The organism is Streptomyces lincolnensis, assembly GCF_021173675.1.
Taxonomy (GTDB): Bacteria; Actinomycetota; Actinomycetes; order Streptomycetales; family Streptomycetaceae; genus Streptomyces; species Streptomyces lincolnensis_B.
On sequence record NZ_JAIHON010000002.1, the window covers coordinates 455,838 to 513,508 of the forward strand.

The 57,671-nt window shown below is 70.8% G+C and carries 51 protein-coding genes, 1 tRNA gene and 1 pseudogene (1 of these 53 only partly in view); 27 read left to right on the forward strand and 26 right to left on the reverse strand.

The genetic code is table 11. The features are described 5' to 3' along the window. The 4 genes in view from K4B79_RS05585 to K4B79_RS05600 are tightly spaced (each overlapping or abutting the next) and all read right to left on the reverse strand, a layout consistent with a single transcriptional unit that may run on beyond the window. A protein-coding gene (locus K4B79_RS05585) for an NAD(P)H-dependent flavin oxidoreductase (protein WP_232025121.1) crosses the window boundary here: on the reverse strand, positions 1-759 show its 5' portion. Its footprint begins 300 nt before the window's first position; the window shows 759 of its 1,059 coding nt (coding positions 1-759); its start codon is at positions 757-759; the stop codon falls past the left edge of the window. After that, complete coding sequence (locus K4B79_RS05590) at positions 759-1,475, reverse strand: CoA-transferase subunit beta (RefSeq protein WP_232025122.1); 717 nt, start codon at positions 1,473-1,475, stop codon at positions 759-761. Before K4B79_RS05590 ends, K4B79_RS05585 begins: the two co-directional genes overlap by 1 nt. Continuing rightward, complete coding sequence (locus K4B79_RS05595; protein ID WP_232025123.1) at positions 1,456-2,277, reverse strand: CoA transferase subunit A; 822 nt, start codon at positions 2,275-2,277, stop codon at positions 1,456-1,458. The genes K4B79_RS05590 and K4B79_RS05595 overlap by 20 nt, the downstream gene beginning before the upstream one ends. Beyond that, positions 2,274-3,044, reverse strand: coding sequence for an enoyl-CoA hydratase family protein (locus K4B79_RS05600; protein ID WP_232025124.1), 771 nt, complete (start codon positions 3,042-3,044; stop codon positions 2,274-2,276). The genes K4B79_RS05595 and K4B79_RS05600 overlap by 4 nt, the downstream gene beginning before the upstream one ends. 54 nt (positions 3,045-3,098) lie before the next feature. Here K4B79_RS05600 and K4B79_RS05605 point away from each other — a divergent pair, with 54 nt between their 5' ends. Together K4B79_RS05605 and K4B79_RS05610 are read left to right on the forward strand one after the other, a co-directional pair. Further along, complete coding sequence (locus tag K4B79_RS05605) at positions 3,099-3,854, forward strand: SDR family oxidoreductase (protein ID WP_232025125.1); 756 nt, start codon at positions 3,099-3,101, stop codon at positions 3,852-3,854. A 1-nt stretch (position 3,855) separates the two neighbouring features. Further along, positions 3,856-4,767, forward strand: a complete 912-nt coding sequence (locus K4B79_RS05610; protein ID WP_232025126.1) for an SDR family oxidoreductase — start codon at positions 3,856-3,858, stop codon at positions 4,765-4,767. 102 nt (positions 4,768-4,869) lie between these two features. Here K4B79_RS05610 and K4B79_RS05615 read toward each other — a convergent pair whose 3' ends face one another. Both K4B79_RS05615 and K4B79_RS05620 read right to left on the reverse strand, forming a co-directional pair. Continuing rightward, entirely contained in the window at positions 4,870-5,757 is an 888-nt protein-coding gene (locus K4B79_RS05615) for a hypothetical protein (RefSeq protein WP_232025127.1), read from the reverse strand. 37 nt (positions 5,758-5,794) lie between these two features. Next, positions 5,795-7,576: a glycoside hydrolase family 35 protein gene (locus tag K4B79_RS05620; RefSeq protein ID WP_232025128.1), complete on the reverse strand. Its 1,782-nt coding sequence runs from the start codon at positions 7,574-7,576 to the stop codon at positions 5,795-5,797. A 127-nt stretch (positions 7,577-7,703) separates the two neighbouring features. Here K4B79_RS05620 and K4B79_RS05625 point away from each other — a divergent pair, with 127 nt between their 5' ends. The 6 genes from K4B79_RS05625 (at position 7,704) to K4B79_RS05650 (ending at position 15,274) form a co-directional block, all read left to right on the forward strand. After that, a complete protein-coding gene (locus tag K4B79_RS05625; RefSeq protein ID WP_232025129.1) occupies positions 7,704-8,633 on the forward strand; it encodes a helix-turn-helix domain-containing protein in 930 nt (309 codons plus the stop codon). A 9-nt stretch (positions 8,634-8,642) separates the two neighbouring features. Further along, positions 8,643-8,993, forward strand: coding sequence for a chorismate mutase (locus K4B79_RS05630; protein ID WP_232025130.1), 351 nt, complete (start codon positions 8,643-8,645; stop codon positions 8,991-8,993). Positions 8,994-9,133: 140 nt separating this feature from the next. Continuing rightward, complete coding sequence (locus K4B79_RS05635; protein WP_232025131.1) at positions 9,134-9,694, forward strand: response regulator; 561 nt, start codon at positions 9,134-9,136, stop codon at positions 9,692-9,694. 56 nt (positions 9,695-9,750) lie between these two features. Then, positions 9,751-12,279: an aminopeptidase N gene (gene pepN, locus K4B79_RS05640; RefSeq protein WP_232025132.1), complete on the forward strand. Its 2,529-nt coding sequence runs from the start codon at positions 9,751-9,753 to the stop codon at positions 12,277-12,279. A gap of 188 nt (positions 12,280-12,467) precedes the next feature. Continuing rightward, positions 12,468-13,853 carry a pyridoxal phosphate-dependent decarboxylase family protein gene (locus K4B79_RS05645; RefSeq protein ID WP_232025133.1) on the forward strand — a complete coding sequence of 462 codons (1,386 nt, stop codon included), beginning with the start codon at positions 12,468-12,470 and terminating at the stop codon, positions 13,851-13,853. Continuing rightward, positions 13,850-15,274, forward strand: a complete 1,425-nt coding sequence (locus K4B79_RS05650) for a lysine N(6)-hydroxylase/L-ornithine N(5)-oxygenase family protein (protein ID WP_232025134.1) — start codon at positions 13,850-13,852, stop codon at positions 15,272-15,274. Before K4B79_RS05645 ends, K4B79_RS05650 begins: the two co-directional genes overlap by 4 nt. A gap of 76 nt (positions 15,275-15,350) precedes the next feature. Here K4B79_RS05650 and K4B79_RS05655 read toward each other — a convergent pair whose 3' ends face one another. Next, entirely contained in the window at positions 15,351-17,156 is a 1,806-nt protein-coding gene (locus tag K4B79_RS05655; protein WP_232025434.1) for a bifunctional metallophosphatase/5'-nucleotidase, read from the reverse strand. Positions 17,157-17,294: 138 nt separating this feature from the next. Between K4B79_RS05655 and K4B79_RS05660 the strand changes: the two genes are divergently transcribed. Further along, complete coding sequence (locus K4B79_RS05660; RefSeq protein ID WP_232025135.1) at positions 17,295-18,020, forward strand: SIMPL domain-containing protein; 726 nt, start codon at positions 17,295-17,297, stop codon at positions 18,018-18,020. A gap of 119 nt (positions 18,021-18,139) precedes the next feature. Further along, a complete protein-coding gene (gene pyk / locus K4B79_RS05665) occupies positions 18,140-19,570 on the forward strand; it encodes a pyruvate kinase (RefSeq protein WP_232025136.1) in 1,431 nt (476 codons plus the stop codon). Positions 19,571-19,576: 6 nt separating this feature from the next. Here the strand turns inward: pyk and K4B79_RS05670 are convergent. Both K4B79_RS05670 and K4B79_RS05675 read right to left on the reverse strand, forming a co-directional pair. Further along, positions 19,577-20,250 (reverse strand): annotated as a pseudogene (locus K4B79_RS05670) (transcriptional regulator). Positions 20,251-20,357: 107 nt separating this feature from the next. Beyond that, positions 20,358-20,431 (reverse strand) — tRNA-Leu (locus K4B79_RS05675). A gap of 101 nt (positions 20,432-20,532) precedes the next feature. Between K4B79_RS05675 and K4B79_RS05680 the strand changes: the two genes are divergently transcribed. Then, complete coding sequence (locus K4B79_RS05680) at positions 20,533-21,186, forward strand: ANTAR domain-containing response regulator (RefSeq protein ID WP_232025137.1); 654 nt, start codon at positions 20,533-20,535, stop codon at positions 21,184-21,186. 76 nt (positions 21,187-21,262) lie between these two features. Here K4B79_RS05680 and K4B79_RS05685 read toward each other — a convergent pair whose 3' ends face one another. The 8 genes from K4B79_RS05685 to K4B79_RS05725 form a co-directional block, all read right to left on the reverse strand. After that, on the reverse strand, positions 21,263-21,979 hold the full coding sequence (locus tag K4B79_RS05685; RefSeq protein ID WP_232025138.1) for an ABC transporter ATP-binding protein: 717 nt from the start codon (positions 21,977-21,979) through the stop codon (positions 21,263-21,265). Then, complete coding sequence (locus K4B79_RS47670) at positions 21,976-22,842, reverse strand: ABC transporter ATP-binding protein (RefSeq protein WP_269463197.1); 867 nt, start codon at positions 22,840-22,842, stop codon at positions 21,976-21,978. Before K4B79_RS47670 ends, K4B79_RS05685 begins: the two co-directional genes overlap by 4 nt. A 5-nt stretch (positions 22,843-22,847) precedes the next feature. Beyond that, a complete protein-coding gene (locus tag K4B79_RS05700; protein ID WP_232025139.1) occupies positions 22,848-24,656 on the reverse strand; it encodes a branched-chain amino acid ABC transporter permease in 1,809 nt (602 codons plus the stop codon). A gap of 4 nt (positions 24,657-24,660) precedes the next feature. Then, a complete protein-coding gene (locus tag K4B79_RS05705) occupies positions 24,661-25,590 on the reverse strand; it encodes a branched-chain amino acid ABC transporter permease (protein WP_232025140.1) in 930 nt (309 codons plus the stop codon). A gap of 154 nt (positions 25,591-25,744) precedes the next feature. Then, positions 25,745-26,977 (reverse strand): branched-chain amino acid ABC transporter substrate-binding protein, encoded by a 1,233-nt coding sequence (locus K4B79_RS05710; RefSeq protein ID WP_232025435.1) that lies wholly within the window; start codon positions 26,975-26,977, stop codon positions 25,745-25,747. 227 nt (positions 26,978-27,204) lie between these two features. Next, positions 27,205-27,882, reverse strand: a complete 678-nt coding sequence (locus K4B79_RS05715; protein ID WP_232025141.1) for a hypothetical protein — start codon at positions 27,880-27,882, stop codon at positions 27,205-27,207. 156 nt (positions 27,883-28,038) lie between these two features. Continuing rightward, complete coding sequence (locus K4B79_RS05720; RefSeq protein WP_232025142.1) at positions 28,039-28,527, reverse strand: PaaI family thioesterase; 489 nt, start codon at positions 28,525-28,527, stop codon at positions 28,039-28,041. Positions 28,528-28,593: 66 nt separating this feature from the next. Further along, complete coding sequence (locus tag K4B79_RS05725) at positions 28,594-30,873, reverse strand: FdhF/YdeP family oxidoreductase (RefSeq protein ID WP_232025143.1); 2,280 nt, start codon at positions 30,871-30,873, stop codon at positions 28,594-28,596. A 195-nt stretch (positions 30,874-31,068) separates the two neighbouring features. On the opposite strand from K4B79_RS05725, the gene polA reads away from it, so the two are divergent. Beyond that, positions 31,069-33,795: a DNA polymerase I gene (gene polA, locus K4B79_RS05730; RefSeq protein WP_232025144.1), complete on the forward strand. Its 2,727-nt coding sequence runs from the start codon at positions 31,069-31,071 to the stop codon at positions 33,793-33,795. 736 nt (positions 33,796-34,531) lie between these two features. On the opposite strand, the gene K4B79_RS05735 is transcribed toward polA, so the two are convergent. Beyond that, the gene (locus K4B79_RS05735; RefSeq protein WP_232025145.1) at positions 34,532-35,413 is read right to left on the reverse strand and encodes a DUF4184 family protein; all 882 of its coding nucleotides are present in this window, start codon (positions 35,411-35,413) and stop codon (positions 34,532-34,534) included. Positions 35,414-35,697: 284 nt separating this feature from the next. Between K4B79_RS05735 and K4B79_RS05740 the strand changes: the two genes are divergently transcribed. The 3 genes from K4B79_RS05740 (at position 35,698) to K4B79_RS05750 (ending at position 38,733) form a co-directional block, all read left to right on the forward strand. After that, a complete protein-coding gene (locus K4B79_RS05740) occupies positions 35,698-37,437 on the forward strand; it encodes a lytic transglycosylase domain-containing protein (RefSeq protein WP_232025146.1) in 1,740 nt (579 codons plus the stop codon). Between the two features lie 147 nt (positions 37,438-37,584). Next, positions 37,585-37,719 carry an SPW_0924 family protein gene (locus K4B79_RS05745; protein ID WP_232025147.1) on the forward strand — a complete coding sequence of 45 codons (135 nt, stop codon included), beginning with the start codon at positions 37,585-37,587 and terminating at the stop codon, positions 37,717-37,719. A 21-nt stretch (positions 37,720-37,740) separates the two neighbouring features. Beyond that, positions 37,741-38,733, forward strand: a complete 993-nt coding sequence (locus tag K4B79_RS05750; RefSeq protein WP_232025148.1) for a DUF3068 domain-containing protein — start codon at positions 37,741-37,743, stop codon at positions 38,731-38,733. Here the strand turns inward: K4B79_RS05750 and K4B79_RS05755 are convergent. After that, positions 38,723-41,362, reverse strand: coding sequence for an ATP-dependent RNA helicase (locus tag K4B79_RS05755; RefSeq protein WP_232025149.1), 2,640 nt, complete (start codon positions 41,360-41,362; stop codon positions 38,723-38,725). The genes K4B79_RS05750 and K4B79_RS05755 overlap by 11 nt on opposite strands. 4 nt (positions 41,363-41,366) lie before the next feature. Then, complete coding sequence (locus K4B79_RS05760) at positions 41,367-42,218, reverse strand: class I SAM-dependent methyltransferase (protein ID WP_232025436.1); 852 nt, start codon at positions 42,216-42,218, stop codon at positions 41,367-41,369. A gap of 384 nt (positions 42,219-42,602) precedes the next feature. Here K4B79_RS05760 and rpsA point away from each other — a divergent pair, with 384 nt between their 5' ends. The 4 genes from rpsA (at position 42,603) to K4B79_RS05780 (ending at position 46,424) form a co-directional block, all read left to right on the forward strand. Then, positions 42,603-44,105 carry a 30S ribosomal protein S1 gene (gene rpsA, locus K4B79_RS05765; RefSeq protein ID WP_232025150.1) on the forward strand — a complete coding sequence of 501 codons (1,503 nt, stop codon included), beginning with the start codon at positions 42,603-42,605 and terminating at the stop codon, positions 44,103-44,105. Between the two features lie 268 nt (positions 44,106-44,373). Continuing rightward, entirely contained in the window at positions 44,374-45,312 is a 939-nt protein-coding gene (locus K4B79_RS05770; protein ID WP_232025151.1) for a PAC2 family protein, read from the forward strand. Positions 45,313-45,363: 51 nt separating this feature from the next. Beyond that, complete coding sequence (gene coaE / locus K4B79_RS05775; RefSeq protein ID WP_232025152.1) at positions 45,364-45,993, forward strand: dephospho-CoA kinase; 630 nt, start codon at positions 45,364-45,366, stop codon at positions 45,991-45,993. Positions 45,994-46,043: 50 nt separating this feature from the next. Continuing rightward, the gene (locus K4B79_RS05780; protein ID WP_232025153.1) at positions 46,044-46,424 is read left to right on the forward strand and encodes a tetratricopeptide repeat protein; all 381 of its coding nucleotides are present in this window, start codon (positions 46,044-46,046) and stop codon (positions 46,422-46,424) included. A gap of 7 nt (positions 46,425-46,431) precedes the next feature. Here the strand turns inward: K4B79_RS05780 and K4B79_RS05785 are convergent, their stop codons facing one another. Then, positions 46,432-46,731 carry a DUF6343 family protein gene (locus K4B79_RS05785; protein WP_232025154.1) on the reverse strand — a complete coding sequence of 100 codons (300 nt, stop codon included), beginning with the start codon at positions 46,729-46,731 and terminating at the stop codon, positions 46,432-46,434. A gap of 81 nt (positions 46,732-46,812) precedes the next feature. On the opposite strand from K4B79_RS05785, the gene K4B79_RS05790 reads away from it, so the two are divergent. From K4B79_RS05790 to K4B79_RS05800, 3 genes are all read left to right on the forward strand, one after another. Then, the gene (locus K4B79_RS05790; RefSeq protein ID WP_232025155.1) at positions 46,813-47,712 is read left to right on the forward strand and encodes an acyltransferase domain-containing protein; all 900 of its coding nucleotides are present in this window, start codon (positions 46,813-46,815) and stop codon (positions 47,710-47,712) included. Between the two features lie 182 nt (positions 47,713-47,894). Then, positions 47,895-48,572 (forward strand): class I SAM-dependent methyltransferase, encoded by a 678-nt coding sequence (locus K4B79_RS05795; protein ID WP_232025156.1) that lies wholly within the window; start codon positions 47,895-47,897, stop codon positions 48,570-48,572. Between the two features lie 90 nt (positions 48,573-48,662). Continuing rightward, positions 48,663-49,118, forward strand: a complete 456-nt coding sequence (locus tag K4B79_RS05800; RefSeq protein ID WP_232025157.1) for a DoxX family protein — start codon at positions 48,663-48,665, stop codon at positions 49,116-49,118. Between the two features lie 36 nt (positions 49,119-49,154). On the opposite strand, the gene K4B79_RS05805 is transcribed toward K4B79_RS05800, so the two are convergent. Then, a complete protein-coding gene (locus K4B79_RS05805; protein WP_232025158.1) occupies positions 49,155-49,721 on the reverse strand; it encodes an RNA-binding S4 domain-containing protein in 567 nt (188 codons plus the stop codon). Positions 49,722-49,836: 115 nt separating this feature from the next. Here K4B79_RS05805 and K4B79_RS05810 point away from each other — a divergent pair, with 115 nt between their 5' ends. Beyond that, positions 49,837-50,646 carry a uracil-DNA glycosylase gene (locus K4B79_RS05810; protein ID WP_232025159.1) on the forward strand — a complete coding sequence of 270 codons (810 nt, stop codon included), beginning with the start codon at positions 49,837-49,839 and terminating at the stop codon, positions 50,644-50,646. A gap of 9 nt (positions 50,647-50,655) precedes the next feature. Further along, on the forward strand, positions 50,656-51,618 hold the full coding sequence (gene pip / locus K4B79_RS05815) for a prolyl aminopeptidase (RefSeq protein ID WP_232025160.1): 963 nt from the start codon (positions 50,656-50,658) through the stop codon (positions 51,616-51,618). Here pip and K4B79_RS05820 read toward each other — a convergent pair whose 3' ends face one another. Further along, on the reverse strand, positions 51,619-52,290 hold the full coding sequence (locus K4B79_RS05820) for a GntR family transcriptional regulator (protein ID WP_232025161.1): 672 nt from the start codon (positions 52,288-52,290) through the stop codon (positions 51,619-51,621). Positions 52,291-52,471: 181 nt separating this feature from the next. Between K4B79_RS05820 and K4B79_RS05825 the strand changes: the two genes are divergently transcribed. Then, on the forward strand, positions 52,472-53,950 hold the full coding sequence (locus K4B79_RS05825; protein WP_232025162.1) for an NCS1 family nucleobase:cation symporter-1: 1,479 nt from the start codon (positions 52,472-52,474) through the stop codon (positions 53,948-53,950). Between the two features lie 5 nt (positions 53,951-53,955). Next, entirely contained in the window at positions 53,956-54,690 is a 735-nt protein-coding gene (locus K4B79_RS05830) for an aspartate/glutamate racemase family protein (RefSeq protein ID WP_232025163.1), read from the forward strand. Here K4B79_RS05830 and K4B79_RS05835 read toward each other — a convergent pair. Continuing rightward, positions 54,605-55,063 (reverse strand): RidA family protein, encoded by a 459-nt coding sequence (locus tag K4B79_RS05835; protein WP_232025164.1) that lies wholly within the window; start codon positions 55,061-55,063, stop codon positions 54,605-54,607. The two genes, K4B79_RS05830 and K4B79_RS05835, sit on opposite strands and share 86 nt — an antisense overlap. A 99-nt stretch (positions 55,064-55,162) precedes the next feature. Beyond that, positions 55,163-55,546 (reverse strand): hypothetical protein, encoded by a 384-nt coding sequence (locus K4B79_RS05840; RefSeq protein ID WP_232025165.1) that lies wholly within the window; start codon positions 55,544-55,546, stop codon positions 55,163-55,165. Between the two features lie 91 nt (positions 55,547-55,637). On the opposite strand from K4B79_RS05840, the gene K4B79_RS05845 reads away from it, so the two are divergent. Then, complete coding sequence (locus K4B79_RS05845) at positions 55,638-56,435, forward strand: nucleotidyltransferase domain-containing protein (RefSeq protein ID WP_232025166.1); 798 nt, start codon at positions 55,638-55,640, stop codon at positions 56,433-56,435. Positions 56,436-56,446: 11 nt separating this feature from the next. On the opposite strand, the gene K4B79_RS05850 is transcribed toward K4B79_RS05845, so the two are convergent. Continuing rightward, complete coding sequence (locus K4B79_RS05850; protein ID WP_232025167.1) at positions 56,447-57,670, reverse strand: extracellular solute-binding protein; 1,224 nt, start codon at positions 57,668-57,670, stop codon at positions 56,447-56,449. Position 57,671: the final 1 nt, after the last annotated feature.

Here is a 57,671-nt window from a genome sequence, read left to right on the forward strand (position 1 = left end):
CAGCGCCCGCGCCAGGGCCCGCGCGCGGCCGGCGTGCTCCAGGGAGGCCACCAGGTCCGTGCGCAGCATGCGGTGGGGCAGCCCGTCGACCGCCCGGGTCACCGTCACGTCCTTCACGCTCGCCGCCAGATACCGCGCTTTCACCGCGTCCGGCACCGTCGAGTCGGAGGTGAGCAGGAACCGCGTGCCCATGGCCACCCCCGCCGCCCCGTAGGCCAGCGCCGCGACCAGGCCCCGCCCGTCGAAGAAGCCGCCCGCCGCCACGACCGGGATGTCCACCGCGTCCACGACCTGCGGCAGCAGCACCGTCGTCGCCACGTCCCCGGTGTGTCCGCCGCCCTCGCCGCCCTGGACGATCACCGCGTCCGCGCCCCAGCCCGCGACCTTCTCGGCGTGCCGCCGGGCGCCGACGGACGGGATGACGACGATCCCCGCCTCCTTGAGCTCCACGATCAGCCCGGGGGAGGGCGCGAGGGCGAAGGACGCGACCCGGACGCCCTCCTCGATCATGATCCGCACCCGGTCGCCGGCGTCCGCCGCGTCGGCGCGGAGATTGACCCCGAAGGGCGCGTCCGTGCGGGAGGCCACCTCCCGGATCGCCTCGCGCAACCGGTCGGGGGTCATCGTCGCGGAGGCCAGGATGCCCAGCGCGCCCGCGTTCGCCGTCGCCGAGACCAGACGCGGGCCCGCCACCCAGCCCATCCCGGTCTGCACGACCGGATGGCGGACGCCGGTCAGCCGGGTGAACGCGGTCTCCATCAGGCGCCGACCTCCCGGGCACGGGTGCCGGCCGGGTCGAGCACCTCGCGGATCAACTCCAGCTCGTGCGCGGTCGGTTCGCGGGTGTACGGCACCTCGTCCGGTACGACCGGATCGAAGCCGGTGGCCTCCCGCACCTGCTCCACGGTGACCCCCGGGTGCAGCGAGGCCAGCCGCATCGAGCGGTCCGGGGTGTCGAAGTCGAAGACACCGAGGTCGGAGACGACTCTCGGGATGCGGTGGAAACGCGCCCCGGCGGCATGGTCGTAGCCCACTCCGCACACCATGTCGACCTTCTCGACGAACACCCGCCGGGAGTGCCTCGGCACCCAGTAACTGGTCGGGTTGTTCAGTGTGTTGACCGGCGCGCCCCGCACTCCGAGCAGCTGCCGTTTCGGCCGCGCCCAGTCGCCGATGCAGGAGATGTTCTGGTTGCCGTACCGGTCGATCTGGCTCGCGCCCATCATCACGTGCCGCCGTCCGCCGGTGACCAGGGCGAGGTGCTGCCGGTAGGGCAGCCAGCCCTCGGGGGTGCCGTCCGGGCGGACGAGCAGGGCCTCGCCGTCGGTCAGCAGCAGGTCGGGGGAGAAAGTGAGCCGGGCGAGCCGGGCACCGACCGAGGGGATGAGGCCCATCGGGCTCGCCAGGATCTCGCCCGCGTCCCGCCAGGCCTCTGCGCAGGCGATCACGCAGTACTCACTCCGGGTAACGGTCATCAAGTCCTCCCCCGAGGTACCGTGCGGCGAACTCCGGCCAGGGCGTGCTGGCGTACTCCCGCTGTACGGCTTCGTCCCGGCCGTAGTCGGGGGCGCAGGAGGTGAAGTGCGCGCCGCCCGGAGCCTCGACCACGCCGGTCACCGTGTGCCGCTTGACCAGCAGCGACTGCGGCGGCGCCTCCTTGGTCAACTCCGCGGTGTCCATGATCCGTTCGCAGGAGACGTACGCGGAGTCGGCCGCCTCGCAGAACAGGTCGTCGAAGTACGGGTCGGGGCCGAGGTACTGGCCGTTGCCCAGCCGGTCGGCGCGGTTCAGGTGCACCAGGGCGGCGTCCATCGTGAGCGCGGGCATGGCCACGAACGTCTCCCGGTCCTCGTAGGGCGAGGTCACCGTCCGCAGACCGGGATTGACCCGCATGACGTCCGAACCGGTCCCGGCCCGCACCGGCAGGAAGGGCAGCCGGTGCGCGGCGGCGCGCAGGCCCCACATGAACATGGCCTCGTCGATCTCCATGAGCTCGAAGGCATCGCGCTCGCGGGCCGCTCGGTAGTGGGGTTCGAGCGGGATCGAGTCGAGGGTGACGAAGGCGGCGACGAGCTTGCGGATCCGCCCGGCGGCGGCCAGCATGCCGACGTCCGGGCCGCCGTAGGAGACGACCGTCAGATCGGTGACGTCCGAGCGCAGCAGCGCGCGTACCAGTGCCATCGGCTTGCGGCGCGATCCCCAGCCGCCGATGCCGAGGGTCATACCGCTGCGCAGCCGGGAGACGACCTCGTCGGCCGTCATGGTCTTGTCGCTCACTCGGCCTCCCCGCTCTCGCCGCTTTCCCTGCTCTCCCCGCCGAACCTGTCACGGACCCGGTCGGCGACCCCGCTGACGCTCGCCTCGTAGGTGAAGCCCTGTTCGTAGCGGTAGCTGCGGCGGACGTCGACCGGGTCGATGCCGTTGATGGCGGCCTTGGCCAGGCGCAGCAGCTCGCCGTCCTTGGCGGCGATCTCGCGGGCCGACTCCAGCGCCGTGGCGGTGAGTTCGCCCCTCGGCACGACCTTCCACACCGAGCCGTGCCGGTGCAGTTCGGCGGCGGTGACCGTGCCGGAGGTGAAGTACAGGGCGCGCATCAGGTGGTGGGGGACCAGCCGGGCCAGGTGCGTGGCCGCGCCGAGGGCGCCGCGGTCCAGCTCGGGCAGGCCGAAGGTGGCGTCCTCGCTCGCCACGACCACATCCGCGTTGCCCACCAGGCCGACGCCCCCGCCCAGGCAGAAGCCCTGCACGGCCGCCACCACGGGCACCTCGCAGTCGTACACCGCCGAGAAGGCCTCGAAGCAGCCCCGGTTGGCGCCGAGGAGGGCGGACGCACCGCGCGCCTGGATCTCCTTGATGTCCACGCCCGCGTTGAAGCCACGCCCCTCGGCCGCCAGGACCACACACCCGACCTGCGGATCACGGCCCGCCGTGCGCACGGCGTCGGCCAGGGCGAACCAGCCGTCCACCGGAAGGGCGTTCACGGGCGGGAAGTCGACCGTGACGAAGACGATCCCCTTTTCCGGGGACGAGGTGGAGACACCCATGGCCGCATCAGCTACCTTTCCACCAAACGTTTGTTAGGTGAAGGGTAGCGGCGAATGGAGCTGAACGGGAGGGTCGTGGTCGTCACCGGCGGCACCCGCGGGGTCGGTGCCGGGATCGCGCGCCGTTTCGCCGATGCGGGCGCCGAGGTCGTCGTCTGCGCGCGCCGACCACCGGACGTCCCCTTGCCCAAGGCCGAGTTCGCCGCCCTGGACGTGCGGGACAGCGACGCCGTACGGCACTTCTTCGCCCAACTGCCCCGCCTGGACGTCCTCGTCAACAACGCGGGCGGCGCCCCCTACCGGCGGCTGACCGAGGCGGACGCGGAGCGGCACGCCCGGGTCGTCGAGCTCAACCTCCTCGCCCCGCTGACCGTCTCGCTCGCCGCGTACGAGCACCTGAGGCGGGCCCGCGGCTCGATCGTCATGATCGGCAGCGTGAGCGGCGGCCGGCCCTCGCCCGGCACGGCCGCCTACGGGGCGGCCAAGGCGGGCCTGGAGAACCTCGCCCGCTCGATGGCCGTGGAGTGGGCGCCCGACATCCGCGTCAACACCCTCGTCGTCGGCATGGTCCGCACCGAGCTCTCGCACCTGCACTACGGCGACGCCGACGGCCTCGCCGCCGTCGCCCGCACGGTCCCGCTCGGCCGCCTCGCGGACCCCTCGGACGTCGGCGACGCGGCCGTCTTCCTCGCCTCCGACGCCGCCGCCTACATCAGCGGGGCCTCGCTGCTCGTGCACGGCGGCGGGGAGCGGCCCGCCTTTCTGGACGCGGCAACCAGCAACGCGGCAACCAGCAACAGGGAAGGGTGAGATGAACGGAATCTGCGACGGCCGGGTCGTCGTCGTCACCGGCGCGGGCCGAGGCCTCGGCCGCGCCCACGCGCGCGCGTTCGCCGCCGCGGGCGCCCGGGTCGTCGTCAACGACCTCGGCGTCGGCCTCGACGGCGCCCCGGACCCCGACAGCCCGGCCGCCCGTGTCGTCGCCGAGATCCACGCGGCCGGCGGCGAGGCGGTCGCCCACGGCGCCGACATCGCGACCACCGCCGGAGCCGCCTCCCTGGTGACCACGGCCCTCGACACCTACGGCCGCCTCGACACCCTCGTCAACAACGCCGGCTTCCTGCGCGACCGCATGCTCGTCAACCTCGACGAGGACGACTTCGACGCCGTCCTCCGCGTCCACCTCAAGGGCCACTTCCTGCCCCTGAAACACGCGGCCGCCCACTGGCGGGCGGAGACGAAAGCGGGCCGCGCCCCTGAGGCCCGGATCATCAACACCAGCAGCGGGGCAGGCCTGTTGGGCTCCGTCGGCCAGGCCAACTACAGCGCCGCCAAGGCCGCAATCATCGCCCTCACCCTGGTCGCCGCCGCCGAACTCCACCGCTACGGCATCCAGGTCAACGCCATCGCCCCCGCGGCCCGGACCCGCATGACGCAACACACCTTCGCCGACACGATGGCCACTCCTGAGTCCGGCTTCGACGCGATGGCCCCGGAGAACGTCTCCCCCCTGGTCGTCTGGCTGGGTTCGGCGGCAAGCGCAGGCGTAACAGGCCGCGTCTTCGAGACGGAGGGCGGCCGCATCACGGTCATGGAGGGCTGGAGGCCGGGCCCGACAGCTGACAAGGGCGCCCGCTGGACCCCGGAGGAGGCGGGAGAAACGGCACGGAAGCTACTGGAGGAGGCGGACCCCCCGGGCCCTGTCTATGGAACGGGGAGCTGATCGGCTTCAGGGGCGCGGGACTGTGTTGAATCTGCGGCTACCGCCGCGTGGGCGCGACCAGCCACAACGGACCCGCACCCGCCCCACAACACAACCCCCCACTCACGTATCGCACTCCAGAACAGTCCGGCACAACGCACACCGCGCCCGCACCCGCCCCCGCACCGGCACCCGAATCCGCTGATGACACGTAGGACAGGGAAACGACACCCGCACCACCCCACCACCCCCGTCCGGCGTGAACGCATACGGCGCTCCCGGCCGCGGCCCCGGCACCAGATGCCGCCGGTCCCGGGCGTACCGCCGCCGCCCCGCCCACCCCGCCGCCGTCAGGGGCGGCTGCTGCTCGTCCTGCCGGGCCCGTTCCATGCCCTTGACGTACGCCGTGTAGGCCTGCGGGCTGGTGAACCACACGGAGGGGTCCTCACCGAACACCAGCGCCCGCTTGGCCAGCACGTACCCGAACTCCTCCGGCGTGAGATACCCCAGCTTCTGCGAGGACGCCGAGTCCTCCCGGTAGGCGTCCAGCAGCAGCCACCCCGCCCCCAGGTACGTCGTCGCCGTGTCCGTGAGGATCTCGTTGTCCCGCACGCCCGGGAAGGACAGCCCGAGGCGGTGCAGATAGACATGCATGACCTCGTGGGCGAGGGCCGCGCCGATGTCACGGCGATGGGTGCGGAACCGGTCGTTCAGCTCGACGAAGTACTCGGGTCCGGCGGTGAGCTCGACATTCGCCGCGTGGGTCATCTCGCGGAAGCCGACGACGAACCGGGCGTCCGGCAGCCGGTAGTGCCGCACCAGCTCACGGGCCACCCGCTGGGCCCCCAGATACAGGTCGTCGGAGTCGGAGAACGCCACGTCGGCGGGGACCACACTGGTCCCGAAGGTCTGGATGGTGTCGTAGGAGAGCCGCTTGTACAGCGCGGTGACGGCGGCCCGCACCGTTTCCAGATGTGGGTAGCCGTGCTCGACCGGTCCGTCGTTCGCCACGCCCGCACCCCCAAGAGGCCGTGAACCCGATCCCACTCTAAGGGCAGGCGGGGGGATTATCGCGGGTCGGATTCCCCGGTACGGGGCCGAGCACGGGCCGGGCGGCCGCCGCCCGCTCGAACTCCAGTACCCATATCTCGTTGGTGCCCTCCCGCACCACCGGCCCCGGGACGTACAGCGACCGCTGCGGGCCCGCGCACCAGTAGCGGCCCAGGGCGAAGCCGTTGATCCACACGAAGCCCCGCGTCCAGCCGGGCAGTTCCAGCCGGGCGTCCCCCGCGCCCGTGACCGTGACGGTGCCCCGGTACAGGCCCGCCGGGCCGTCCCCCGGCGGCTCCCGGAACGGGACGGCGTGCACGGCGTCCACGTCCTCCAGCGCGTCCAGCCGCAGCCCCCGCGCGCGTACCCCGTGCAGATACTGCCGCTCGTGCAGCAGCCCCCCGGTGATCCCCTTGGCCTCGCCGGTCCGCGGCCCGTAGGCGACCCTGCCCAGGGACTCCACCCACAGCTCCACGCGCGCGTGCCCGGCGACGGGCTCCTCCAGCCGGTCGTCGTCCTCGGTGAGCACCCCCGCCGGCTTCCCGTCGACGTACACCACGGCCCGGTCCCGCAGCCCGCGCACCGACAGCGGATACGGGCGCCGGGGTCCCGGCACGGTCACCTCGTAGCGCACCACACCCCGGTCGACGTCCAGCTCCTCGAAGGTCGGCGGCACCGGAGAGACCCTCTCCGGGCCTCCGAGCGCCTCCAGCACGTCCTCCAGGGGCGCCCAGCCGGTCAGGCGCGCCTCGGCCGTCCCGCCCAGCACGGCGGGCGGGACGGGCGGCTCGGGCAGGGGTGCCCCGGCGTACTCGGCGAGGACCTCGCGCATGCGCCAGAACTTCTCCGTGGGGCGCCCGTACTCGTCGACCGGGGCGTCGTAGTCGTACGACGTCACGTCCGGCAGGAACGGACCGTCCTGGACCTCGCCGCCCCGGTTGGCGCCCGCCCAGCCGGCGAAACTGGTGCCCCCGTGCGCCATGTACAGGTTGACCGACGCCCCGCACTCCAGGATCTCCCGCAGCTCCGCCGCGGCGTCCGCCGGATCCCGTACGACGTGCTCCTCGCCCCAGTGGTCGAACCAGCCGCACCAGAACTCCATGCACATCAGCGGCCCCGACGGACGATGCCGGCGCAGCGTCCCGAACGCCTCGCGCGCGCGGGAGCCGAAGTTCACCGCGGCGAGCACCCCCGGCAGCGAACCGCCGGTGAGCATGTGGTCCTCCGGGCCGTCCGACGTGCACAGCGGCACCGTGACACCCCCGGCGCGCAGCAGGGCGGCCAGCCGCTCCAGGTAGCGGGCGTCCGAGCCGTAGCTGCCGTACTCGTTCTCGACCTGCACCAGCAGCACCGGGCCGCCGCGGTCGATCTGCCGCGACACGATCTCCGGCAGCAGCCTCGCGAACCACCGCTCCACCTGCCCGAGGTACCGCTCGTCACTGGTGCGCGGACGCCCGGCCAGCCAGTGCGGCAGCCCGCCGTTGTCCCACTCGGCACAGATGTACGGCCCCGGCCGCACGACCGCCCACAGCCCCGCCGCCCGCGCCGCGTCCAGGAACCGGCCCAGCGCCGCCACGTCCCGGAACCCACCGGGCCGCGGCTCGTGCAGGTTCCACGGCACGTACGTCTCCACGCAGTTCAGGCCCAGCGCCCGCAACATCGCCAGCCGGTGACCCCACTGCTCCTCGTGCACCCGGAAGTAGTGCAGCGCGCCGGACAGCAGTCGCACCGGCCGGCCGTCCAGCAGGAAGTCCGTGTCCCCCACCGTGAACTCGCTCATACGCCCCACCCTCACCCTCTGGCGGCGATCACGTCCATGGACAAAGATCGGCGCCACTTGGACACGTCGGCGGCACGGGACCCGCCACCACGGAGCACGGGACCCGCCACCACGGAAGGGACCGCGGATGTACCACACCTGGATGCGGTTCTTCACGCCCGGACCGTCCCACCACCGGCTCGGCCTCGTCTGCCTCGGCGTCGGCCTGCAGTACGGCGCGCTGCCCACCGTCGGCCCCCGGACCCTCGACCATCACGTCGCCGTCGTGATCAGCACCGGCGGCGGCTGGTACGCCACCCCCGACGGCCGCCGCACGACCGTCACCGCACCCGCGCTGCTGTGGCTCACCCCCGGCGTACCGCACCACTACGCGCCCGACCCCGCCACCGGCTGGGACGAGGGCTTCGTCGACTTCGCCGGCCCCGCCACCGCCTCCTACACCGAACTCGGCTACATCGAACCCGACCGCCCCGTGGTGCCCCTCTCCGACGCCACCGGCCCCCGCGGCGTCATCGCCCGCATGGCCCGCGCCGCCCGCCGCGACAACCCGCTGCTGGAGGTCGAGACCGGCGCCGCCGTCCACGAACTCCTCGTCGCCCTGCGCCGCGCCCGCGCCGACCTCGCCCCCGACGGCGACCCGGTCCTCAAGGCCCTCGCCCGCGACGCCTGCCTGCCCCTGTCCGTCGCCGACCACGCAGCCCGGCACGGCATGACCGCCGCCGAACTGCGCACCGCCGTCCGCCGCGGCGCCGGATGCAGCCCCAAGGACTACCTGCTCGGCATCCGCCTCGGCCGCGCCAAGGAACTCCTCGCCGCCACCGACCTGCCCGTCGCCGCCGTCGCCCGCCGCGTCGGATACGACGACCCCGCCTACTTCTCCCGCCTGTTCACCCGCCGCGTCGGCACCGCCCCCGTCCGCTTCCGCGCCACCCAGGGCCGCGCGGTCCCCGGCGGCTGGAGCAACCAGGTCCCCGACCCCGACGACCCGCCCCGGATCCCCGCCCGGCGGGCCGCCCCCGACCCGCACCCGCACACCGCGCGACCGCACGCCACGTAGGGTTTCGCCATGACCACCAGCAACACCCCGACCGGCGACATCGACCCCGCCGTCCGCGAGGAACTCGCCCGGCTCCGCGACAGCATCGACAACATCGACGCGGCCGTCGTCCACATGCTCGCCGAACGCTTCAAGGCCACCCAGCAGGTCGGCCACCTCAAGGCCAGGCACCACCTGCCGCCCGCCGACCCGGCCCGCGAGGCCCGCCAGATCGAGCGCCTGCGCACCCTGGCCGAAAACGCCAAACTCGACCCGGCCTTCGCCGAGAAGTTCCTGGGCTTCATCATCGGCGAAGTGATCAGACACCACGAGCGCATCGCCGAGGACACCATGAACGGCTCGACACCACAGGCGAATTGACGCCGACCTGTACCCCGGGGTCGTGACACGGGGCCCCGGGAGAGGCATGCTGCGCTGTGCACTCCTTGTCAGCCGACGGGCACGCACCGTCAGCGCTTCGGACATAAGCTGGTTGTCCCACGCGGGAGGGACGTCGGGCCATGCCGTCGGATGCCAAGATCCTCATCGTCGACGACCACGAGGACACGCTGTACGCGCTGGAGAGCGCTCTTGCGCCCCTGGGCTACCTGCTGGCCCGCGCCACCAGCGGCGACGAGGCCCTCAAACAGGTGCTCCGCGGCCGGGTCGGACTCCTCCTGCTCGACGTGCGCATGCCCGGCGTCAGCGGCCTCGACGTGGTGCGCTACATGCGCCGCCTGGAACAGACCCAGCACATCCCCGTCGTCCTCCTCACCGGCTTCGGCCCCGACCACGAACTGACCTCCATCGCCTTCGGACTGGGCGTCGCCGACCTCGTCATGAAACCCATCGACCCCTGGGCCCTGCGCACCAAGGTCCGCTACCTCTTCGACGCCCACCAACGCCACCTCGCCCTCGAACACGAGGTACGGGAACTACGCGCCCTGGTCAAGGACCACACCGAGGCCGGAGAACACCCCGCCCGCCCCGCCCTGCCCCACCCGGACCCCCGCGTTCCGACCCAACGGGCCCAACGGGCCGAAGGGGCGCACGACGGGGAGCTCGAACAGGACCGGACATAGGCCGCGTACCGATCCGCCTCTGTGCCTGGCCTGCGCCATCAGGCAGCATGTCCTGCATGTCCGTACTGACGCGCGACGAAGCGCAGACCCGTGCCAGGCTCCTCGACGTCCACCGCTACACGATCGACCTCGATCTGACCACCGGGGACGCCACCTTCGACTCCCGCACCGTCATCAGGTTCACCGTACGCGCGGACCAGGACGCCACGGACACCTTCGTCGAGGTCAGGCCCGCCGAACTGCGCTCCGTCACCCTCGACGGACACCCCCTCGACCCGGAAACCCTGGACGAGAACCGGCTCCCCCTGAAGAACCTCACCCCCGGCGAACACGAACTGCGCGTCGACGCCGCCATGCGCTACTCCCGCACCGGCGAGGGCATGCACCGCTTCACCGACCCCACCGACGGCGAGACCTACCTCTACACCCAGCTGTTCATGGAGGACGTCCAGCGCGTCTTCGCCGCCTTCGACCAACCCGACCTCAAGGCCGTCTTCGACCTCACCGTCACCGCACCCGAGAACTGGACCGTCCTCGCCAACTCCCGCACCGAACACCTCGGCGAGGGCCGCTGGCAGGCCGCCCCCACCCCCCTCATCTCCACCTACCTCGTCGCCGTCGCCGCCGGCCCCTGGCACTCCGTGCGCACCGAACACCGCGGCCTGCCCTTCGGCATCCACTGCCGCCGCTCCCTCGCACCCCACCTGGACCCCGACGCCGACGAACTGTTCGAGATCACCAAGCAGTGCTACGACCGCTACCACGAGAAGTTCGAGGAGCCCTACCCCTTCGACTCCTACGACCAGGCGTTCGTCCCCGAGTTCAACGCCGGCGCCATGGAGAACCCCGGACTGGTCACCTTCCGCGACGAGTTCGTCTACCGCTCCGCCGTCACCGACACCGAACGCCAGACCCGCGCCATGGTCATCGCCCACGAGATGGCCCACATGTGGTTCGGCGACCTCGTCACCCTGCGCTGGTGGGACGACATCTGGCTGAACGAGTCCTTCGCCGAGTACATGGGCTACCAGACCCTCACCGAAGCCACCCGCTTCACCGACACCTGGACCGACTTCGGCGTCATCCGCAAGGCCTGGGGCTACGACGCCGACCAGCGCCCCTCCACCCACCCCGTCGCCCCCGACAAGGTCGACGACACCGCCTCCGCGCTGCTCAACTTCGACGGCATCTCCTACGCCAAGGGCGCCTCCGCGCTGCGCCAGCTGGTGACCTGGCTCGGCGAGAAGGACTTCCTCGCCGGCATCAACACCCACTTCGCCCGGCACAAGTTCGCCAACGCCACCCTCGCCGACTTCATCGACTCCCTCGCCGCCAACACCGACCGCGACGTCCACGCCTGGGCCGACGCCTGGCTGCGCACCACCGGAGTCGACACCCTCCGGCCCACCGTGACCCGCGGCGACGAAGGCACCCACACCCTCACCGTCGAACGCACCGGCAGCCGCCCCCACCGCATCGCCGTCGGCGTCTACGACCACGACGTCGCCGACGAGGGCCACCACCTCGTCCTGCGCCGCCGCCTCGACCTCGACGTCCCGCAGACCGAACCCCTGCCCCTCGGCAAGCGCCCCGCACTCCTGCTGCTCAACGACCACGACCTCACCTACGCCAAGATCCGCTTCGACGCCGACTCCTTCGACACCGTCCGCGCCAACCTCCGCGGCCTGCCCGACCCCCTCACCCGCGCGGTCGTCTGGAACGCCCTGCGCGACGCCGTACGCGACAACGGCAGCGTCCATCGGGGGACAACCCCCGAACCCCCGATGCCCCCCACCGCCTACCTGGAGACCGCCCGCACCCACCTCCCGCACGAAACCGACCTCGCCCTCGTCCAGGGCGTCCTCGCCTTCGCCACCACCCAGATCGCCGACCGCTACCTCGCCCCCGAGGACCGGCCCGCCGCCCTGGCCACCCTCACCTCCCTGTGCCGCGACCTCATCCGCCGCACCGAGGACGGCGACCACCCCGGCCTGCGCCTGATCGCCGTACGCCACTTCATCGACGTCGCCGCCCAGCCGGACACCATCAGCGCCTGGTTCTCCGAGGGCACCGTCCCCGGCGGCCCCGAACTCGACCCCGAGCTGCGCTGGCGCATCCTCGGCCGCCTCGCCGTCCTCGGCGCCATCGACGACGCCGTCATCGAGGCCGAACTCATCCAGGACCCCAGCGCCACCGGCCAGGAGGGCGCCGCCCGCTGCCGGGCCGCCCTGCCCGACCCCGAGGCCAAGGCGACCGCCTGGGACGCCATGTTCGGCGGCGACGACCTCTCCAACTACCTGTTCACCGCCACCGCCCAGGGCTTCTGGCAGCCCGAACAGGCCGACCTGCTACGGCACTACGTCCCCCGCTACTTCCAGGACGCCGTCGCCGTCGCCGCCCGCCGCGGCCCCGCCATCGCCGACGCCGCCGGACGCTGGGCCTTCCCCACCCACGCCGTCGACACCGACACCCTCCGCCTCGGCGAGGACTGCCTGCGCGACGCCGACCCCATCCCCGCCCTGCGGCGCAAGCTGGCGGACCAACTGGACGACCTCGCCAGGGCGCTGCGCGTCAGGGGCGAGTAGGCGAGTAGAAACACACACGCGGGGCCCCGGCCGGAGACCACGATCCCGGCCGGGGCCCCACACGTTTCCGCACCACGTTTTCGCAGCACAGCAGTACCCCTTTCGAGTTCTCCTCGGCGAATTCCGGGCGCGCCCGCACCACCACGGCCAAGCTGGAAGTCCCGCCGCCCGCCGTCCGGAGAACACCGATGAGCACCCCGCCGCTCGCCTCAGGCCCCGAAGGCCCCCACGCCCTGCGGCCGTTGCTCGACACCGTCCTCGACGCACTGCACGCCGGCGCCACGGCCCGCGGCGGACCCCTGCCCGCCGGAGGACCGAGCGCCGTCGCCGCCCGGGTCCGCGACGCGGTACCCGACGCACTCCCCGAAAAGGGCGACCCCGACGCCCTGCGCCGCCTCGTCCACGCCCTCGCCGAAGGCGCCGCCGACCCCGCACACCCCTGGTGCGCCGCCCACCTGCACTGCCCGCCCCTCGCCGTCGCCACCGCCGCCGACCTCGCGGTGTCCGCCCTCAACCCCTCCCTCGACTCCTGGGACCAGGCCCCGGCCGCCTCGGAACTGGAGACCCTGGTGACACGGGCACTGGCGAACGAGGTCTACACCGGCAAACCCCCACGATCCACGGCCGACAGCGACGCCCTGGTCACCACAGGCGGCACCGAATCCAACCAACTCGCCCTCCTCCTGGCCCGCGAAACCCAAGGCCCCGGCGTCCGACTCGTCCACGGAGCCAACGCCCACCACTCACTGCCCCGAGCCGCCTGGCTGCTCGGCATGCCCGAACCCGTAGTCGTGCCCGCCCCCGCGGGAACCCTCGACCCCGCCGCCCTCGACACGGCCCTGAACACCCTCCCCGGCCCCCACCTCGTCACCGCCACCGCAGGCACCACCGACGCCGGCCTCATCGACCCGCTCCCCGAGATCGCCCACCTGTGCGCGATCCACGGCGCCCGCCTGCACATCGACGCCGCCTACGGGGGAGGGCTCCTCTTCAGCAACAACCACCGGTCCAAGCTCACCGGCCTGAGCGCCGCCGACACCGTCACCCTCGACCTGCACAAACTCGGCTGGCAACCCGTCGCCGCCGGCCTCCTCGCCGTACGCGACCCCCACGACCTCACAGCCCTCCACCAGCACGCCGACTACCTCAACGCCGACGACGACACCGAAGCCGGACTGCCCGACCTCCTCGGCCGCTCCCCACGCACCACCCGCCGCCCCGACATCCTCAAGATCGCCGTCACCCTCGCCACCCTCGGCCGCACCGGACTCGGCGCCCTCGTCGACCAGGTCTGCGCCCACGCCCACCACCTCGCCGACCTCGTCGACGCACACCCCGCCCTCGAACTCCACGACCGGCCCACCATCAGCACCGTCCTGTTCCGCCCCACCGGCGCCGACGACGACACCGTCGCCCGCATACGCCGCCACCTCCTCCACCAGGGCCACGCCGTCCTCGGCCGCACCCGCCTCCACGGCCGCCTCTGGCTCAAAGCCACCCTCCTCAACCCCCACACCACGCCCGACGACCTGGCCGGGCTGCTCAACCTCGTGGAAGGAACCCCACCCCCATGACGCACCACCCCCCACACCACGAGCCCGACGCACCCCGCGACCTGGTCGGCATCGGCATCGGCCCCTTCAACCTCTCCCTCGCCGCCCTCGCCCACCCCCTCACCGAACTCGACGCCGTCTTCTACGAACAACGCCCCGCCTTCCACTGGCACCCCGGCCTCCTCATCGACGGCGCCACCATCCAGGTCCCCTTCCTCGCCGACCTCGTCACCCTCGCCGACCCCGCCAGCCCCTGGACCTTCCTCAACTACCTCAAGGCCCGCGACCGCCTCTTCCCCTTCTACTTCGCCGAGCGCTTCCACATCCAGCGCGCCGAGTACGACGCCTACTGCCGCTGGGTCTCCGAGAACCTCCCCGGACTGCGCTTCGGCCACCAGATCGACGCCGTCCGCTGGAACCCCGAACGCGACCTCTTCGAAGTCGACTTCACCCAACTCGACACCGACGGCGAAGCCGAAGCCCTCGGCCGCACCTACACCCGCAACATCGTCCTCGGCATCGGCACCGAACCGTACGTCCCCGACCCCCTCAAACCCCTCGTCGAAGCCCCCACCGTCCCCGTCGTCCACGCCGCCGACTACCTCGACCACCGCGACACACTCCTCGCCGCCGACCACGTCACCGTCGTCGGATCAGGCCAGTCCGGCGCCGAGATCTTCCTCGACCTGCTCCGCGACCGCCCCACGGGCCACGAGAAACTCCACTGGCTCGGCCGCACCGAGGCCTTCGCCCCCATGGAGTACTCCAAGCTCGGCCTCGAACACTTCACCCCCGACTACACCCGCTACTTCCACGCCCTCACCGAAAGCGTCCGCGACCGCCTCGTCACCACCCAGTGGCAACTCCACAAAGGCATCGACGCCGACACCCTCGCCGCCATCCACGACGAGCTCTACCGCCGCACCCTCCACGGCGGCTGGCCCGACGCCGTCCTCACCCCCGGCGTCCGCGTCCGCACCGCGGGCCGCATCGGCACCACCAAGATCGAACTCCACCTCGAACACATCCAGCAGAACACCCGCTCCCGCCTCACCACCGACGCCGTGGTCCTCGCCACCGGCTACCAGGAACGCCCCCTCGACCGCATCCTCGCCGGCCTGGACCCCTACCTGCGCCGAGACAGCCGCGAACGCCCCCGCGTCGACGAACACTTCCGCCTCCTCCTCGACCCCTCCGTCACCGCCACCGGCAGCCACGTCTACGTACAGAACGCCGAACGCCACACCCACGGCATCGGCACCCCCGACCTCGGCCTCGCCGCCTGGCGCAGCGCCACCATCCTCAACGCCCTGACGGACAAGGACCCCTACCCACTCCCCACCCGCACCGCCTTCACCACCTTCGGCCTCGAACAGCACACACCACGGATCCCGACGGCCCGTCAGGCCCCGGCCCTCACCCCACTGATCGACGGCCGATAGGCCGACAGGAAACGCCCAGGAAAACGGTGAGGGCAGGACGGATCCCGTCCTGCCCTCACCCAACGCCGCGTGCTCTCTAGAAGACCGGCGTACCGTCCCGCGTCAACTTCCAGCCCACCGACGCGAAGTCCTTCGGGTCCAGCACACCCTTCGCCGTCACCCACTCCGCGATCCGCGTCCGGATCTCCGTCGACTCCGACCACACCTCGGTCGCCGACGCCACATGCGGGAACGCCCCGCCACCGTTCGCCCGATAGTTGTTCACCGCGAACACGAACTTCCGCGCGTCATCCAGCGCGGCACCCTCGTACGTCACGTTCCTGATCCGCGACCCCGCAGGCTGCGCGATGTCGATGTCGTACGACAACCCCGACACATAGTCGTAGTTGTAGTCCGGACGACCACCCGCGTTCGTCAACTTCTCCACATCGACCGCCGCGCCCGCCGCCGTCTGCGCGAAATACTCCGCCGAGTACTCCAGGTACGCCTTGATCTGCGCCCCCGTCATCACCTTCGCAACCAGCGTGTTGTCATACACATACAGACTCGACAGATCCCGGATCGTCACCTCGCCCGCCGGAATCTCCGACGTCCGCGAGAACGGCGACGCCTGAGCGATCACAGGCAACGAGGCATACTCGGTCCCCGCCAGCGCCGCCCTGACGACGTCCTCCTGCACCTTCGTGATCAGGTCGATGATCGGCGCGTCCTTGTACCGCGCCTCGACCGTCGTCAGCTTCTCCGTCGCCGTACCGACCACCTGGTTGACATACGCCACCACGATGTCGTGGTCGTCCTTCAACAGCTTGGTGATCTTCGGATCGTCGGCCACCGTCCTGGAATCGCGCACGGTCGCCTTCACCGACTCCACCGACCAACGCCCCCTGGCGAAGACCAGCTCGAAGTCGAACAGGCTCAGCCGCTGCGCATAAGCGAGCGGCTCCGACAGCACGACCGTCTTCCCCGTCTTCTCGTTCGTCACCAGCAACTCCGCGATCTCCGTGTGCGCATGCCCCACCAGAATCGCGTCGATCCCCGGCACCTGCTGCGCCACCAGCGCGGACGAGTTCTCGACATACGGCAACTGATCACCGTACGACGACGTCCCCGACGAACCCGAATGCGCCGACACGACCACCACGTCCGCACCCATCGACCGCAGCCTCGGCACCCACTTCGCCGCCTGCTCCTCAAGCCCCGGGAACGTCAACTTCCCCTGCACATACGCCTTGTCCCAGATCGCGATCCCCGGATTCGTCAACCCCAGAACCGCCACCCTCACCGGCGGCGCGCCCTTCACATGGAACGTCTTCATGAAGTACGGCGGAAAAGCCGGCCGCAGCGTCTTCGCGTCCAGCGCGTTCGCCCCCAGCAGCGGAAAGTCGCACTGGTCCTCGAACTTGCGCAGCGTCTCGATGCCGTAGTTGAACTCGTGGTTCCCCAGCGCCACCGCGTCGTACCCGATCGCGTTCATCGCCGCCGCCATCGGATGCACCGGACCACCCGGCGCGGTGATCGGGTCGACCTTCGCGTAGTAGTACGTCAGCGGCGTGCCCTGAATCGTGTCGCCCGCGTCGATGAGCATCGTGTTGCGGCGACCCTTCTCCCGGCGGACCTCGTCCACCAGCGTCGACACCCGCGCCAGCCCCCGCGCGTTGCCCTTGGCGTCCGAGAACTCCGCGTCCTTGAAGTAGTCCCAGTTGAAGATGTTGCCGTGCAGATCGGTCGTGCCCATCACGGTGAAGGAATACCGCTTCGCGGGCCGCTGCCCCTTCTTCGCCTCCGCGGCCCGCGCCGCCGGAGCCGCCACAGCACTCGCCATCGCCACCCCCGCCCCGGTCACGGCGGACTTCTTCAGAAACCTGCGGCGGTTCAACGGCATGTCACGTACTCCTCGGGGAATGGTCAACAACGCGCGTAGATTCTGACCCGGACATGCCGCCCCACAACAGACCCGCCAGGTTTCGATCTGATGACCGACACGGGCCGTAACCAGGTAATCGGTGACAGAGTGGGACGTATGACCATCCCACCGGCCACCACCCCCGCCGACGACCACGGCCCCGCCGTCCCCTACGGCACCCCCGACGCCCCCCGCATCGCCGTCCGCGGCGAAGCCCACCTCGAAGTCGACCCCGAGATCGCCCGCATCCGCGTCACCATCGCCTCCCGAGGCAAAGACCGCCGCACCGCCCTCGACGACCTCACCCGCCGCAACACCGCCGCCCTCGACCTCATCAAAACCTACGGCCAAGCCGTCGAACGCCTCGAAACCGGCGCCTTCTCCATCACCCCCCAACTCAAAGAAGGCCGCGGCGAACGCATCCACGCCTACCACGGCCGCGTCCACATCACCGCCGAACTCACCGACTTCACCGCCCTCGGCGAACTCACCACCCGCCTCGCCGACACCGACCTCACCCGCGTCGACGGACCCTGGTGGGCCCTCCGCCCCGACTCACCCGCCCACCGCCGCGCCCGCCAGCAAGCAGTCCGCGAAGCCGTCCAACGCGCCCGCGAATACGCCGAAGCCCTCGACACCACCCTCGCCGCCCTCGTCGAACTCGCCGACATCGGCGCCGAAGCCACCCCACCCACCCACCCCGCCGCACCCAGCGGCCGCATGCGCTCCCAAGCCGCCTACGCCGAAGACACCGCCGCCGCACCCCTCGACCTCGAACCCCAACGCCAACGCGTCCACGCACAGGTCAACGCCCGCTTCACCATGGCCCCACCCCGACTCTGAAGCTCATCAGAGCACCCCGGCGCACACTTCAACCCTTGTCAACAACCCTTCATCCAAAGGTTGTTGAGTAGTCACGCCCCACCAAATCGCTACCCATCGGTAAGGCCTAGGGTCACACCATGCGCCGAGCGAAAATCGTCTGCACCCTGGGCCCCGCCACCCATACATACGACCAGATCAAAGCCCTCGTCGACGCCGGCATGGACGTGGCCCGCTTCAACCTCAGCCACGGCACCCACGCCGAACACGAAGAGCGCTACCACCACGTCCGCAAGGCCTCCGACGAGACCGGCCGCAGCGTCGGCATCCTCGCCGACCTTCAAGGACCGAAGATCCGCCTCGGCCACTTCACCGAAGGCCCGGTACTCCTTGAACGCGGCGACACCTTCACCATCACCGTGGAGGAGGGCGCGGAGGGCGACGGCCGGCAGTGCGGCACGACATACACCGGACTCGCGGGTGATGTGACCCCCGGCGAACGCATCCTCGTCGACGACGGCAAGGTCTGCCTGGAGGTCACCTCGGTCGACGGCCCCCGCGTCCACACCACGGTCGTGGAAGGAGGGATGGTCTCCGACCACAAGGGCCTGAACCTGCCCGGTGTCGCCGTATCGGTCCCCGCTCTCTCCTCCAAGGACGAAGAAGACCTCCGCTGGGCCCTCCGCACCGGCTTCGACGTCATCGCTCTCTCCTTCGTCCGCTCCGGCCACGACATCGACGCCGTCCACCGCATCATGGACGAGACCGGACGCCGACTCCCCGTCATCGCCAAGGTCGAGAAACCACAGGCCGTGGACGCCATCGAGGACATCGTCGCCGCCTTCGACGGCATCATGGTCGCGCGCGGCGACCTCGGCGTCGAAATGCCCCTGGAACAGGTCCCCATCGTCCAGAAGCGCGCCATCAAACTGGCGAAGCGCAACGCCAAGCCGGTCATCGTCGCCACGCAAATGCTCGACTCCATGATCGACAACTCCCGCCCGACCAGGGCGGAAGCGTCCGACGTCGCCAACGCGGTGATCGACGGCACGGACGCGGTGATGCTGTCCGGCGAGACGAGCGTCGGCAAGCACGCGGTGGAGACCGTCCGGACCATGGCCCGCATCGTCGAAGCGGCGGAGGAGGACCTCCTCGCGAAGGGCCTCCCGCCCCTGACGGAAAGCGACAAACCCCGCACGCAGGGGGGTGCGGTCGCCCGTGCGGCGGCTGAAATGGGCGACTTCCTCCAGGCCAAGTTCCTGGTCGCCTTCACCCAGTCCGGCGACACGGTCCGCCGCCTGTCGCGCTACCGGTCCCCCATCCCGTTGTTGGCCTTCACCCCGGAACCGGCGACCCGCTCCCAACTGAACCTGACGTGGGGCGTCGAGACCTTCCTCGGCCCGCACGTCGACTCCACCGACGCGATGGTCGACCAGGTGGACGAGTTGTTGTTGCAGTACGGCCGCTGCCAGAAGGGCGACGTGGTCGTCATCACGGCCGGCTCGCCGCCCGGGGTCTCCGGGTCGACGAACCTGGTCCGGGTGCATCACATCGGGGAGGAGGAGAGGTAGGGGGCGTCAGTGTTTCGGGCCCACGTGGATGTCCATGAGGGCTACGGAGGCCTTGCGGGCGATCGAGACGTTGAACGGGTCGCTGCCGCGAGCTCACCGGCGACGAGGCGGGTGGTCCAGTTGGTGATACGGCACCCGTCGGAGTGGATGAGGCCCCGGATGAACTCCCAGGGGTGCGTGTCGACGATCTCCTGTTGCCAAGGTTCCAGGGCGATCGTCCGCTCGTGCTTCTTGCCGGGGCCGTGCTGGGGGAACAGGCAGGGCCAGTGCTGGCTTTATGCGATGACAGACACGTAGCCCTTTGCCTGCGTGCGGGAGGCGGTTCCTGTCGGGTTTACCGCCCGCATGGCAATCTCGCAGGCGTTCATCAGGCCCGGCCAGACGTTTGCGCAGACGATCCGTAGGTAGTGGCCGGTGCGGCGATGCGCGCTGATGCAACCGTCGCCGAGGTACAGGCCGAGCAGGTAGCAGTAGGCCTCTGTGTCCTCGGGTGGTCGAGGCTGGCGCTGGCAGCGGCTGCACGGATCGGGTTGCACTCGCATGCGCGGGATCGGCTCGATTCGCGTCTGCCAGGACCGAATCGCAGCGCGCGATATCCCCATCTCCTTGCTGACGGAGTTCATGCTGCGCCCTTGGGCGACGAGGGTCAGGCCCCGCTTGCGTGTGCTGACGTCGTACATGCGGCCCACTCTGGAAGCGTGATCGCGACGACACGCAGCAAAAAGCGGATGTTCACGAGAACGGGAACATCCGCTTCTTGGCGTCTACCTTCGAATCGAAGGAAAAGTGCCCCGGGTGGGACTCGAACCCACACTGAATACCTTTTGAGGGTATCGTCTCTACCGATTGGACTACCGGAGCCCTGCGAATCGAAGGTTCTCCCCGACCCGCTGAGCTCCCACCATACCGCAGCTAGGTAGGCTCTTGTCAGCTGTACCCCCGCCCCTGAACGAGGAGCCCCCGTGACCGCCCCCGAGTCGCCCCAGCCCGTAGACGCGCCCGACGACGACAAGTCGCACGTGCCTCCGCTGACGACCCGTGTCGTCATCGCCGAGGACGAGGCACTGATCCGGCTCGACCTCAAAGAGATGCTGGAGGAGGAGGGCTACACCGTAGTAGGTGAGGCGGGTGACGGCGAGCAGGCCGTGGAGCTCGCCCGGGAGCACAAGCCCGACCTCGTGATCCTGGACGTGAAGATGCCGAAGCTGGACGGTATCTCCGCCGCGGAGAAGATCGCCGAGGACCGGATCGCCCCGGTGCTGATGCTCACCGCGTTCTCGCAGCGCGACTTGGTCGAGCGGGCGAGGGACGCCGGTGCGATGGCGTATCTCGTGAAGCCGTTCAGTAAGAGTGACGTCGTGCCGGCGATCGAGATGGCCGTGTCCCGGTTCACGGAGCTGAAGGAGCTGGAGAACGAGGTCGCGGACCTCACCCAGCGCCTGGAGACCCGCAAGCTGGTGGATCGCGCGAAGTCGATTCTTCAGACGGAGTACGGCCTGAGTGAGCCCGCCGCGTTCCGGTGGATCCAGAAGACGTCGATGGACCGTCGGATGTCGATGCAGCAGGTGGCGGAGGCCGTCATCCAGGACGCGGACGAGAAGAAGAACAAGGGCTGACCGTCCGGCGCCCGAGCATGAGCGAGGCCCGCGTCCCCGAGAGGGGGCCGCGGGCCTCGTCGTATCTCCGGGTGGGTCAGTCCTCGCCGAGGTACGCCTTGCGGACGGACTCGTCGTGGAGGAGGTCCTGTCCGGTGCCGGAGAGGACGATGTTGCCGACTTCCATGACGTGGCCCTGGTCGGCGAGGGAGAGCGCGGCTTGGGCGTTCTGCTCGACCAGCAGGATCGTCGTGCCCTGGGACTTCAGCTCGACGATGGTGGCCATGATCTTCTGCATCATGATGGGGGAGAGGCCCATGGAGGGCTCGTCCAGCATCAGCAGCTTTGGCTGGGACATCAGGGCGCGGCCCATGGCGAGCATCTGCTGTTCGCCGCCGGAGAGGGTGCCGGCGGCCTGGCTGCGGCGTTCGCCGAGGATGGGGAAGAGGTCGTAGGCGCGTTGGATGTCCCGCTCGATGCCCTCCTTGTCCTTCCTGAGGAACGCTCCGAGCTGGAGGTTTTCGAAGATGGTCAGGCGGGGGAAGATGTGCCGGCCTTCGGGGGAGTGGGCCAGCCCGAAGGAGACGATCTTGTGGGCGGGGATGCCGCCCAGGGGCTTGCCGTCGAAGAGGATCTTCCCGCTGGTGGGCTTGAGCAGCCCGGACAGGGTGCGCAGGGTGGTGGTCTTGCCGGCGCCGTTGGTGCCGATGAGGGTGACGACCTGGCCTGCTTCGACCTGGAAGGAGATGCCCTTGACGGCTTCGATCTTGCCGTAGGAGACCCTCAGGTCCTCGACCTCGAGGAGTGCGGTCACCGGTCTTCTCCCTTGCTGATGGTGCTCTGTGCCTCGGCGGCCTCGACTTCCGCGGCTTCGGCGGCGCCGGGTTCGCCCTCGAAGGGTTCGCCGAGGTAGGCGGCGATGACGCGTTCGTCGGCCTGGACCACCTCGGAGGTGCCTTCGACGAGTTTCTCGCCCTGGACCAGGACGGCGACGCGGTCGCTGAGGTTGAACACGAACCGCATGTCGTGCTCGATGAGCAGGACGGCGATGCCCTTGTCGCGGATGGCGAAGACGAGTTCCTCGGTGGCGCGGGTCTCCTGCGGGTTCATGCCGGCGGTCGGCTCGTCGAGGAGGAGCAGGCCGGGTTCGGAGGCCAGTGCGCGGGCGATCTCCAGCTTGCGCTGTTCGCCGTAGGGCAGGTTGCGGGCCAGGTGGTCGCGCTTGTGGGCCAGGCCGATGAACTCAAGGAGTTCCATCGAGCGTTCCTCGCTGGCTTTTTCCGCCTTCTTGAAGCCGGGGCCGCGCAGCAGCGCCGACCACAGGCCTTCCTTGGTGCGGGTGTGCCGGCCGACCAGGACGTTTTCCAGGACGGTCATGTTGGCGAAGAGGCGGATGTTCTGGAAGGTGCGGGCGATGCCGGCCTGGGTGACCAGGTGGGGCTTGGGCGGCAGGACGGTGCCCTTGTAGGAGACGGTGCCCTCGGTGGGGACGTACAGGCCGGTGAGGCAGTTGAAGAAGGTGGTCTTGCCGGCGCCGTTGGGTCCGATCAGGCCGACGATCTCGCCGGCGTTGACGGTGAAGTCGACCGAGCGCACCGCGGTGAGGCCGCCGAAGCGCATGGTGACGTTACGGGCTTCGAGCACCGGTGTGGTGGTCTGCGTGGTCTGTGTCGTCATGGTGGTCACGCCCCCGCCTTCGTGACGGTGGCCGAATCGTCGGTCAGTGTCGTGGTCTGTGGTACGTCGAGCTGGCCGGTTTCGTGGAATTCCAGCTGGCGGCGGCGGTTGGCGATGATGCCTTCGGGGCGGAAGCGCATCAGCAGGATCAGCGCGATGCCGAACGCGAGCAGGGACTTGTCCTGGAGGAAGACCAGCTTCTCCGGCAGCAGGTAGAGCAGGGCGGCGCCGAGGATGGGTCCGGCGACCGTGCCCATGCCGCCGAGGACCACCGCGGCCAGCAGGAACGCCGAGTTGGGCGGGGTGGAGCCGGCGAACTGGTACGGGGTGGGGACCACGCTGTAGGTGACGTGGGCGGAGACGGTGCCGGCCAGGCCGGCCAGGGCGGCGCCGAGGGCGAAGGCGATGAGTTTGACGCGGAAGCCGTTGATGCCCATGGCGGTGGCGGCGGTCTCGTCCTCGCGGATGGCGATCCAGGAGCGGCCGATGCGGGAGTCGGCGGCGCGGGTGTAGACGAGGACCACGATCGCCATGATCAGGACCATGAGGAGGTAGTAGTTGGCGAACCGGCCGAGGGTGAAGCCGGCGATGTCGTGGGACTCGCCGAGGTTGAACCCGAAGAGTTTCAGATCGGGGATGGAGGGGATGCCGTTGGGCCCGTTGGTGATGTCGGGTCCGGAGTCGCCGTCCATGTTGTTGACCGCGATGCGGAAGATCTCGCCGAAGCCGAGGGTGACGATGGCGAGGTAGTCGCCGCGCAGGCGGAGGGTGGGGGCGCCGATGAGGATGCCGAAGACCAGGGAGGCGGCGGCGCCGGTCAGGGCGGCGGCCCAGAAGGGGAAGTGGACGCCGGAGAAGGTGGAGAACTCCGAGCCGGAGACCAGGGCGGCGGTGTAGGCGCCGACGCCGAGGAAGGCGACGTAGCCGAGGTCGAGGAGTCCGGCGAGGCCGACGACGATGTTCAGGCCGAGGGCGACGGTGCCGAAGATGAGGATGTTGACGCCGATGTTGGCGTAGTGGTCGTCGGTCTGGGTGAAGGGGAACGCGATCGCGGCGGCGAAGCCCATCGCCAGGGTGAAGCTGCGGTGGCGGGCGACCAGCCGGGAGAAGCGGTCCAGCAGGCCCGCGGTGTGCAGGGCCCATACCGAGAACACGACCACGATCAGGTAGCCGATGAACAGCTCGCCGTACTCGGTGTCGATGCCGTAGGTGAAGACGCCGAGGCCGATGATCGTGACGACGGTGATGACCGCCCGCTCGATCCAGGGTGCGAGGTCCTGGGGGGCGGGGATCTGTTCGGCCTTGGTGATGTACGCCTTGAGGTGTTCCTTGGTGTCGCCGGTGGCCTTCTCCGGGAGGGAGAGGGCGCCGATGACGGGGAGCAGGGAGGCGATGGCGGCGATGAAGCCGCCGGGTTCGAGGTTGGCGAGGCCGCCGAGGTCGACGCTGATGGCGAGGACGGTGTACCAGGTGACGCCGAAGCCGCCGAGGGCGGTGAGGAACAGCGGCGCGTTGTTGCGGGCGGGGATGAGCCAGCCGAGGCCGCGGATGCCGTAGGAGGCGAGGGCGAAGAGGGTGGTGAGGATGCCTGCGGTGAAGGTGAGCCACTGGAGGCCGCCGGGGTAGCCGGTGACGGTGAGGTCGCCGGGGAAGGCGGAGGTCCAGGTCCAGGCGAGGAAGGTGGAGGCGGCGGTGGCGATGCCTCCGGCGAGGAGGAGCGCGCGGGCTGCCGCGAGGGGCAGGGGGAGGAGGCCGCGGGTTTCGGCGGTGGGGGCGTCCCCGGCCGAGGGGCTGGTGTTCTTGGTCTCGGTCATGTGATCACGCCCTGTCCGCTACGCGTTCGCCGAGCAGGCCCTGTGGCCTGAGGAGCAGCACGAGGATGAGCAGGACGAAGGCCCATACGTCGGACCAGCCCTGGCCGCCGAGCTGCTGCATGCCGGGGATGCCGTCGATGTAGGCGGAGGCGAGGGTTTCGGCGACGCCCAGGACGAGGCCGCCGAGCATGGCGCCGTAGATGTTGCCGATGCCGCCCAGTACCGCGGCGGTGAAGGCCTTGAGGCCCATCAGGAAGCCCATGCGGTAGTCGACGTTGCCGTATTTGAGGCCGTAGGCGACGGCGGCGACGGCGGCGAAGAAGCCGCCGATGGCGAAGGCGATGACGATGATGCGGTTGGTGTCGATGCCCATGAGCTGGGCGGTGTCCGGGTCCTGGGCGGTGGCCTGCATGGCGCGGCCGGTGCGGGACTTGCGGACGAAGAACGCCAGGGTGGCCATGCAGACGACGGCGGCGACGACGAGGAAGATGTCGGCGTCCTTGATGGTGACGGAGCCGATGTCGCGGGTGGTGTCCAGGCCGGGGAAGGCGCGGGCGCGGTCGGCGCCGGGGTAGAAGTTGCGGACGACTTCCTGGAGGGCCAGGGAGAGGCCGATCGCGGTGATGAGGGGGGCTAGCCGGGGTGCTCCGCGCAGTGGGCGGTAGGCGAACCGTTCCGCTCCGACGGCGATGAGGATGGCGACGAGGGCGCCGCCGATCAGCATCAGGGGGACGGCGATGACCATCGTGGTGCCGTCGGGCAGGATGTAGAAGTAGACCGTGAGGGCGCCGAAGGCCCCGGTCATGAAGATCTCGCCGTGCGCGAAGTTGATGAGCTGGACGATGCCGTACACCATCGTGTAGCCGATGGCGATCAGCCCGTACATCGAGCCTAGGAGCAGCCCGTTGGCCAGCTGCTGCGGCAGGGTGTTCACCGCGTGGCCTCCATGTCACTGGTGGTGGTCGTGTGCACTGGTGGCGTGCAGGGTCTGGGGTGCACTGGTGTGCGGAAGTCCGGGTGTGGAAACGGGCCGCGCGGTCGGGATCCTCCTTCCGCGCGGCCCGTGAGCGGTGTGCTGCGGGTCTGGGTCAGCCGAGGTCGGCGGTGCCGGTGTCGACAGCCTTCCACTTGCCCTTCTCGACCTGGTAGACCGTGAGCTGCTTGTTGGTGGTGTCGCCGTACTGGTCGAAGGAGACCTTGCCGGTCAGGCCCTCGAAGTCGGACTTCTGGACGCCGTCGACGACGGAGGAGCGCAGCGCGTTGATGTCGCTGGGGACGTCGCCGTTGTTGGCGTCCACGGCGGCCTTCACGGCCTTGATGATGGCGGTGGTGGCGTCGTAGGCGTAGGCACCGTAGGCGCCGTAGTCACCCTTGTAGCCCTTGGACTTGTAGGTGGCGATGAAGTCCTTGGCGGCCGGCAGGGTGTCGGCGGGGACACCGATGGCGGTGACGAGGTCGCCCTCGGCGGAGGCGCCGGCGGCCGAGATGTAGGTGGACGCGTACATGCCGTCGCCACCGAAGAGCGGGATCTTGACGTTGGCGTCCTTCATCTGCTTGGTGAGCAGGGAGGACTCGTCGTACTGGCCGCCGTAGTAGAGGAGGTCGGCGCCGGAGCTCTTGATCTTGGTGACGAGGGAGCCGAAGTCCTTGGTGCCGGTGTTGACGTGGTCGGTCTGGACGACCTGGCCGCCGAGCTTCTTGAACTGGTCGCTGAAGATCTTCGCCAGGCCGGCGCCGTAGGTCTGCTTGTCGTCGACTACGAAGACCTTCTTCTTCTTGAGGTCGTTGAAGGCGTAGCCGGCGGCGAAGCTGCCCTGGAGCTCGTCGGTGGTGGCGGTGCGGAAGTACGTCTTGTACGGCCGCTTCTTGTCCGTCTGCCAGTTCTTGCCCTGGGTCAGCTCGGGGTTGGTGTTGGCCGGGGAGATCTGGACCATGTTGGCCGAGGCGAAGACCTGCTGCATGGTCTGGGCGACGCCGGAGTTCAGCGGGCCGACGGCGCCGATGGCCGTCTTGTCGCCGGTGATGGCGGTGGCGTTGGACTGGCCGGTGGCGGGCTGGGCCTTGTCGTCCAGGGCCTTGATCTTGAACGTGACGCCGGGGACGAGCTTGTTCTTGTTGGCGTCATCGATGGCGATCTGGGCGCCGTACCGGATGCCGAGGCCGGTGGTGGAGTTCTCGCCCGTGAACGGGGCGGTGACGCCGATGGTCAGCGTGGTGCCGCCGCCGCTGTCGCCACTGTCGCCGCCGCCGTTGTCGTCTCGGGAGCCGCAGGCGGTGAGCGTCAGAGCGCCGGTCGCGAGAACGGAGCTAAGTATCACCAAGGAACGTCGCACAATCAGTCCTTTCCGCAGGCACTGTCACCCCTTGTGGGGGACGGCGGGTGCCGCGCTGGTACCGAACTCCCGATGGAGCGGTGACTGGCCGTGACTCTAAGCCCGGTTTGTAGTGCTGGGCATCGCTGTGCGCTGGCTTGTGACTTTCTTGTTATGACGTGATGGAGGGCAAGCTTCGGTAAAGGGGGCTCTCAGCCGTTTTAGAGGGGGTGCTCTCAGTCCGCATGCTGAGAACCCGCACTTCCGGTTGGCCGTGGGCCCGGCGTCGCGGTCGGGGGCTCGCAGGCGTTCTTCAAGAGCGTGGAAAGGTCCCTGGAGTAGGCGCGGCCGAAGATGAAACTGTGTCGCTGTATTGCGCGTGTGTTACGCAGCGTTACGTCGAGAAAGGACAGGCCCGCATTGAGGGGCAGGCCGGAACAGTTGGATACGGATATCTCGACGGTGATTCGGCGGGGCGTTCCGGCGTGGACGGTGAAGGCGGGTTCGGGGACGACCCGGGCCCGGAGGCCGGGGAAGGCGGCGCCGGTGACCGTCAGGGTCACGGGTGGCCCGTGGTCGACGGACACGGCGAAACGATAGCGGCCGCTGGTTCTCGCGGAGTTGAGGGGTGCGGCGAGTCCGGAGTAGTGCCAGGTGGTGACGTTGGCGGGCCAGGGGACGGGCCGGGGTGGGAAGGTGGGGGCGGGGTCGCCGCCGGGGGTGAGGACCAGGGCGCCGATCGCTGTCGCGGTGGCGGCCGTGGCCGTGAGGAGGCCTTGTCTGGCTCGTCGCGGCAGTCCGTTCCACCGCCCGGCGAGCCGGTCCGTGAGGCGTGGCGCGTCGGCGCCGATCACGTCGTAACTCTCGCCGGTCTCCGCCGAGTTGACGGGCTCGACGGGACCGATGCCGGTCATGGGAGCGGCCTCATGGAATGACGGTACCGGCTGTCGGGCGCTCTGGCTGCGGGTGGTCGTGCGGCTTCGGGGTGGTGCTCGTGGCGGGGCGGGCGGCACCCGGTCGGTGCCGGGTCGCGCGCCTCGCCCTTCGGTCGGTGGTGGGCGGTCGTCCTGTCAGCCGGTGGCGCCCACGCGCTCCCCGTCCCCGGGGTTCACGTCCCGCAGGAGACAGGTCAGCCGGGCGGTGCACACGCGTCGCCCGTCCTCGTCGCTGATCACGATCTCGTACGTCGCCGTGGACCGTCCGCGGTGCACCGGCGTCGCCACTCCGGTCACCAGGCCCGACCGGGCGCCGCGGTGGTGTGTGCAGTTCAGGTCCACGCCGACGGCGATCTTCGAGCTGCCTCCGTGGAGCATCGATCCCACGGATCCGAGCGTCTCCGCGAGCACCGCCGACGCGCCGCCGTGCAGGAGCCCGTACGGCTGGGTGTTCCCCTCGACCGGCATCGTCCCGACCACGCGTTCCGCGGACGCCTCGACGATCTGCACCCCCATGCGCGTCCCGAGGTGGCCCGCCGAGAACAGTGCCTGGAGGTCCACGCCGAGTGCGGCGTACTCGTCGATGACCTCTTGCGGGAACGTCACGTGCTGCTGCTCGCCCATGGGGCCCGACTCCGTTCGTCGTGATCGGTGCGGCCGTCCGGCGCCGCTCACCGGCTGAGCAAACGCTCAGTCGGTAGCCGATTGTTCCAGACGTACGACGACGGACTTGCTGGCCGGGGTGTTGCTGACGTCGGCGGTGGCGTCCAGCGGCACGAGCACGTTGGTCTCGGGGTAGTAGGCGGCCGCGCAGCCCCGCGCCGTCGGGTAGAACACCACCCGGAAGCCCGGAGCCCGCCGCTCGACCCCGTCCTTCCATTCGCTCACGAGGTCGACGTACGAGCCGTCCGCGATCTTCAGGCGGCCGGCGTCCTCGGGGTTCACCAGCACCACCCGCCGTCCGTTCCTGATGCCGCGGTAGCGGTCGTCCAGGCCGTAGATGGTGGTGTTGTACTGGTCGTGCGAGCGCAGCGTCTGGAGCAGCAGCCGTCCCTCGGGCAGCCGGGGGTACTCGACGGGCGCGGCGGTGAAGTTGGCCTTGCCGGTGGCGGTGGGGAAGCGGCGCTCGTCGCGCGGGGCGTGCGGGAGGGTGAAGCCGCCGGGGTGGGCGACGCGCGCGTTGAAGTCCTCGAAGCCGGGGATCACGCGCGCGATGCGGTCGCGGATCGTGGCGTAGTCCTTCTCGAACTCCTCCCACGGAACCTTGCTGTCCTCGCCGAGCACGCGGCGCGCGAGGCGGCAGACGATCGCCGGTTCGGACAGCAGGTGCGGGCTCGCGGGCTCCAGGCGGCCCCGGGAGGCGTGCACCATGCCCATGGAGTCCTCGACGGTCACGAACTGCTCGCCGCTGCCCTGGAGATCGCGCTCGGTGCGGCCGAGGGTGGGCAGGATCAGGGCACGCGCGCCCGTGACGGCGTGCGAGCGGTTGAGCTTCGTCGAGACGTGCACGGTCAGCCGGGCCCGGCGCATGGCCGCCTCGGTGACCTCGGTGTCGGGCGAGGCGGAGACGAAGTTGCCGCCCATGGCGAAGAAGACCTTCGCGTGGCCGTCGCGCAGGGCGCGGATGGCCTGGACGACGTCGTAGCCGTGCCCGCGGGGCGGGGCGAACCCGAACTCCCTCTCCAGGGCGTCCAGGAAGGCGGGCGCCGGGCGTTCGAAGATGCCCATCGTGCGGTCGCCCTGCACGTTCGAGTGGCCGCGCACCGGGCACACGCCCGCGCCCGGGCGGCCGATGTTGCCGCGCAGGAGGAGGAAGTTGACCACCTCGCGGATGGTCGGCACGGAGTGCTTGTGCTGGGTGAGGCCCATCGCCCAGCACACGATGGTGCGCTCGGAGGCGAGAACCATGGCGAGGGCCTGCTCGATCTCCGCGCGCGTGAGGCCGGTCGCGGTGAGTGTCTCGTCCCAGTCGGCGGCGCGGGCGGCGGCCGCGAACTCCTCGTAGCCGTGGGTGTGTTCGTCGACGAAGGCCCGGTCGACGGCGCCCTCGGTCCCGAGGATCAGCTTGTTGAGGAGCCGGAAGAGGGCCTGGTCGCCGCCGATGCGGATCTGCAGGAACAGGTCGTTGAGCGCGGCGCCGGTGGTGAGACCCTTGGCGGTCTGCGGGTTCTTGAAGCGCTCCAGGCCTGCCTCGGGCAGCGGATTGACGCTGATGATCTTCGCGCCGCCCGCCTTCGCCTTCTCCAGGGCGGAGAGCATGCGCGGGTGGTTCGTGCCCGGGTTCTGCCCGGCCACGATGATCAGGTCGGCCTTGTAGAGGTCCTCAAGGAGGACGCTGCCCTTGCCGATGCCGATCGTCTCCGACAGGGCCGAGCCGGAGGACTCGTGGCACATGTTGGAGCAGTCGGGCAGGTTGTTGGTGCCCAGCTCGCGCGCGAACAGCTGGTAGAGGAACGCGGCCTCGTTGCTGGTACGGCCGGAGGTGTAGAAGAGGGCCTCGTCGGGGGAGCCGAGGGCGGCGATCTCCTCGGCGACGATGTCGAAGGCCCGCTCCCAGGTCACCGGCTCGTAGCGGTCTCCTCCCTCGGGGAGGTACACGGGGTGCGTGAGCCGACCCTGCTGTCCCAGCCAGTAGCCGCTCCTGGTCGCGAGGTCGGCGACGGAGTGCGCGGCGAAGAACTCCGGGGTCACCCGGCGCAGGGTGGCCTCCTCGGCGACCGCCTTCGCGCCGTTCTCGCAGAACTCCGCGGCGTGCCGGTGGTCCGGCTCCGGCCAGGCGCAGCCGGGGCAGTCGAAGCCGTCCTTCTGGTTGACGCGCAGGAGGGTCAGCGCGGTGCGCTTGACGCCCATCTGCTGCTGCGCCATGCGCAGGGTGTGGCCGATGGCCGGCAGTCCCGCCGCCGCGTGCTTGGGCTCCGCGACCTGCGGCGCGTCCTGAACCGGATCGCTCTTGGGCGGCTTGCTCGCCATCGCGGACTCTCCTTCACGCACACGTATGAAGTACCTCTCCGATCCTCGCACGCGGTGCTGACAGTGGTCAGCGGTGGGAGGGGATGGGGGCGGGGTGGGTGCGTGGGGTGCTGGGGCGCGGTGGTGGGGTTCGGTGGGGGGTGGGCGGGGCCCGGTTGGGGTGGACTGTCAGTGGGGCGTGGCAGGATCGGGGGCGTGGCAGAGACAGCATCGAAGAAGACCGAGAACACCGCCGACGGCGCGCGCCCCCGCCTGATGCTCATGGACGGGCACTCGCTGGCCTACCGCGCGTTCTTCGCGCTGCCCGCGGAGAACTTCACGACCGCGACGGGCCAGCCGACGAACGCGATCTACGGCTTCGCGTCGATGCTGGCCAACACCCTGCGCGACGAGGCGCCCACGCACTTCGCGGTGGCCTTCGACGTGTCCCGCAAGACCTGGCGCTCCGAGGAGTTCACGGAGTACAAGGCCAACCGCTCCAAGACCCCGGACGAGTTCAAGGGCCAGGTCGAGCTGATCGGCGAGCTCCTCGACGCGATGCATGTCGCCCGGTTCGCCGTCGACGGCTTCGAGGCCGACGACATCATCGCCACGCTCGCCACCCAGGCCGAGGCCGAGGGCTTCGACGTGCTGATCGTCACCGGCGACCGCGACTCCTTCCAGCTGGTCAGCGAGCGCACGACCGTGCTGTATCCGACGAAGGGCGTCTCCGAGCTGACCCGGTTCACCCCGGAGAAGGTCTTCGAGAAGTACGGGTTGACGCCGGCCCAGTACCCCGACTTCGCCGCCCTGCGCGGTGACCCGTCCGACAACCTGCCGGGCATCCCGGGGGTCGGCGAGAAGACCGCCGCGAAGTGGATCAACCAGTTCGGGTCGTTCGCGGAGCTGGTCGAGCGCGTCGAGGAGGTCAAGGGCAAGGCCGGGCAGAACCTCCGCGACCACCTGGAGGCGGTCAAGCTCAACCGCCGGCTGACCGAGATGGTCCGCACCGTCGAGCTGCCGAGGACCGTCGCCGACCTGGAGCGCCCTCCCTACAACCGCAAGACCGTCGCGATGGTCCTCGACACCCTGGAGATCCGCAACCCCTCGCTGCGCGAGCGGCTGCTCGCCGTCGACCCCGGCGCCGAGGAGGCCGACACCACCCCCGTGGTCGAGGGCGGCGTGGCCGTGGACGGCGCCGTGCTCGGCACCGGCGAGGTCGCCCCCTGGCTCGCCGAGCACGCCACCCAGGTCCTCGGCGTCGCCACCGTCGACACCTGGGCGCTGGGCACCGGCTCGGTCACCGAGGTCGCGCTCGCCGCGGCCGGGGGAGCGGCCGCCTGGTTCGACCCGTCCCAGCTCGACGAGGCCGACGAGACGGCGTTCGCTTCCTGGCTCGCCGACGCCGAGCGGCCCAAGATCTTCCACAACGCCAAGGGCGCGATGCGGGTCTTCGCCGAGCACGGCTGGAGCGTCGCCGGGGTCGGCATGGACACCGCCCTCGCCGCCTACCTCGTCAAGCCCGGCCGCCGCTCCTTCGACCTGGACGCGCTGTCCCTGGAGTACCTCGGCCGCGAGCTCGCCCCCGCCGCCGCGGCCGACGGGCAGCTCGCCTTCGGCACGGACGAGGGCGCGGAGGCCGAGGCGCTGATGATCCAGGCCCGCGCGGTGCTCGATCTGGGCGAGGCCTTCGCCGGGCGCCTTGAGGAGGTCGGCGCCGCGGATCTGCTGCGGGACATGGAACTGCCCACGTCCGCGCTGCTCGCCCGGATGGAGCGGCACGGCATCGCGGCCGACCGGGCCCACCTGGAGGCCATGGAGCAGATGTTCGCCGGTGCGGTGCAGCAGGCGGTGAAGGAGGCGCACGCCGCCGCCGGGCACGAGTTCAATCTCGGCTCGCCCAAGCAGCTTCAGGAGGTCCTCTTCGGCGAGCTGGCCCTGCCGAAGACCAAGCGCACCAAGACCGGGTACACCACGGACGCCGACGCGCTCGCCTGGCTCGCCACCCAGACGGACAACGAGCTGCCGGTGATCATGCTTCGGCATCGGGAGCAGGCGAAGCTTCGGGTGACCGTCGAGGGACTGATCAAGACGATCGCCTCGGACGGTCGGATCCATACGACGTTCAACCAGACCGTTGCCGCTACCGGGCGGTTGTCCTCCACGGATCCGAACCTCCAGAACATTCCCGTCCGTACCGATGAAGGGCGGGCGATCCGGCGGGGGTTCGTGGTCGGTGAGGGGTTCGAGTCCCTGATGACCGCGGACTACAGCCAGATCGAACTGCGGGTGATGGCCCATCTGTCCGAGGACGCGGGGCTCATCGAGGCGTTCACCTCCGGTGAGGACCTGCACACCACGGCTGCGTCGCAGGTGTTCGCGGTCGAGCCCGCCGGGGTCGATGCGGAGATGCGCCGCAAGATCAAGGCGATGTCGTACGGGTTGGCGTACGGGTTGTCGGCGTTTGGGCTCTCGCAGCAGTTGAACATCGATGCGGGGGAGGCGCGGGCGCTTATGGACGCGTACTTCGAGCGGTTCGGTGGCGTGCGGGACTATCTGCGGCGGGCGGTCGACGAGGCGCGGGCCACGGGGTACACGGCGACGTTGTTCGGGCGGCGGCGCTACCTTCCCGACCTCAACAGCGACAACCGTCAGCGGCGTGAGGCGGCGGAGCGGATGGCTCTCAACGCGCCGATCCAGGGCACCGCCGCGGACATCGTCAAGATCGCCATGCTCCATGTGGACCGCGCCCTGCGTGACGCCGGCCTGAAGTCCCGCATGCTCCTCCAGGTCCACGACGAAATCGTCCTCGAAATCGCCCCCGGCGAGCGGGCGACCGCGGAGGAACTGGTCCGCCGCGAAATGCAGAACGCCGTTGCGCTGAGGGTGCCGTTGGGCGTCTCGGTGGGCGACGGTGCGGACTGGGAGTCGGCCGCGCATTAGTGGGGGTGCGCGATGCCTGCGGCGCGCTGTGCGGCCCCGGTGGGGGCGTGCGTAGCGCCTACGGTTGTGGGGTGGGTCGGGGCCGGGTCGGGGGGTGTCCGTCCTCGGTCCGGCGGAACTGTTCCGGCAAGGGGTACTGCGTGTCGGACGCCGGCCGCTGCGGGCGGACACCCCCCGCCCCGTCCCCTCGCCGCCGTGGGCGGCTACGACGCCAACGGCCGATGGTGCTTGATGTCCCAGGGCGACTACAGCTTCCCTAGGGGCGCGGGGAACTGCGCGACCAGCCCCCACGGACCCGCAGACGACACGCGACCCCCGCCAGGCAGGCCCGTCACTCGTGTGGTCCTTGCGGAGACGCATACGGGCGGTGCCGCAGTTAAGGATGCGGGCATGGGTATACGCATGCTCCACCGCCGGAGGGCGCGAGGGCGCGCGGCGACGTCCGCGCCGGTTCAGGCTTTCTCGGTCAGCGCGAGCAGCGCTCGCATACCGGCGGACCTGGGGACGACCCTGCGCAGGACGGTCACCGGTGTCGGGGGGAGACGGATCCGCGGGGACACCTGGCGCCGGGCCGGGGCGGTGCTCCGGCGGCGGAGGGGCGAGAAGCGCGCCCTGGGCGTCGTAGGAGAGCGCGCGGGGTCGGTGTGGCGGGTGTGGGCGGATCTGGGGCTGGGTTATCTGGCCCTCGCGCTCACTTTGTTGCCGAGGTCGCGGCCGTTGCCCGGTGTGAGGGTGTTCAGGACTGTGGTCGACGGGCGGTCGGGCGGCTCGGCGGAGCCCCGGGGGCCGGATCGGTCGTTGTCGGGTCCTCCGGGGCCCCGGAGGGACGCCAGGTTCTGATTCCCGCGGCGTACAGGACCACGCCGAGGACGAGACCCGCGCCGGCGCCGAAGCAGAGGGTGGGGATGAGTTCCCAGGGCTTCGCGGTGGAGCCCCAGTAGTCCCACCAGCGGGTGGCCCGCTGGACCGCGGCCACCAGCGCGCAGCCGCCGATGAGGGCACCGGCCAGCCATCGGTCCCGGGCGGAGAGGATGGGTACTCCGGCGGGTTCGGCCGACGCCCTGGTCCGCCGCAGCGCTTGGGCGACGAAGGCCGCGATGACGATCGCGGCGACCGCGGATCCGCCGTACTGGAGGTACCAGTACAGAGGGGAGCCGGCGATTTCCTCGCCGAGGACGGGGAACATGCGCATTCCCCAGCGGTCGAGGTGGGTGAAGGCGTCCCAGACGACGTGGGTGAGGGCGCCGAGCGCGGCGGAGACGTACCACCACAGCACGGTGGCCGGGCGGAGGCGGGCACGGGGTGTTCCGGAGCGGAGCAGCGTGGCCGGCCGGCCCTGCCGGGCCCGGGGGAGCAGTGCCAGCAGGGGTTCGCGGACCAGCAGCCACAGCCCGACCAGTGCCCAGGCGACGAGGACGTCGATGGTGAGGACGCCGGGGAAGGAGTGGGTCACCTCGCCGAACTCCATGGCGCCGGGCAGGACACTCGCCGCGTAGTAGGTCATGTCGGGAGCGAAGGAACCCGCCACGAGCACGGCCGGTACGAGGTTGCCGCGGCCGGTTCCGTCGGTGCGTACGGCGGGCAGGACGGCTGCCGCGTGGCTCAGGGTGAACGGCAACGGGGCTCCTGGGGACGGGTGATCGAGCCCGTCCAGTATGAGCGATACGAACGCGCCACGATCGAACACGGCCAACCGGTAAAAATCGGTCACGAACGGGTGCCCGCGCAAAGGAAGTTGTCGTAGGGTCGCCTGGGTCGCCGTGCGGGGAGCTCGGTCGAACGCGCGAACAAGGAATGAATGCGGGGCGCGGGGGCAACCCCCAGGGCGGGCCGACCGTCACAACTGGACGAGGGTCACCGACACAGACGGGCGCTCGGGCGTCCACGGGAGGGGTTCGATCTATGGCGGCGCAATTCGGCAGGAGGCTGCGCAAGGGGGCGGCTACCACCGCCGTGGCAGCGGCCGCGGTCGCGGCCCTGTCCGCCTCTCAGGCTCCGGGGGTGACGGCCGAGGGCCAGGACAGACCGACCGCCACCGGTGCCGAGACCGCGCCCGACGCGGCCGCCGGCGACAGCCCGACCGCGAACGGCCCCTACTACACGGACCTGCCGCCGCTCAACAGCCCCAGCCCGTCGCCGACCCTCGACACACCCGTCACGCCGGGCACGTCCGAGGCGGGCATCCCCGCGACCGTCCTCGACGCCTACAAGAAGGCGGCCGACGAGCTGCGGTCCTCCAAGCCCGGCTGCAACCTGCCCTGGGAACTCCTCGCCGCCATCGGCAAGGTGGAGTCCGGCCAGGCGAGCGGCGGCCGGGTGAACGCCGAGGGCACCACGCTCACCCCGATCCTCGGCCCGCAGCTCGACGGCAACGGCTTCGCGCTCATCAAGGACACCGACGACGGCGCGTACGACGGCAACAGCACCTACGACCAGGCCGTCGGCCCCATGCAGTTCATCCCCTCCACCTGGGCGTGGGCGGGCCGGGACGGTAACGGCGACGGCACGAAGGACCCCAACAACATCTACGACGCCGCGTTCGCGGCCGGCCACTACCTGTGCCGCTACGGCTGGGACCTGTCCACCGACGGCGACCTCGAACGCGCCATCCTCAGCTACAACAACTCGCGGGACTACCTCAACACGGTCCTGTCGTGGCTGGAGTACTACCGCAAGGGCACCCACGAGATCCCGGACGGCACCGGCTCGCTGCCGGGCAACCGCAGCGACAACGGCGGCTCGGGCTCGGTGAGTCCCACGCCCACACCCCCGGCCTCGCCGCCCGGGAGCAAGCCGCAGAAGCCCGGCGGCGGTGCCTCGACCCCGCCGTCGACGCGCCCGCCCGGCAGCACTCCGCCGAGTACCCCGCCGCCGAGCAGCACTCCGCCCGGCACCCCCCAGACCCCGACCGACACGGTGGACCACCTGGAGGACGCGGGCACGGGCGCGCTCACCGCGCAGGCGGGCGACGCGTTCACCAAGAAGATCAGCACCCGTGCCGAGACCAAGAGCGGCGAGGCCGTCGCCAAGGTCCGGGTCCGCTTCACGATCATCGGTGACACCGACACCACCTTCACCGGCGGCGAGAGCGTGGCCACGATCGTCACCAACAGCTCCGGCACGGCCGTCGCGCCCGCGCTCCGGGCCGGCGAGAAGACCGGCGGCTTCACCGTCCGCGTCACCGTCGTCGGCCGTACCATCGGCGGCCTCGACTACAAGGCCACCGTCACCGAGCGCGCCGCCGACACTCTCACCCGCACCAGCGACACCGCCCTGACCTGCGTGCCGGGCGGCGAGTTCGCCGACCAGGTCGAGGTGAAGGCCACCTACAAGGGCGCGGTCGCGGACAAGGTGGCGGCCACCGCCACGCTGATCAAGACGGCGATCGACCCGACCGAGAACGACAAGGGCCCGTACTTCAAGGACGCGGACGGCAAGACCGTACGCACCCTCACGGGCCTGGAGACGGACGAGAACGGGCTGTTGAAGCTGCCCAAGCTGTACGCCGACGACACCGCCGGCACCTACCTGCTGCACATCACCACGGCGGGCGGCGCGTCGATCAACGTCCAGCTGACCGTCGAGGCGGCCACGACGTCCTCACCGAGCCCCTCGCCCTCGCCGTCCACCTCGGCCGGCTAAGGCGCCTGGTTTCCCGTACGACATCGGCGGCGTCCCTCTTGAGGAGGGGCGCCGCCGACGTGTGCGCGAGCTGTTCTCATCTCACCCGCCCGTTGCTACCGTGCCGGATCTGACAAGGTGTCGGTTCCCGTCCGTCGGGAGGTCCGTATGCGCGCCCTGATCGCCGCCACGGCCGGTCTCGTCCTCGCGTTCGCCCTGGTCCTCACGATCACCGCGCTGGGGTCGCCGACCGGCACGACGTCGCCGAAGCCGCTGCTGACCACGGTGCCCGCCCACCCCTAACCGGCCGTCAGGGAGGTCGAGATGCGCCGCAAGACCAGCCTGGTCCTGCTCGCCCTCGCCGTGTTCTTCGCGGCACTGTCCCCACTGCTGCGCCACTACGCCTTCCCGCGCCTCGCCAAGATCCCCGCCGGCCAGTACCAGGACATGGTCCTGGAGGCGAAGGACGCCACCCTCCTCGACTACGGCACCATGAAGGCGAAGACGGTTCCCCGGGTCACGATCGTGCAGACCCTCAAGGGCAACGTCGAGGCCTCGGAACAGGTCGAGAAGACGGCCGGGAAGGACGTCGTCGTCTGGGACGGCCTCTCCTATGTGGTGGGGCCCGACGGCAAAATGGTCTCCAGGATTCCCGAGCGCTACATCTTCGACGCCCACACCCAGCAACCCGTCCACGCCCCCGGCGAGATGGTCGACGGCGACCCGGTGAAACGCGAGGGCATCGAGTTCAAGTGGCCGTTCCTGACGGAGAAACGGGACTACGAGTACTTCGACGCCCAGGCCCGCGTCACCGCCCCCATCCACTACAAGGGCACCCAAAACTTCCGCGGCGTCGAGGTCTACTACTTCGAGCAGACCATCCCGTGGACCAAGGTGCCCTTCCCCAAGGCCCTGCCGGTCCAGGGCATCACCCCCGAGTCGGTCGCGAAGACCGGCACCACCCGCTGGTACACCACGGTCCGCAAGTTCTGGGTCGAACCCCTCACCGGCGCCCCCGTCTACGGCGAGGAGATCCACCGCGAGGAACTGCGCGGCGGCTCCCTGCTCGGCGGCCGCGAGAAGGTCACGGCGTTCGCCGGGCACGTGAAGATGCGCGAGGACTACATCGCGCACACCGTGGACCTGGTCAAGTCCAACCGCACCCTGGTCCTGCTGATGACCTCGTACCTGCCCTGGGGCTTCCTCGGCCTGGGCGCCCTGCTCCTGTCGCTCTCCCTCTACCTGGAGGCCCGCGGCCGACGGCCGGGCGAGGCGGAGCCCGCAAAGGACGCGGAACCGGCACCTGTCACCGCCTGAGCCGCGCGTTGGTGAACCGCGTCGGCTCCGCGGTCGCCGGATCCTCCGGCCAGGGGTGCTTCGGATACCGGCCGCGCAGTTCCGCCCGAACGCCCTTGTAGCCGTCCCTCCAGAAGGACGCGAGGTCGGCGGTGACGGCCGCGGGGCGCCCGGCCGGGGAGAGGAGGTGAACGAGCAGCGGCACACCGGCGATCCGCGGTGACTCCTGCAAGCCGAACATCTCCTGCACCTTCACGGCGAGCACCGGCTGTTCGGGGCTGCCGTAGTCGATCCGGATCCTGGACCCACTCGGTACGGCCATCCGCTCCGGCGCCAGCTCGTCGAGCCGCGCGGCCTCCCCGGAGGCCCAGGGGAGGAGCCTGCTCAGTGCCGCCCCGGCGTCGATCCGCGCCAGGTCGGCCCGTCGCCGGGCCCGCCCCAGCTCCGGCTCCAGCCACTCGTCCACGCGCGCGTGCAGCGCCTCGTCGGAGACATCGGGCCAGGGCTCCCCCAGGTGCAGACGGACGAACGCGAGCCGCTGCCGCAGTACGGCCGCCTCGGGCGTCCACCGCAGCAACCCGAACCCCTCCTGCCGCAGCCCTTCGAGAAGTGCCTCGCGTACGAGGGCGGGGTCGGCGTTCCGCAGCGGCCGTGCGGTGAGCTCGATCGCCCCGAGCCGCTCCACGCGCCGGGCCACGACGTCCCCGTCCGCCCAGTGGACCTCCTGCCGCTCGGAACGCAGGGCTGCCGCCGCCGACCGGGCCAGGTCCTCGTCGATCACCGCGGCGAGCTGCACGCGCGCGTGCCCCTTCCCCACGGGCCGGTCCGCCACGGCCACGGCGATCCAGGGGGCGCCCCGCAGCGGGGACCCCTCGGCCAGTTCGGCCCGGGTCCCGGACGCCATGAGATAGGAGCCACCGACCCCTCTGGCGACGCGCTCGGGAAAGGCGAGGGCTGCGACGAGCCCGGCGAGCCGGTCGACACCAGGGGCCATGAGGGCGCCCGTATGGGGATCGGCTGGCCCGCCCGCGCCGGGGCCTGCCGACCGGCCCGCGGTGCCGCCCGTCCGCTCGCTCCCTCCGGTGCCCTTCGACCGGGCCGCGTCGGAATCCGCCGGCCCACCACCCGTGTCCGGCGGACCCTCGGTGGCGCGGGCAGCCTGCTTCGAGACCGCGCGCAGCCGCTGCACCTCCGCCCGCCAGCGGCCCGCGTAGGCGTCACCCCCGCGCCGGGCGGTCCGTACGGCGGCGGCCAGGTCGTCGCCGTAGTCCCGGGGCGGCTCCTCCGACAGAAGGGCGACCACCTCGGCTCCCGCACCGGAGGTGTCCAGCAGGGCGCGCCCCAGACGGGGGTGCAGCCCCAGCCGGGCCAGCCGCGCGCCGCGTTCCGTGGCCCGGCCGGCCGAGTCCACCGCACCCACTCCCACGAGAGCGGCCCGTGCCGCCGCCATCGCACCGGCCGGCGGCGGATCCAGCAGCGCCAGCCCGGCCGCCTCAGGATCGCCCCAGCAGGCCGCCTGGAGGGCGAACGCCGTCAGGTCGGCCACTTTGATCTCGGGGGAGGGGAAACGCGGCAGACGGGTGTCCTCCGCCTCCGCCCAGCACCTGTACACGGCGCCGGGCGTCTCACGCCCGGCCCGGCCCGCCCGCTGCCGCCCCGCCGCCTGCGAGGCCCGCACCGTGGCCAGCGCGCTCAGCCCACGCGCGTGGTCCACGCGCGGCTCCCGCGCCAGCCCCGAGTCCACCACCACCCGCACACCCGGCACCGTCAGCGACGACTCCGCCACCGCGGTCGCCAGCACCACCCGGCGGCGCTCACCGCCGGCCAGCACCGCGTCCTGCACGGCGGCAGGGGCCCGCCCGTGCACCTGGAGCACGTCCACCTCACCGAGGGCGCCCAGCTGCCGGGCGACCCGCGCGATCTCGCCCACGCCGGGCAGGAAGCACAGCACGTCCCCGTCCCGCTCGGCCAGCGCCCGCCGCACCACCGACGCCACATGCGTCAGCAGCACCGGATCCACCCGCATCCCGTGCGGCGGCCGTACCGGACGCGGCGGCGGCGCCCACACCACCTCCACGGGATACGACGTCCCCCGCGCCTCGACCACCGGGGCGCCGCCCAGCAGCCGGGCCCAGCCCTGCGCGTCGGTCGTCGCCGACGCGGCCACCAGCCGCAGCTCGGGCCGGAGCGTCTCGCGCACGTCCCACAGGAACGCCGCCACGGTGTCCGCGTCCAGATGCCGTTCGTGGCACTCGTCCAGCACCACCACGTCGACACCGGTCAGCTCCGGGTCCCGCTGCAGCCGCTGGAGCAGCACACCCGTCGTGACGACCTCCACGCGCGCGTGCCGCCCGACCACCCGCTCGCCACGCACGGTGTAGCCGACGCTCTCGCCCACCTTCTCGCCCAGCAGCCAGGCCATGCGCCGGGCGGCGGCACGGGCCGCGATCCGCCGCGGCTCGGCGACGACGACCCGCCGCGCGGGCGAGCCGTCGTCCAGCAGACCCGCCAGGGCGAGCGGGACCAGGGTCGTCTTGCCCGTGCCGGGAGGCGCCACCAGGACGGCCGTGCCGTGTCCCTCCAGGGAGTCGTCCAGGCCGTCGAGGGCACCGCGTACGGGAAGGGCGTCCAGAGCGTCGTAACGGATCACGCACTCAGTCTCGTACGCACACGAAGATCGCCGTGCCCGGGATCAGATTCCCGCGCAGCGGCGACCAGCCGCCCCACTCGGAGCTGTTCCAGGCCGGCCACTCCGGCTCGACCAGGTCCACCAGACGGAAGCCCGACGCCGCGATGTCCCGGACCCGGTCACCGATCGTGCGGTGGTGCTCGACGTACACCGCGCGGCCCTCCTCGTCCTGCTCGACGTACGGAGTGCGGTCGAAGTACGAGGCGGCCACCGACAGGCCCTCCGGACCCGGCTCGTCCGGGAACGCCCAGCGGATCGGGTGCGTCACCGAGAACACGAAACGGCCGCCGGGACGCAGCACCCGGTGCACCTCGCGCAGGACCAGACGCGGGTCGGCGACGAACGGCAGCGCCCCGTACGCCGAGCACGCCAGGTCGAAGGAGCCGTCCGCGAAGGGCAGCGCGCCCGCGTCGGCGCACACCAGGGGAAAGGACCCGCCGATCCGCAGGGCGTGCTGGAGCTGGCGGTGGGAGAGGTCCAGGGCGACCGGGCGGGCGCCCTGCGCGGCCAGCCAGCGCGCGCACTGGGCCGCGCCGGCGCCGATCTCCAGGACGTCCTTGCCCTTCAGCTCCTCCGGCGGGCCGAGCAGCTCGGCCTCCACCTCGTCGAGGCCCTCGGGGCCCCACACGAATCGGTCGTCCCCGAGGAACGTGCCGTGCTCGACCTGGTACTCGTCCGCGTTGCGGTCCCACCAGCCCCGGTTGGCCCGGGAACTCTCCGCGACGTCGGCGGTGCGGCGGGTGGCCGCCGGCTCGGAATCCGGCTGCGCCTGCGGCTCGGAATCCGGCCGCGGCTCGGACGATGTGGGCTCTTGGATGATCGGCTCCCTCGTCGTACTCTTCGGTCACATCTGCGACGCCACCCCTCTTCCGGGGGTGTCACGGAAGAGGTGTCCTGGGCCCGCGTGGCCTCCAGGGACGGTTCTTGTGCCGGGTATGCGGCGATCCGCCCCGGGTGTGCGCCTTCGCGCATTGACCCTGCCTGGCTGCCCCCGTATGCTACAAGTTGCGCTGCGGGCCTGCGCTCCTCAGACGTAGCAGGCTGCGCTCGCATCTGTTGTATGTCCCCTCGGTTGTCGAGGCGCCACCAGAGCTTTATTGGTGTGGCGCTTCCTTGGCTGTCCGGCTTCTTCAGAGCGAAACGGGCTCCCGGCGTAAGCAGTACCTACGACTTCAATGTCCGTACCGGAGCCCTTTCCCACATGACGAGCAGCACCGAGACCACCGCAACCACCCCGCAGGTAGCGGTCAACGACATCGGTAACGAGGAAGCCTTCCTCGCCGCGATCGACGAGACGATCAAGTACTTCAACGACGGCGACATCGTCGACGGCGTCATCGTGAAGGTCGACCGGGACGAGGTCCTGCTCGACATCGGTTACAAGACCGAAGGCGTTATCCCGAGCCGCGAGCTCTCGATCAAGCACGACGTCGACCCGAACGAGGTCGTCGCCGTCGGAGACGAGATCGAAGCCCTTGTTCTTCAGAAGGAGGACAAGGAAGGCCGCCTGATCCTCTCGAAGAAGCGCGCCCAGTACGAGCGTGCCTGGGGCACCATCGAGAAGATCAAGGAAGAGGACGGGATCGTCACCGGTACCGTCATCGAGGTCGTCAAGGGTGGTCTCATCCTCGACATCGGCCTCCGTGGCTTCCTCCCGGCCTCCCTGGTCGAGATGCGCCGCGTTCGCGACCTCCAGCCCTACGTGGGCAAGGAGCTCGAGGCCAAGATCATCGAGCTGGACAAGAACCGCAACAACGTGGTCCTGTCCCGCCGTGCCTGGCTGGAGCAGACCCAGTCCGAGGTCCGCCAGACGTTCCTCACGACCCTCCAGAAGGGTCAGGTCCGTTCCGGTGTGGTCTCCTCGATCGTCAACTTCGGTGCCTTCGTGGACCTGGGTGGCGTCGACGGCCTGGTCCACGTCTCCGAGCTCTCCTGGAAGCACATCGACCACCCCTCCGAGGTTGTCGAGGTCGGCCAGGAAGTCACCGTCGAGGTCCTCGACGTCGACATGGACCGCGAGCGTGTCTCCCTGTCGCTGAAGGCGACCCAGGAAGACCCGTGGCAGCAGTTCGCCCGCACCCACCAGATCGGCCAGGTCGTGCCCGGCAAGGTCACGAAGCTGGTTCCGTTCGGTGCGTTCGTCCGCGTGGACGAGGGCATCGAGGGTCTGGTCCACATCTCCGAGCTGGCCGAGCGCCACGTGGAGATCCCGGAGCAGGTCGTCCAGGTCAACGACGAGATCTTCGTCAAGGTCATCGACATCGACCTCGAGCGCCGTCGCATCAGCCTCTCGCTGAAGCAGGCCAACGAGGCCTTCGGCGCCGACCCGGCGACGGTCGAGTTCGACCCGACCCTGTACGGCATGGCCGCGTCGTACGACGACCAGGGCAACTACATCTACCCCGAGGGCTTCGACCCCGAGACCAACGACTGGCTCGAGGGCTACGAGACCCAGCGCGAGGCGTGGGAGCACCAGTACGCCGAGGCGCAGACCCGCTTCGAGCAGCACCAGCAGCAGGTCATCAAGTCCCGCGAGGCCGACGCGGCTGCCGCCGCCGAGGGCGGGGACACCGCGGGTGCGGCTCCGGCCGCGGGTGGCGGTGGCGGTTCGTACTCCTCCGAGGGTGCGGACACCTCCGGTGCCCTGGCTTCGGACGAGGCGCTTGCCGCGCTGCGCGAGAAGCTCGCGGGTGGCCAGAGCTGAGCGCTGCCGCTGAGGCTTGGCCGCTGAGCTGAGCTGAGGGGCCGTACCTTTCGAGGTGCGGCCCCTCAGTGTTGCCCCCTCCCCGGCCAGTCGTTCTGCTGACGGCCGGTGGGGTTGTTCGCGCAGTTCCCCGCGCCCCTTCGGGGGCGCGTTTGTGCCTCTGCCTGTCATGAAAAGGGCGTAGGAGTTGGCTGATCAGGGGCGCTGGTGGGAATGCCGCTGTTCCAGGGCGTGTTGTGCTGTACGAACACGAGGAGGAGCGGTCACAGTGCTTGATCCGCAGGGTTTGTACGCATGGGAGCCGAAGGGCCTCGCCGTGGTGGACATGGCGCTCGCCCAGGAGTCGGCCGGACTTGTCATGCTCTACCACTTCGACGGATACATCGACGCGGGCGAGACCGGCGACCAGATCGTCGACCGACTTCTCGACTCGCTGCCCCAACAGGTCGTCGCCCGCTTCGACCACGACCGGCTGGTCGACTACCGGGCCAGGCGCCCGCTGCTGACGTTCAAGCGCGACCGCTGGGCGGCGTACGAGGAACCCACCCTCGACGTGCGTCTCGTCCAGGACGCCACCGGAGCGCCCTTCCTGCTGCTGTCCGGGCCCGAGCCGGACGTGGAGTGGGAGCGCTTCGCCGCCGCCGTGCAACAGATCGTGGAACGGCTCGGCGTCCGGCTGTCGGTGAACTTCCACGGCATCCCCATGGGCGTCCCGCACACCCGCCCGGTGGGCCTCACCCCGCACGGCAACCGCGCGGACCTGGTCCCCGGCCACCGCAGCCCCTTCGAGGAGGCCCAGGTACCCGGCAGCGCCGAGGCCCTGGTCGAGTACCGCCTCATGGAGGCCGGCCATGACGTCCTGGGCGTCGCCGCGCACGTGCCGCACTACATTGCCCGGTCCCCGTACCCGGACGCGGCCCTGACGGTCCTGGAGTCCATCACGGCGGCGACCGGCCTGGTCCTTCCCGGCGTCGCGCACTCCCTGCGCACGGACGCCCACCGCACGCAGACCGAGATCGACCGGCAGATCCAGGAGGGCGACGAGGACCTGGTCGCCCTCGTCCAGGGCCTGGAGCACCAGTACGACGCCGCCTCGGGCGCCGAGACCCGCGGCAACATGCTCGCCGAGCCCGTCGAGATCCCCTCGGCGGACGAGATCGGGCGCGAGTTCGAGCGGTTCCTGGCGGAACGGGAGGGCGACGGCTGAAGGCCGGTCCTGCCGGGTGCGCCGTCGGTGGCAGGGCCTAAGCTGCCGGACATGTTGAAGGTGGGCCTGACCGGCGGCATCGGTGCCGGCAAGAGCGAGGTGTCACGGCTGCTCGTGGAGTGCGGGGCCGTACTGATCGACGCGGACCGTATCGCGCGCGAGGTCGTCGCACCGGGCACGCCCGGTCTCGCCGCGGTCGTCGACGCCTTCGGTACGGAGGTGCTCACGGCCGACGGCGGCCTGGACCGGCCGAAACTCGGCTCGATCGTCTTCGCCGACGCCGACAAGCTCGCCGTGCTCAACTCGATCGTGCACCCCTTGGTGGGCGCCCGCTCCCGCGAACTGGAGAGCGCGGCCGCCGAGGACGCCGTCGTCGTCCATGACGTCCCGCTCCTCACGGAGAACGGCCTCGCGCCGCTCTACGACGTCGTGGTCGTCGTCGACGCGAGCCCCGAGACCCAGCTCGACCGCCTCGTGCGGCTGCGCGGCATGACCGAGCAGGACGCACGCGCGCGCATGGCCGCGCAGGCCACCCGTGACAAGCGCCGGGAGATCGCGGACATCGTCGTCGACAACGACGTACCCCTGGACGAGCTGCGGCGGCGCGTGCGGGACGTATGGGACGAACTCGTCCGCAGAGCCCACGCGCCTCGGCAAGCTCCGGACGCCTCTCAGGAATAGCGGGCCGCCGTCCGGGCGTTGAACCCTTCCAGTGAGGGAAGGACTCTGCCGTGCCCCAGACCAGCGGATCGACCGGACGTACTCCGGAGACGCATGTCATCGACTTCCGTGCCGCCGAGCAGTTGCTCGCCGCACGGGACCCGCAGGGTGCGGTGAAGCTGCTCGACCCTGTCATCGCCGCGCACCCGGAGAACACCGCCGCACGGCTGCTGCGCGCCCGCGCCTTCTTCGCGGCCGCGCAACTGCGGCCCGCCGAGCTGGAGTTCACCATCGTCCTGGAGCGTGAACCGGACAACGCGTTCGCGCACTTCGCGCTCGCCCGGACCTACGAGCGCCAGAGCCGGCCCGAGCAGGCCCGCCGTCACTTCCGGCTGGCGGCCGCGCTCGATCCCAAACCGGAGTTCGTGAAGGCGGCGCGCTTCGAGGGCTGAGGCGCTGCTACGGGGACCCGGGACGGCGGTTCTCGGGCGGGCGGTAGGGCGGGATGTCGGGGCCCGGCTGGTAATGCGGGCCCTGTCGGATGTGCCTGAGGATCATGGCCATGTCGGCGGTGATCACCAGCCACAGCACCCCGCAGGCGATCGCCCAGCCCGGCCGCCCGGCCAGAGCGAAGGCGACCGTGCCGAAGACCGCCCAGACCAGCCCCCACACGCTCAGCCAGAAACGCACCCGCAGCGCACTGCGCGCGGTCGTCGGTTCACTGCCCGTACGCATCCGGATCACCACTCCCCGGATCATCACTCCTGTCTGCAACGTACTCTTCGGAGCGAGCGTTCACCAAAGGGCTCCGCTCAGGGGTCCGGACAGGGGGTTCACCGCGTGCTGCCGGATGCCGACGAGCTGGCCGAGGTGCTGCTGGACCTCGCCGTATCGCACGAGGACATCAACGACCTCGTCAGGATGGGCCGACGGGTCACGGACGACCCGGAACTGCGGCGCTTCCTGGAGGCCTCGGTCGAGGAGCTCGTCCGGGACATGGGCGAGACCGACAGCGCGATCGAGCTGCCCGAGCTGGACTGGCCGTCGGGTGCCCTGAACCGCTGCTTCCCGGCGTACGTGTTCGTGGCGGCGCTGCCGCACACGCGCGCGTACCACCGCGAGCGCGGTGTGCCCGCCGACGTCTCCCGGCGCACCCTCGCCGACCTCGGGCGCAACATGGCCGTGCACCGCAGGCGCTACGGACTCCCGGGCGTCCTGGCGCCCCGCTGGCTCACCCATCACTTCCGGGGCGAGCTCTACCAGTTGGGGCGGCTCCAGTTCGAGCGGGCGCGGTGCGGGGAGCGCACCAGGTCGGCGCTCGCGGCGGCCGGGCTGGACGTGGCCCCCGGCACCCCCTGTCTCAACCTGCACATCCCCGACTTCCTCGGCCCGCTGTCACCGGCCGCCTGCGACCGCTCGCTGGCACTGGCCCGGGAGTTCTTCGCCCGGCACTATCCCGAGGACCCGTACCCGGTCGCGCTCTGCCACTCCTGGCTGCTCGACCCGCAGCTGAAGCGGTACCTGCTCGCCGACTCCAACATCATCCGGTTCCAGGAGCGCTTCCGGGTCGCCCGCGAGGACACGGAGCCGGCGGACACCGAGCCGGTCCAGTTCGTCTTCGGGGACCCGGACCTGCCGGTGGAGAGCCTGCCGAGGCGTACGTCGGTGGAGCGGGCGGTGGGGGACCATCTGCGGGCGGGGGGTCACTGGTACGTCGGGCACGGGTGGTTTCCGTTGTAGGCGGAGGGCTCGCTCGGTTCCTGGCTTGTGGTTCCTGACTCGTGGCTCCTGACCCGTGCTTCTTCGTCCGTCGTTCCTGACTCGTGGTTCCTCGCTCGTCGTTTCTCACTCGTACGGGTGAAGGCGGCAGGGGTGGGAACGGCCGTGCGGATACGGGCCGTTGGACGGGCATGGAGCTGAAGATGCGAGCGGGACATCAAGGGACGGGGCACGGAGCGATCACGCCGGACGGGTGTGCGGTCGAGCTCTACTCACGGCTACCGGTGGGGCCGGAGCCGGACATCGTCGCCGGGGCGGTACCGGCGGGCGCGCACCTCCTGGAACTGGGCAGCGGAGTGGGGCGCATGACCCATCCGCTCCAGGAGCGGGGCCTGACGGTCACGGCGGTGGACGAGTCCGCCGAGATGCTGGAGCGCGTCCGCGGGGCGCGCACGATATGCGGTCGGATCGAGGACCTCGACCTGGGCGAGACGTTCGACGTGGTGCTGCTGGCGTCCTTCCTGGTCCACACCGGGGACGTGGAGGTGCGGCGCGCGCTGCTGCGCACCTGCCTCCGCCATGTCGCGCCGGGCGGCTGTGTGCTCATCCAGCGCGAGGGCGAGGACTACCACACCGATGTGCCGCGCGAGCGGGTCGACCCCAGCGGCTTCACCCTGCGCATCGCCTCGTCGGAGCCGCTCGGCGACGGAGTGAACTCGGTGCGCGCGGAGTACGAGTTCCCGGACGCCACCTGGACACAGACCTTCCGGGCCCGACCGCTGACGAAGGAACAGTTCGAGGAGGCACTCGGGGAGGCGGGGCTGCGCGTGGACCGGTATCTGACGGAGGACCGGATATGGGTGCGGGCGGTCCCCGCCTGACAAGTGGGCGGGATACGGCGATGAGTTTCCGGACGGGCCCTGGTCTACCTCTGTGACAGCACCACGAACCGCTTCACACAGGAGACCCCGATGTCCGAGACCACCGTTTCCGTCACCCCCACCGCGTCCGTCACCGTCATCGGCGAGTCCGCCACCGCTCGCGGGCGCCGTGCCCGGATCGCCCTGCGCGCGCTTCAGGCCGTCCTCGCGCTGTTCTACGCGTTCGCGAGCGCGGTGCCCAAGCTGATCGCGCACCCCTCGGCCGCCGAGGGCTTCGGGACGATGGGCTGGGGCAGCGCGGGGATGTACACCATCGGCCTCCTCGAACTCGCCGGAGCGATCGCCCTGGTGATCCCGGTCCTGCAGTCCGTCGCGGCCATCGCGCTGAGCGGCCTGATGGTGGGCGCCTTCGTCGTCACCCTCACCTACTTCAACGGGGAGAACGCGGCCACACCGCTGATCCTGATCCTGCTGCTCGCCCTCATCGCCTGGGCACGGCGGGACAGCAACCGGCGGTTGCTGCGGCTGGTGACACGGCGAGGGTGACGGGGGCCGGTGACACGCGGGGGCTGGTGTCGGGGGTCAGGGCTTCTGGTGGTCGGCGCTCCTGCGGGAGGCTTCCAGGCCCCGGAGGCGTTCCAGCTCGCGGCGGTCGCGCTTGGTCGGGCGGCCCGCGCCACGGTCGCGGAGGGCGATGGGGGCGACGGCCTCGCGGGACGGGGGCGGCGGGCTGTTGTCGACATAGCACTGGGCGGCGACGGGGGCCCCGACCCGCTTGCGGATGAGCCGCTTGACGACGACGATCCGCTCCCGGCCCTCCTGCCGTACGCGCACCTCGTCGCCGACGCGCACGGAGTACGCGGGCTTCACGCGCTCGCCGTTCACCCGGACATGGCCACCCCGGCAGGCGGTGGCGGCCATGGAGCGGGTCTTGAGCAGGCGCACGGACCAGATCCAGCTGTCGAGGCGCACGCTCTCGCCGCTCTGCGGGCCGGCCGCCTCGGCGGCGGACACGGCGGCCGCGACCGTGGGGTCCAGGTCCTGCGGGGCGGTCTCCTGGCCGGTGCCGGTGCGCGTGGTCGTGCCCGCGTCGGCGTCGGTGCCGTTCGTCCCGCCCGTCGTGTTGTCGTCCGCGTGCTCAGCAGCCATGCCTCTGACCTTAATGCCCTGGGGAGGGAGGAGCGGATGGGTTTTCGGGGCGGGAACGGGGTGGGTGTACAGGGCCGTTTCGGTGTCGGGCCCGGCTCTTTCGTACGGTGGGGGAATGGACAGCAGCGGTCGGGACGGGCCGGCCGGTCACGGCGGACTCGATGGGCTCGACGGGCTTGATGGGCTCGGCGGGCTGGGGCGGCTCGATGAGCGGATCGCCGGCTGCCGGGCCTGTCCGCGGCTGGTCGCCTGGCGTGAGGAGGTGGCCCGGACGAAGCGGGCCGCGTTCGCCGACTGGACGTACTGGGGTCGGCCGGTGCCGGGGTTCGGCCCGCCGGACGCCCGGTTGCTGATCGTCGGCCTGGCCCCGGCCGCGCACGGCGGCAACCGGACCGGGCGGATGTTCACCGGCGACCGCTCCGGGGACGTGCTGTACCAGGCGCTGTACGACGTGGGACTCGCCTCGCAGCCCACGGCCGTCTCCTTGGACGACGGCCTGGAACTGCACGGCGTGCGGATCACCTCGCCCGTGCACTGCGCCCCGCCCGCCAACAAGCCCACCCCCGAGGAGCGGGACACCTGTCGGCCCTGGCTCGTACAGGAGCTGAACCTGCTGCGGCCGACCCTGCGGGCCGTGGTCGTGCTCGGTGCCTTCGGCTGGCAGGCCGCGCTGCCGGCGTTCGCGGAGGCGGGATGGCGGGTGCCCCGACCCCGGCCCGCCTTCGCCCACGGCGCCCGCCTCACACTCGACGGGGACGGCTCGCGCGACGGCCTCGACCTCTTCGGCTGCTTCCACGTCAGCCAGCGCAACACCTTCACCGGACGGCTGACGCCCGCGATGCTGCGGGAGGTGCTGGGGACGGCGGCGGAGGCGGCGGGACTGCGCCGGGAAAACGAGGGGACACGGCTGCCGTACGAGGGTTAGGTTCGCCGGATGCCCCTTTACCCGGAGACCGAACCGTACGACCACGGCATGCTCGATGTCGGCGACGGCCATCGCGTGTACTGGGAGACCTGCGGGAACCCGGCCGGGAAGCCGGCGCTGGTGCTGCACGGCGGGCCGGGGTCCGGCTGCGTGCCCTACTTCCGGCGGCTCTTCGATCCCGCCGCGTACCGGATCGTGCTGCTCGACCAGCGCGGCTGCGGGCGTTCGACACCGCACGCGAGCGCGTACGACACCGACATGAGCGTGAACACGACGGCTCATCTGATCGCCGACCTGGAAGTACTGCGGCGGGAACTGGGCATCGCGCGGTGGCTGGTGTGGGGGGTGTCGTGGGGCTCGGTGCTCGGGCTGCGGTACGCGCAGACCCGTCCGGAGGCGGTGAGCGAGCTGGTCCTGACGGGTGTCGCGACCGGCTCCAACCCCGAGGCGGCCCTGCTCACCAGGGGGCTCGGGCAGATCTTCCCGGAGGCCTTCGAGCGGTTCGTCGGTGAGCTGCCGGCCGACGCACGCGACGGCGACCTCGCCGCCGCCTACAACCGGCTGATCGAGTCACCCGACCCCGAGGTGCGGGCGCGGGCCGCTCGGGCCTGGACGGACTGGGAGACGGCCTGCGTCCCGGCGCCGCCCCGGTCGGTGCCGCGGTACGAGGACGAGCGGTTCCGGATGGGCTTCGCCCGTACCGTCACGCACTACTTCGGCAACGACCACTTCCTCGGCGAGGGCAACGACGAAGGGGTCGTCCTGCGCGACGCCCCGCTGCTGAAGGGCATCCCCGGCACCCTGGTCCAGGGCAGCCTCGACTTCGGGAACCTGCTGGGCACCGTGTGGCGCCTCCATCAGGCCTGGCCCGGCAGCGAGTTGGTGCTCGTCGACGACGTGGGGCACAACGCGGGGGCTCCGGCCGTCGCCGAGGCTCTGGTGGCGGCGACGGACAAGTACGCGCGCTCCTAGCTAGGTGAGTTCGGCGGCCTCGCCGAACAGCTGCCGTACCGTCGAGTCGTAGTTGGTCCGTACGTGGGCGAGGGCGTGGGCGCGGGCCCGGTCGGGGTCGCCGGATGCGATCGCCTCGTACAACTCGCGGTGTTCCACGAGGAGTTGGGGCCACTCCTCGTTGCGCCGGGTCATCCAGCGCAGCCGGCCGGCGACGGGTTCCAGGGCCTCGATGAGCAGGCTGTTGTCCGCCATCGCGACGATGCGGTCGTGGAGGCGGCTGTTGACGTCGGTGATCGTCTCCGCGTCGCCCGCCTCGGTCGCGGCGGCGGCCCGGTCGAGGAGTTCCTCGACCTCGGCGAGGTCCTGGGGGGTCGCACGGGCCGCGGCGAGTCCGGCCGCGTAGACCTCCAGCGCCTCGCGCAGTTCGAAGAGCTCCTTGACGTCGTTGGGGGTGAGACGGCGTACGACGATCCGGCGCGGGGTCTCGAAGTGGACGAAGCCCTCGGCGACCAGGGCGCGGATCGCCTCGCGGACCGGCACCCGGGAGACACCGAAGCGCTCGGCCAGTTCCCGTTCGACGAGTCGGTCGCCGGGGCGCAGGCCGCCCGAGATGATCTCCTGCCGCAGCGTGGCCAGGACGCGTTCGCGCACCGCGCCGATGGGTTCGATCTTCGTCGTCGTGGAGCTCATGAGCCCATCCTCGCCGACCCGGGGCGTGTTTTACGGAGCGTTAACGGTAACGACATCGGCCGGAATGGTTGACGAGAGGACCATGTCCGCAGTTTGGTATACCAAACGCGTTGCCAAGCGACCGGAAACCAGCCACCCCCCGAGTGCTCCTCCTCCGTCCCCGGCTCCTCATGGAGGCCCCGTGTCCCTCGCCGAGTCCGCCGAAGCCACCGGCGCAGCAGCGTTCGTCCCCGACCCCCGGCTCACCAACGAAGACCTCGCGCCCGCGGAGAAGCGCAACTGGAAGGTCTTCGACCTCTTCGCCATGTGGATGTCCGACGTCCACAACCTCGGCAACTACACCTTCGCCGCCGGACTGCTCTTCCTCGGCATGAACGTGTGGCAGATCTTCACGTCCCTGCTCGTCGGCTTCGTGATCATCTACATCGGGATGAACATGATGGGCCGCATCGGACAGCGCACCGGCGTCCCCTTCCCCGTGGTCAGCCGGATCGCCTTCGGCGTGTGGGGCGCCAACATCCCCGCCCTGATCAGGGCCGTCATCGCCATCATGTGGTACGGCATCCAGACCTACCTGGCCTCCGTCGCCGTCAACGTGATGCTGCTCGCGGCCTGGCCGGGCCTGGAGTCCTGGACGCACAACTCCTTCCTCGGGCTCGACGCGCTCGGCTGGGTGTCGTTCGTCGCGCTGTGGCTGATCCAGGCGGCGATCATCAGCCAGGGCATGGAGTCCGTGCGGAAGTTCCAGGACTTCTGCGGTCCCGCCATCTGGGTCGTGATGATCGCCCTGGCCGTGTGGATCCTCTGGAAGGCCGGCTGGACGATCTCGCTGACCAGCACCCCGCACCCGGTCTCCGTCGGCGAGCAGTGGCGGCAGTGGTTCGGCGGGGTCGGCCTGATTCTCGCCACCTACGGCACGCTGATGCTCAACTTCTGCGACTTCTCCCGCTTCTCGCCCGACTACAAGAGCGTCAGGCGCGGCAACTTCTGGGGCCTGCCGGTCAACTCGACCGCCTTCGTGATCCTGTCGGTCGTCGTCACGGCGGGCGCGTTCGAGGTGTTCGGCAAGGAAATCACCGAGCCCGCCCACCTCGTCGCCGAGATCGGCAACACCTGGGTGCTGGTGCTGGGCGCGCTGACCTTCGCCATCGCCACCATGGGCGTCAACATCGTCGCCAACTTCGTCTCACCGGCGTACGACCTGGCCAACGTCTGGCCGCAGAAGATCACCTTCAAGGTCGGCGGCATGATCAGCACCGTGGTCGCCCTGCTGGTGACCCCGTGGAACCTCTTCTCCAACCCCACGGTCGTCAACTACTTCCTCGGCGGTCTCGGCGCCTTCCTCGGCCCCCTGTTCGGCGTGATCATGGTCGACTACTACCTGGTCAAGCAGGGCCGCATCAACGTCGACGACCTGTTCAAGGCGGAGCCCGGCTCCCCGTACTACTACCGCAAGGGCGTCAACCCCAAGGCCCTGTGGGCGTTCCTGCCGTCGGCCGCGGTCGCCGCGGTGCTCGCCCTGTGGGGCGAGTTCAGCGAGGTGGCGCCCTACTCCTGGTTCATCGGCACGGCGCTGTCCGCCGGCCTGTACCTGGCTCTGTGCCGCTCCGAGCGGGCGGCCAACTCCGTGGCCGTCACCGAGACGTCCGTGGAGGTCTGAGAGACGTGCGGATCGTCGTCACCAACTGCAACACCACGCAGGAGATGACCGAGGAGATCGTACGAGGTGCCCGGGCCGCCGCAGGCCCGGGCACCACCGTGACCGGGCTGACCCCGGCCTGGGGGCCCGAGTCGGCCGAGGGCTGGCTCGACAGCTATCTCTCGGCGGCGGCGGTCATCGACCTGCTGCGGACGTACGAGAGCCCCTACGACGCCGTGGTCATGGCCGGCTTCGGCGAGCACGGGCGGGAAGGCGTCCGGGAGTTGGTGGACGTCCCGGTCGTGGACATCACCGAGGCCGCCGCCCATCTCGCCTGTCTGCTCGGCCGCCGGTACGGGGTGATCACCACGCTGGAACGCTCGTGCGGCCAGATCGAGGACAGCCTGGAACTGGCCGGCGTGGGCCGCAACTGCGCCGTCGTCGTCGGCACGGGCCTCGGCGTCCTCGACCTCGGGGACACGGCGCGTACCGAGGCCGCGTTCCTGACGGCGGCCGAGCGGGCGTGCGCGGCCGGCGCCGAGGTGCTGGTCCTCGGCTGCGCCGGGATGACCGGACTCCAGCGGGTGGTGGGGGAGAAGCTCGGCATCCCTGTCGTCGACGGGGTCGCGGCGGCGGTCAGGCTCGCCGAGTCACTGGTCGCGCTGGGCCTCACCACTAGTCGGGCCGGGAGCTACGCGAAGCCGGTGCCGAAGCGGCGGCAGTGGGGGGCTCCTCCTCCGGGACGACCGCCGTCGCCGTGATCTCCACCAGCTGGCCCCTGTATCCGAGGCAGGCGACCCCGATCAGCGTCGAGGAGTGCGGTCCGGTGCTGAGCCCGGACGCCTCGACGACGTCCCACACGGCGGACAGCATCGCGGGCTCACCGCTCACGACGTACACGTCCGTCGACACGACGTGCTCCAAGTCGCTGCCGACCGCCCGCAGTTGCTCACCGAGATTCGCGATCACCTGCTCGGCCTGCCGGACGGGGTCTCCCTCGCCGACGACCTTCCCGTCGGCGTCGAGGGGTACGGAGCCCGCGAGGAAGGCCAGCTTCGTGCCGGCCTCGACGACGGAGGCGTGGGCGTAGGTGGGCGGCGGGAAGAGACCGGGGACGGTGACACGCTGGATCACGGGGGCTCCTGACATGGGTGGAGGCTTAAGGGCGAGAGGCGAGAGGCGAGAGGCGAGAGGCGAGAGGCGAGAGGCGAAGGGCGAGGGGTGACGGCCCGATCATCTGAGGCCGGGGCCACCGCCGCATCCGAATTTCCCGGCCGCGAGCAGCGACGCGTACACCCTGCGCCGGAGCACCACCCGCCGTCTGCGCGCCGCCGCGGCCCTCGCCGCGGTCGACCGGCGCGCGGCTGCTGCCCACACGGCCCGGAACTCTCCGCTCCGCTCGGCGGCCCGGACCCGCTCCAGGCGGTACAGGCGGGTCTGCGGAGCCGAGCGGAGGTGCGGGTGCGGACGCAACAGGTCGGGTTCGCCGAGCAGGTGGCGCACCAGGCCGGGTGTCCAGCCCCGCACGCGCAGTCCCGCGGCCGAGAGATGGGTGCGGGGCGGCGGCCGCCAGGCGGCGCGGTCGTCGTCCCCGTGGTCCGTCCGGTGTGCGGGCATCGCGATTTCCCCCGTCGTCGCGTCGAATCTGCCATTACGCTGAGTGACTGATTCATTGATATCGCGCACCACTGACAATGGGGGTCTCGCCTTGTCCGACGCCGACTTTCCCGACGCCGTCTCCGACCGTCTCGCCGCCCTCCCCACGGTCCGGGCGGTGGCCCTCGGCGGTTCCCGCGCCCAGGGCACGCACACCCCCGCCAGCGACTGGGACCTGGCCGTGTACTACCGCGGCCCCTTCGACCCCGCCGATCTGCGCGCCCTCGGCTGGGAGGGCGAGGTGTCCGAGGTCGGCGGCTGGGGCGGCGGGGTGTTCAACGGAGGCGCCTGGCTCACGATCGACGGACGGCGCGTGGATGTGCACTACCGCGACCTGGACGTCGTAGAACACGAGCTGGCGGAGGCGGAGGAAGGGCGGTTCCGGGTGGAGCCGCTGTTGTTCCATCTCGCCGGGATTCCCAGCTATCTGGTGGTCGCGGAACTGGCGATCAACTGTGTGCTGCGCGGCGAACTCCCGCGCCCGGAGGCCTTTCCGGAGAAGCTGCGGCGTACGGCGAACGAGCGTTGGTACGGCACGGCTCGCGCCACCCTCGCCTACGCGAGGTCGAACCACGCCCCGGCCGGCCGCCTCACCGAGGTCGCCGGAGCCGTCGCCACGGCCGCGGTGCAGACGGGGCACGCCGTACTGGCGGCGCGCGGGGAGTGGGTGACCAACGAGAAGCGGCTGCTGGAGCGGGCCGGGTTGCGGGCGGTGGACGGGATCGTGGCGGGTGCGGGTGCGGGTGCGGGTGCGGGTGGTGGCGATGCCGGGGACGTGCTGACGGCTGCTGTCGACGAGGCCGAACGGCTCTTCGCCACGGCGATGAAGTCCGCGGCCTCGGCCTCTTGATGCCGCCCCTCTCAAGCCAGCGTCGCGCAGAGCTTGCCGGAGATGTCGGGGTCGGCGTCCCCCAGGACGTCCTGGACCGCGTCGAGGTCGGTGAGGAGGGCGCGCAGGTCCGTGTCGTCGGCGTCCGGGTTCGTCGCGTACGTGAGGACGGCCCGGTAGAAGGCGGCCGACACGTCGGGCCTCATCGCGTCGGCGGCGCCGAAGCACAGCGTGTGGCCGGAGTGCGGCCGGAGCAGCTGTGCGATCCGGCGCTGGACGGGATTGCCGTACCGGGTCACCCGGCCGTGGGCCGAAAAGGCGTAGCCGCCGCGCTGGTTCACCCAGGACTGCTGGGCCTCGGGACCCGCGAGGTAGGCGATGAGCGCTTCGGCACTCGGGTTGTCGTCGGTGAACATGCCGACGAAGTCCGCCGACACCTCCAGCCGGCGGGTGTCGGAGGAGGCCACGAAGTCGTAGCGCGCGCCCTTCGGGAAGCTCATGGCGGACAGGGCGCCGTGGGCGAAGGAGCATGTGGGCGGTTCGGTGGTCATCCCCTCGGCGGCCCGGCTGAAGTTCCGGGTGGGCGCGTCGGCGAGGCTGCCCTCGACGAGCCGCCGCCAACCGGTCCACGCGGCGTGGACCTCGGGCGAGTTCCACTTCAACTCGCCGGAGAGCCACCGCTGGTAGGCCGTGCCGTCGCCGTGGGCGAGCAGGATGTCGGCGATCCAGTCGGCCCCCGGCCAGCCGGAGGTCGGCCCGGACTCCAGTCCGAGGCACCAGGTGGCGGCCCTCCGGGGCGAGAGGGGAGCGGCGGGTGGACGCTCGGGGGCCCCGGGGTCGAACCAGACCAGGCTCTTGACGTCCACCTTCACGGGCACCGCGTAGGTGGTCCGGCCCACTTTCGTCAGCCCGCGGAACGGCTCCACGTACGACGTCGTGGACACGTCGAGCGGCTTGAGCCCCTTGCCCGCGTACTCGTTGATGGCCCCCACGCTCGGCAGCATGGCGAGGTCGGGCGGCGCGCCTGCCGCGACCGCGGCGTCCAGTTGCTGGGTGAGGGCCCGTGTGGCCTGCACGTCCACCTGGATGCCGGTGTCCCGCTCGAAGGTCCTGATGACCGAGTAGAACGCCTGGAACTCGTCGCCGGACCAGGGGATCATGATCGTCACCCGGTCCTCCCGCGGCCCGCCACCGCAGCCGGCCACGGCCACGAGCAGCCCGAGCGTCAGCACCCATCGCATGAGTACCCATCGCATG

Bases quoted from the DNA above. Each gene is read 5' to 3' on its own strand.
- K4B79_RS47670 (WP_269463197.1), bottom strand. From the start codon at position 22,842: ATGACGACACAGACCACGCAGACCACCACACCGGTGCTCGAAGCCCGT.
- K4B79_RS05810 (WP_232025159.1), top strand. From the start codon at position 49,837: ATGGACAGCAGCGGTCGGGACGGGCCGGCCGGTCACGGCGGACTCGAT.
- K4B79_RS05820 (WP_232025161.1), bottom strand. From the start codon at position 52,290: ATGAGCTCCACGACGACGAAGATCGAACCCATCGGCGCGGTGCGCGAA.
- K4B79_RS05600 (WP_232025124.1), bottom strand. From the start codon at position 3,044: ATGGGTGTCTCCACCTCGTCCCCGGAAAAGGGGATCGTCTTCGTCACG.
- K4B79_RS05630 (WP_232025130.1), top strand. From the start codon at position 8,643: ATGACCACCAGCAACACCCCGACCGGCGACATCGACCCCGCCGTCCGC.
- K4B79_RS05850 (WP_232025167.1), bottom strand. From the start codon at position 57,670: ATGCGATGGGTACTCATGCGATGGGTGCTGACGCTCGGGCTGCTCGTG.
- K4B79_RS05660 (WP_232025135.1), top strand. From the start codon at position 17,295: ATGACCATCCCACCGGCCACCACCCCCGCCGACGACCACGGCCCCGCC.
- pip (WP_232025160.1), top strand. From the start codon at position 50,656: ATGCCCCTTTACCCGGAGACCGAACCGTACGACCACGGCATGCTCGAT.
- K4B79_RS05650 (WP_232025134.1), top strand. From the start codon at position 13,850: ATGACGCACCACCCCCCACACCACGAGCCCGACGCACCCCGCGACCTG.
- K4B79_RS05840 (WP_232025165.1), bottom strand. From the start codon at position 55,546: ATGCCCGCACACCGGACGGACCACGGGGACGACGACCGCGCCGCCTGG.
- K4B79_RS05795 (WP_232025156.1), top strand. From the start codon at position 47,895: ATGCGAGCGGGACATCAAGGGACGGGGCACGGAGCGATCACGCCGGAC.
- K4B79_RS05805 (WP_232025158.1), bottom strand. From the start codon at position 49,721: ATGGCTGCTGAGCACGCGGACGACAACACGACGGGCGGGACGAACGGC.
- K4B79_RS05720 (WP_232025142.1), bottom strand. From the start codon at position 28,527: ATGGGCGAGCAGCAGCACGTGACGTTCCCGCAAGAGGTCATCGACGAG.
- K4B79_RS05645 (WP_232025133.1), top strand. From the start codon at position 12,468: ATGAGCACCCCGCCGCTCGCCTCAGGCCCCGAAGGCCCCCACGCCCTG.
- K4B79_RS05610 (WP_232025126.1), top strand. From the start codon at position 3,856: ATGAACGGAATCTGCGACGGCCGGGTCGTCGTCGTCACCGGCGCGGGC.
- K4B79_RS05750 (WP_232025148.1), top strand. From the start codon at position 37,741: ATGCGCCGCAAGACCAGCCTGGTCCTGCTCGCCCTCGCCGTGTTCTTC.
- K4B79_RS05785 (WP_232025154.1), bottom strand. From the start codon at position 46,731: ATGATCCGGGGAGTGGTGATCCGGATGCGTACGGGCAGTGAACCGACG.
- K4B79_RS05625 (WP_232025129.1), top strand. From the start codon at position 7,704: ATGTACCACACCTGGATGCGGTTCTTCACGCCCGGACCGTCCCACCAC.
- K4B79_RS05740 (WP_232025146.1), top strand. From the start codon at position 35,698: ATGGCGGCGCAATTCGGCAGGAGGCTGCGCAAGGGGGCGGCTACCACC.
- K4B79_RS05700 (WP_232025139.1), bottom strand. From the start codon at position 24,656: ATGACCGAGACCAAGAACACCAGCCCCTCGGCCGGGGACGCCCCCACC.
- K4B79_RS05655 (WP_232025434.1), bottom strand. From the start codon at position 17,156: ATGCCGTTGAACCGCCGCAGGTTTCTGAAGAAGTCCGCCGTGACCGGG.
- K4B79_RS05725 (WP_232025143.1), bottom strand. From the start codon at position 30,873: ATGGCGAGCAAGCCGCCCAAGAGCGATCCGGTTCAGGACGCGCCGCAG.
- rpsA (WP_232025150.1), top strand. From the start codon at position 42,603: ATGACGAGCAGCACCGAGACCACCGCAACCACCCCGCAGGTAGCGGTC.
- K4B79_RS05745 (WP_232025147.1), top strand. From the start codon at position 37,585: ATGCGCGCCCTGATCGCCGCCACGGCCGGTCTCGTCCTCGCGTTCGCC.
- K4B79_RS05800 (WP_232025157.1), top strand. From the start codon at position 48,663: ATGTCCGAGACCACCGTTTCCGTCACCCCCACCGCGTCCGTCACCGTC.
- coaE (WP_232025152.1), top strand. From the start codon at position 45,364: ATGTTGAAGGTGGGCCTGACCGGCGGCATCGGTGCCGGCAAGAGCGAG.
- pepN (WP_232025132.1), top strand. From the start codon at position 9,751: ATGTCCGTACTGACGCGCGACGAAGCGCAGACCCGTGCCAGGCTCCTC.
- K4B79_RS05715 (WP_232025141.1), bottom strand. From the start codon at position 27,882: ATGACCGGCATCGGTCCCGTCGAGCCCGTCAACTCGGCGGAGACCGGC.
- K4B79_RS05605 (WP_232025125.1), top strand. From the start codon at position 3,099: ATGGAGCTGAACGGGAGGGTCGTGGTCGTCACCGGCGGCACCCGCGGG.
- K4B79_RS05635 (WP_232025131.1), top strand. From the start codon at position 9,134: ATGCCGTCGGATGCCAAGATCCTCATCGTCGACGACCACGAGGACACG.
- K4B79_RS05590 (WP_232025122.1), bottom strand. From the start codon at position 1,475: ATGACCGTTACCCGGAGTGAGTACTGCGTGATCGCCTGCGCAGAGGCC.
- K4B79_RS05620 (WP_232025128.1), bottom strand. From the start codon at position 7,576: ATGAGCGAGTTCACGGTGGGGGACACGGACTTCCTGCTGGACGGCCGG.
- pyk (WP_232025136.1), top strand. From the start codon at position 18,140: ATGCGCCGAGCGAAAATCGTCTGCACCCTGGGCCCCGCCACCCATACA.